This is a genomic window from Pseudoalteromonas lipolytica, from assembly GCF_001306915.1.
GTDB classification, from domain to species: Bacteria; Pseudomonadota; Gammaproteobacteria; order Enterobacterales; family Alteromonadaceae; genus Pseudoalteromonas; species Pseudoalteromonas simplex.
This window is the reverse complement of record NZ_LJTC01000009.1, coordinates 57,672-115,342: the sequence shown is the minus strand read 5'-3', so window position 1 is coordinate 115,342 and position 57,671 is coordinate 57,672. Positions and strand designations below refer to the sequence as shown.

45 protein-coding genes and 19 tRNA genes (2 of these 64 cut by a window edge) are annotated in these 57,671 nt (G+C 41.1%); 32 read left to right on the top strand and 32 right to left on the bottom strand.

Annotation, left to right across the window (positions count from 1 at the left end):
* The 7 genes from AOG27_RS14490 to msrB form a co-directional block, all read left to right on the top strand.
* A protein-coding gene (locus AOG27_RS14490) for a chromosome segregation SMC family protein (protein WP_054553715.1) crosses the window boundary here: on the top strand, positions 1 to 1,940 show its 3' portion. 1,459 nt of this gene lie to the left of the window's left edge; only the last 1,940 of its 3,399 coding nucleotides appear in the window; the start codon falls outside the window, past its left edge; it ends in the stop codon at positions 1,938 to 1,940.
* Positions 1,941 to 1,973: 33 nt separating this feature from the next.
* On the top strand, positions 1,974 to 2,702 hold the full coding sequence (gene zipA / locus AOG27_RS14485) for a cell division protein ZipA (protein ID WP_054553714.1): 729 nt from the start codon (positions 1,974 to 1,976) through the stop codon (positions 2,700 to 2,702).
* Between the two features lie 82 nt (positions 2,703 to 2,784).
* The gene (gene ligA, locus AOG27_RS14480) at positions 2,785 to 4,806 is read left to right on the top strand and encodes an NAD-dependent DNA ligase LigA (protein ID WP_054553713.1); all 2,022 of its coding nucleotides are present in this window, start codon (positions 2,785 to 2,787) and stop codon (positions 4,804 to 4,806) included.
* Complete coding sequence (locus tag AOG27_RS14475; RefSeq protein ID WP_054553712.1) at positions 4,799 to 5,143, top strand: DUF3392 family protein; 345 nt, start codon at positions 4,799 to 4,801, stop codon at positions 5,141 to 5,143. The genes ligA and AOG27_RS14475 overlap by 8 nt, the downstream gene beginning before the upstream one ends.
* The gene (locus AOG27_RS14470; protein ID WP_054553711.1) at positions 5,140 to 5,628 is read left to right on the top strand and encodes a DUF2919 domain-containing protein; all 489 of its coding nucleotides are present in this window, start codon (positions 5,140 to 5,142) and stop codon (positions 5,626 to 5,628) included. Before AOG27_RS14475 ends, AOG27_RS14470 begins: the two co-directional genes overlap by 4 nt.
* Before the next feature lie 9 nt (positions 5,629 to 5,637).
* Positions 5,638 to 6,090 (top strand): hypothetical protein, encoded by a 453-nt coding sequence (locus tag AOG27_RS14465; RefSeq protein WP_054553710.1) that lies wholly within the window; start codon positions 5,638 to 5,640, stop codon positions 6,088 to 6,090.
* 80 nt (positions 6,091 to 6,170) lie between these two features.
* Positions 6,171 to 6,614 carry a peptide-methionine (R)-S-oxide reductase MsrB gene (gene msrB / locus AOG27_RS14460; protein ID WP_054553709.1) on the top strand — a complete coding sequence of 148 codons (444 nt, stop codon included), beginning with the start codon at positions 6,171 to 6,173 and terminating at the stop codon, positions 6,612 to 6,614.
* An 18-nt stretch (positions 6,615 to 6,632) separates the two neighbouring features.
* On the opposite strand, the gene AOG27_RS14455 is transcribed toward msrB, so the two are convergent.
* The 10 genes from AOG27_RS14455 to AOG27_RS14410 form a co-directional block, all read right to left on the bottom strand.
* Positions 6,633 to 8,582: an ATP-binding protein gene (locus AOG27_RS14455; protein ID WP_054553708.1), complete on the bottom strand. Its 1,950-nt coding sequence runs from the start codon at positions 8,580 to 8,582 to the stop codon at positions 6,633 to 6,635.
* Positions 8,579 to 9,940 carry an extracellular solute-binding protein gene (locus AOG27_RS14450; protein WP_138599981.1) on the bottom strand — a complete coding sequence of 454 codons (1,362 nt, stop codon included), beginning with the start codon at positions 9,938 to 9,940 and terminating at the stop codon, positions 8,579 to 8,581. The genes AOG27_RS14455 and AOG27_RS14450 overlap by 4 nt, the downstream gene beginning before the upstream one ends.
* A gap of 21 nt (positions 9,941 to 9,961) precedes the next feature.
* On the bottom strand, positions 9,962 to 11,596 hold the full coding sequence (locus tag AOG27_RS14445; RefSeq protein WP_054553706.1) for a response regulator: 1,635 nt from the start codon (positions 11,594 to 11,596) through the stop codon (positions 9,962 to 9,964).
* A gap of 379 nt (positions 11,597 to 11,975) precedes the next feature.
* Positions 11,976 to 12,051, bottom strand: a tRNA-Val gene (locus tag AOG27_RS14440).
* Positions 12,052 to 12,152: 101 nt separating this feature from the next.
* Positions 12,153 to 12,228: transfer RNA gene (locus AOG27_RS14435), tRNA-Val, on the bottom strand.
* Between the two features lie 52 nt (positions 12,229 to 12,280).
* A tRNA-Val gene (locus AOG27_RS14430) sits at positions 12,281 to 12,356 on the bottom strand.
* A gap of 43 nt (positions 12,357 to 12,399) precedes the next feature.
* A tRNA-Val gene (locus AOG27_RS14425) sits at positions 12,400 to 12,475 on the bottom strand.
* Positions 12,476 to 12,512: 37 nt separating this feature from the next.
* Positions 12,513 to 12,588 (bottom strand) — tRNA-Val (locus AOG27_RS14420).
* 26 nt (positions 12,589 to 12,614) lie between these two features.
* Positions 12,615 to 12,690: transfer RNA gene (locus AOG27_RS14415), tRNA-Val, on the bottom strand.
* Between the two features lie 36 nt (positions 12,691 to 12,726).
* Positions 12,727 to 12,802: transfer RNA gene (locus AOG27_RS14410), tRNA-Val, on the bottom strand.
* Between the two features lie 643 nt (positions 12,803 to 13,445).
* Between AOG27_RS14410 and AOG27_RS14405 the strand changes: the two genes are divergently transcribed.
* The 13 genes from AOG27_RS14405 (at position 13,446) to AOG27_RS14345 (ending at position 21,952) form a co-directional block, all read left to right on the top strand.
* Positions 13,446 to 13,521: transfer RNA gene (locus AOG27_RS14405), tRNA-Ala, on the top strand.
* A 39-nt stretch (positions 13,522 to 13,560) separates the two neighbouring features.
* Positions 13,561 to 13,636 (top strand) — tRNA-Glu (locus AOG27_RS14400).
* Between the two features lie 130 nt (positions 13,637 to 13,766).
* A tRNA-Glu gene (locus AOG27_RS14395) sits at positions 13,767 to 13,842 on the top strand.
* Between the two features lie 169 nt (positions 13,843 to 14,011).
* Positions 14,012 to 14,087, top strand: a tRNA-Glu gene (locus AOG27_RS14390).
* 169 nt (positions 14,088 to 14,256) lie between these two features.
* Positions 14,257 to 14,332 (top strand) — tRNA-Glu (locus tag AOG27_RS14385).
* 169 nt (positions 14,333 to 14,501) lie between these two features.
* A tRNA-Glu gene (locus AOG27_RS14380) sits at positions 14,502 to 14,577 on the top strand.
* A gap of 168 nt (positions 14,578 to 14,745) precedes the next feature.
* Positions 14,746 to 14,821, top strand: a tRNA-Glu gene (locus AOG27_RS14375).
* Between the two features lie 258 nt (positions 14,822 to 15,079).
* Positions 15,080 to 15,155 (top strand) — tRNA-Glu (locus AOG27_RS14370).
* Positions 15,156 to 15,464: 309 nt separating this feature from the next.
* Positions 15,465 to 16,412 carry an HlyD family secretion protein gene (locus AOG27_RS14365; RefSeq protein WP_054553705.1) on the top strand — a complete coding sequence of 316 codons (948 nt, stop codon included), beginning with the start codon at positions 15,465 to 15,467 and terminating at the stop codon, positions 16,410 to 16,412.
* Positions 16,409 to 17,335 carry an ABC transporter ATP-binding protein gene (locus AOG27_RS14360; protein WP_054553704.1) on the top strand — a complete coding sequence of 309 codons (927 nt, stop codon included), beginning with the start codon at positions 16,409 to 16,411 and terminating at the stop codon, positions 17,333 to 17,335. Before AOG27_RS14365 ends, AOG27_RS14360 begins: the two co-directional genes overlap by 4 nt.
* Before the next feature lie 2 nt (positions 17,336 to 17,337).
* Complete coding sequence (locus AOG27_RS14355) at positions 17,338 to 18,486, top strand: ABC transporter permease (protein WP_130166761.1); 1,149 nt, start codon at positions 17,338 to 17,340, stop codon at positions 18,484 to 18,486.
* 101 nt (positions 18,487 to 18,587) lie between these two features.
* Positions 18,588 to 19,718, top strand: coding sequence for a sugar ABC transporter substrate-binding protein (locus AOG27_RS14350; RefSeq protein ID WP_161804356.1), 1,131 nt, complete (start codon positions 18,588 to 18,590; stop codon positions 19,716 to 19,718).
* Positions 19,715 to 21,952: an ATP-binding protein gene (locus AOG27_RS14345; protein WP_054553701.1), complete on the top strand. Its 2,238-nt coding sequence runs from the start codon at positions 19,715 to 19,717 to the stop codon at positions 21,950 to 21,952. Before AOG27_RS14350 ends, AOG27_RS14345 begins: the two co-directional genes overlap by 4 nt.
* A gap of 10 nt (positions 21,953 to 21,962) precedes the next feature.
* On the opposite strand, the gene gloA is transcribed toward AOG27_RS14345, so the two are convergent.
* The gene (gloA, locus tag AOG27_RS14340) at positions 21,963 to 22,361 is read right to left on the bottom strand and encodes a lactoylglutathione lyase (protein WP_054553771.1); all 399 of its coding nucleotides are present in this window, start codon (positions 22,359 to 22,361) and stop codon (positions 21,963 to 21,965) included.
* Between the two features lie 226 nt (positions 22,362 to 22,587).
* Positions 22,588 to 24,495 carry an aminotransferase class V-fold PLP-dependent enzyme gene (locus AOG27_RS14335; RefSeq protein WP_054553700.1) on the bottom strand — a complete coding sequence of 636 codons (1,908 nt, stop codon included), beginning with the start codon at positions 24,493 to 24,495 and terminating at the stop codon, positions 22,588 to 22,590.
* Positions 24,496 to 24,748: 253 nt separating this feature from the next.
* Between AOG27_RS14335 and AOG27_RS14330 the strand changes: the two genes are divergently transcribed.
* The 4 genes from AOG27_RS14330 to AOG27_RS14315 all read left to right on the top strand — a co-directional run bounded on the left by AOG27_RS14330 (position 24,749) and on the right by AOG27_RS14315 (position 27,017).
* A complete protein-coding gene (locus AOG27_RS14330; RefSeq protein ID WP_054553699.1) occupies positions 24,749 to 25,900 on the top strand; it encodes a S10 family peptidase in 1,152 nt (383 codons plus the stop codon).
* Positions 25,901 to 25,910: 10 nt separating this feature from the next.
* On the top strand, positions 25,911 to 26,303 hold the full coding sequence (locus AOG27_RS21745; protein WP_054553698.1) for a hypothetical protein: 393 nt from the start codon (positions 25,911 to 25,913) through the stop codon (positions 26,301 to 26,303).
* Between the two features lie 187 nt (positions 26,304 to 26,490).
* Positions 26,491 to 26,715, top strand: a complete 225-nt coding sequence (locus tag AOG27_RS14320) for a type II toxin-antitoxin system ParD family antitoxin (RefSeq protein WP_054553697.1) — start codon at positions 26,491 to 26,493, stop codon at positions 26,713 to 26,715.
* A 5-nt stretch (positions 26,716 to 26,720) separates the two neighbouring features.
* A complete protein-coding gene (locus AOG27_RS14315) occupies positions 26,721 to 27,017 on the top strand; it encodes a type II toxin-antitoxin system RelE/ParE family toxin (RefSeq protein ID WP_054553696.1) in 297 nt (98 codons plus the stop codon).
* A 23-nt stretch (positions 27,018 to 27,040) separates the two neighbouring features.
* Here the strand turns inward: AOG27_RS14315 and nth are convergent, their stop codons facing one another.
* The 12 genes from nth to AOG27_RS14255 form a co-directional block, all read right to left on the bottom strand.
* Positions 27,041 to 27,673, bottom strand: coding sequence for an endonuclease III (nth, locus tag AOG27_RS14310; RefSeq protein WP_054553695.1), 633 nt, complete (start codon positions 27,671 to 27,673; stop codon positions 27,041 to 27,043).
* Between the two features lie 38 nt (positions 27,674 to 27,711).
* Entirely contained in the window at positions 27,712 to 28,410 is a 699-nt protein-coding gene (locus AOG27_RS14305; protein ID WP_054553694.1) for an electron transport complex subunit E, read from the bottom strand.
* Positions 28,410 to 29,045 carry an electron transport complex subunit RsxG gene (gene rsxG / locus AOG27_RS14300; protein WP_054553693.1) on the bottom strand — a complete coding sequence of 212 codons (636 nt, stop codon included), beginning with the start codon at positions 29,043 to 29,045 and terminating at the stop codon, positions 28,410 to 28,412. The genes AOG27_RS14305 and rsxG overlap by 1 nt, the downstream gene beginning before the upstream one ends.
* Entirely contained in the window at positions 29,045 to 30,100 is a 1,056-nt protein-coding gene (gene rsxD / locus AOG27_RS14295) for an electron transport complex subunit RsxD (RefSeq protein ID WP_054553692.1), read from the bottom strand. The genes rsxG and rsxD overlap by 1 nt, the downstream gene beginning before the upstream one ends.
* On the bottom strand, positions 30,097 to 32,625 hold the full coding sequence (gene rsxC, locus AOG27_RS14290; RefSeq protein ID WP_054553691.1) for an electron transport complex subunit RsxC: 2,529 nt from the start codon (positions 32,623 to 32,625) through the stop codon (positions 30,097 to 30,099). Before rsxC ends, rsxD begins: the two co-directional genes overlap by 4 nt.
* A gap of 8 nt (positions 32,626 to 32,633) precedes the next feature.
* On the bottom strand, positions 32,634 to 33,188 hold the full coding sequence (rsxB, locus tag AOG27_RS14285) for an electron transport complex subunit RsxB (RefSeq protein ID WP_054553690.1): 555 nt from the start codon (positions 33,186 to 33,188) through the stop codon (positions 32,634 to 32,636).
* Between the two features lies 1 nt (position 33,189).
* Complete coding sequence (gene rsxA, locus AOG27_RS14280) at positions 33,190 to 33,771, bottom strand: electron transport complex subunit RsxA (RefSeq protein ID WP_054553689.1); 582 nt, start codon at positions 33,769 to 33,771, stop codon at positions 33,190 to 33,192.
* 175 nt (positions 33,772 to 33,946) lie between these two features.
* Positions 33,947 to 35,890, bottom strand: a complete 1,944-nt coding sequence (locus tag AOG27_RS14275) for an EAL domain-containing protein (protein WP_054553688.1) — start codon at positions 35,888 to 35,890, stop codon at positions 33,947 to 33,949.
* Positions 35,891 to 36,074: 184 nt separating this feature from the next.
* Positions 36,075 to 36,151 (bottom strand) — tRNA-Asn (locus AOG27_RS14270).
* A 29-nt stretch (positions 36,152 to 36,180) separates the two neighbouring features.
* Positions 36,181 to 36,257: transfer RNA gene (locus tag AOG27_RS14265), tRNA-Asn, on the bottom strand.
* A 19-nt stretch (positions 36,258 to 36,276) separates the two neighbouring features.
* Positions 36,277 to 36,353, bottom strand: a tRNA-Asn gene (locus AOG27_RS14260).
* 21 nt (positions 36,354 to 36,374) lie between these two features.
* Positions 36,375 to 36,451, bottom strand: a tRNA-Asn gene (locus AOG27_RS14255).
* A 1,064-nt stretch (positions 36,452 to 37,515) separates the two neighbouring features.
* Here AOG27_RS14255 and AOG27_RS14250 point away from each other — a divergent pair.
* From AOG27_RS14250 to AOG27_RS14235, 4 genes are read left to right on the top strand one after another with little or no spacing between them, the layout of a single operon-like run.
* Complete coding sequence (locus tag AOG27_RS14250) at positions 37,516 to 38,895, top strand: MATE family efflux transporter (protein ID WP_054553687.1); 1,380 nt, start codon at positions 37,516 to 37,518, stop codon at positions 38,893 to 38,895.
* Complete coding sequence (gene uvrB, locus AOG27_RS14245; RefSeq protein ID WP_054553686.1) at positions 38,892 to 40,886, top strand: excinuclease ABC subunit UvrB; 1,995 nt, start codon at positions 38,892 to 38,894, stop codon at positions 40,884 to 40,886. Before AOG27_RS14250 ends, uvrB begins: the two co-directional genes overlap by 4 nt.
* Before the next feature lie 5 nt (positions 40,887 to 40,891).
* Positions 40,892 to 41,821, top strand: coding sequence for a class I SAM-dependent methyltransferase (locus AOG27_RS14240; RefSeq protein ID WP_054553685.1), 930 nt, complete (start codon positions 40,892 to 40,894; stop codon positions 41,819 to 41,821).
* Positions 41,821 to 42,477 (top strand): tRNA (adenine(22)-N(1))-methyltransferase, encoded by a 657-nt coding sequence (locus tag AOG27_RS14235; protein WP_054553684.1) that lies wholly within the window; start codon positions 41,821 to 41,823, stop codon positions 42,475 to 42,477. Before AOG27_RS14240 ends, AOG27_RS14235 begins: the two co-directional genes overlap by 1 nt.
* Here the strand turns inward: AOG27_RS14235 and AOG27_RS14230 are convergent, their stop codons facing one another.
* From AOG27_RS14230 to dinG, 8 genes are all read right to left on the bottom strand, one after another.
* Entirely contained in the window at positions 42,478 to 42,720 is a 243-nt protein-coding gene (locus AOG27_RS14230; protein ID WP_054553683.1) for a hypothetical protein, read from the bottom strand.
* A gap of 71 nt (positions 42,721 to 42,791) precedes the next feature.
* Complete coding sequence (locus AOG27_RS14225) at positions 42,792 to 43,679, bottom strand: DMT family transporter (RefSeq protein WP_054553682.1); 888 nt, start codon at positions 43,677 to 43,679, stop codon at positions 42,792 to 42,794.
* 72 nt (positions 43,680 to 43,751) lie between these two features.
* Positions 43,752 to 43,910, bottom strand: a complete 159-nt coding sequence (locus AOG27_RS21265; protein ID WP_082389283.1) for a YbaM family protein — start codon at positions 43,908 to 43,910, stop codon at positions 43,752 to 43,754.
* Positions 43,900 to 44,178, bottom strand: coding sequence for a late competence development ComFB family protein (locus AOG27_RS14220; protein ID WP_054553681.1), 279 nt, complete (start codon positions 44,176 to 44,178; stop codon positions 43,900 to 43,902). The genes AOG27_RS21265 and AOG27_RS14220 overlap by 11 nt, the downstream gene beginning before the upstream one ends.
* Positions 44,179 to 44,224: 46 nt before the next feature.
* Complete coding sequence (locus AOG27_RS14215) at positions 44,225 to 45,118, bottom strand: histone deacetylase (RefSeq protein WP_200909108.1); 894 nt, start codon at positions 45,116 to 45,118, stop codon at positions 44,225 to 44,227.
* On the bottom strand, positions 45,115 to 45,723 hold the full coding sequence (locus AOG27_RS14210; protein ID WP_054553679.1) for a primosomal replication protein: 609 nt from the start codon (positions 45,721 to 45,723) through the stop codon (positions 45,115 to 45,117). Before AOG27_RS14210 ends, AOG27_RS14215 begins: the two co-directional genes overlap by 4 nt.
* The gene (locus AOG27_RS14205) at positions 45,724 to 46,500 is read right to left on the bottom strand and encodes a TSUP family transporter (protein WP_054553678.1); all 777 of its coding nucleotides are present in this window, start codon (positions 46,498 to 46,500) and stop codon (positions 45,724 to 45,726) included.
* Complete coding sequence (gene dinG, locus AOG27_RS14200; protein WP_054553677.1) at positions 46,500 to 48,575, bottom strand: ATP-dependent DNA helicase DinG; 2,076 nt, start codon at positions 48,573 to 48,575, stop codon at positions 46,500 to 46,502. The genes AOG27_RS14205 and dinG overlap by 1 nt, the downstream gene beginning before the upstream one ends.
* A 150-nt stretch (positions 48,576 to 48,725) precedes the next feature.
* Between dinG and AOG27_RS14195 the strand changes: the two genes are divergently transcribed.
* The 4 genes from AOG27_RS14195 to AOG27_RS14180 form a co-directional block, all read left to right on the top strand.
* Entirely contained in the window at positions 48,726 to 51,074 is a 2,349-nt protein-coding gene (locus tag AOG27_RS14195; RefSeq protein WP_054553676.1) for a DNA polymerase II, read from the top strand.
* 240 nt (positions 51,075 to 51,314) lie between these two features.
* Positions 51,315 to 53,963, top strand: coding sequence for a TonB-dependent receptor domain-containing protein (locus AOG27_RS14190; protein ID WP_161804355.1), 2,649 nt, complete (start codon positions 51,315 to 51,317; stop codon positions 53,961 to 53,963).
* A gap of 117 nt (positions 53,964 to 54,080) precedes the next feature.
* Positions 54,081 to 54,965 (top strand): class I SAM-dependent methyltransferase, encoded by an 885-nt coding sequence (locus AOG27_RS14185; protein WP_054553674.1) that lies wholly within the window; start codon positions 54,081 to 54,083, stop codon positions 54,963 to 54,965.
* Positions 54,966 to 55,362: 397 nt separating this feature from the next.
* Positions 55,363 to 57,671, top strand: the 5' portion of a protein-coding gene (locus tag AOG27_RS14180) for a TonB-dependent receptor plug domain-containing protein (RefSeq protein ID WP_054553673.1). It continues 463 nt past the right edge of the window; the window shows 2,309 of its 2,772 coding nt (coding positions 1-2,309); it begins with the start codon at positions 55,363 to 55,365; its stop codon lies beyond the right edge, outside the window.

Genomic DNA, 57,671 nt, shown 5'->3' with positions numbered 1-57,671 from the left:
GCAATGAAAATAGAGCCAGCATAGCTGCGCTTAATTCTGTGTTATCAGAGCAAACCGATAGCGAAAGTGTCTCTCTATTGGCGCAGTTAAAGGTGGCTTCTGGCTTTGAGCCACTAATTGAACAAGCCCTACTTGGCCTTGAGCATCTAAAGGTCAGTCAACATAAAGAGCCTAACAGTGTTTGGCCTGCAGCTGATGATGAGTTACCAAAAGAGTCATTAGCTAATTATATCGAATCGGGTGCTTACCCTGACTTATTAGCCCGCTTTGCATTTCAACCTTGTTTTGATGACGCTATTTTGGCGGATCCATATTGGCTGGCTGTGATTGATGAAGAAGGCTGTATGCATGGTCGTAACTTTCATACCGATGCTAATAAAGACGCCGACAATTCTTTGCTTTTAAAGCATGCTCAGCTTAGTGATGCACAGCAGTTAGATGAAGAGCTCAACGAGCAATTAGAAACTAAGCAGCAATTGCTAAATGAGCATCTAGCTCACAAAAAAACACTTACCGCCGATAAAGAGCAATACAGAGAGCGAATTCACCAAGCGGCTCAGCAGATTGCATCTGCCAGCACTCGACGCGATATGCTATTAGAGCAGCAAACCCAGTGGCAAAACCAGCTTATTAAGTTGCAACAGCGTCAAACCTTACTGGCTGAGCAAAAGCAAAATGCTGACCAACAGCAACAAACTCAGCAGTGTTTACTTGAGCAACTGTTAGAGCAGCAATTAGAACTTGAAACTGAGTTAGAGCAAGCAAAACACCTACAAGCTGAGGCAAATAACCGCTACCGCCAAGTGGCTTCTATGCTTGAGCAATATAAAACGCAAGCCCATCAAGCAAATTTGGCTGAACAAAAAGCTCGCAGTGAGTGTCAACTTAGCGAAACCAAACTTCAGCATGCAAATGCCGCCCAAAGTGCTGCCAGTGAAGCTGTATTAGAGCTCAACGAGCAACTAGAAGAGCTAGTGATCCCGCTTGAAGAAGTAGCAGAGCAGATTATGCTATTACTTGAAAAGCATCAACAAAGTGACGTTGAGCTGAAAAACTTGCAAGCGGCCTTGAGTCAAGCTAAAAAGGAGCTTGCTGATAAGCAAACAGCACTGAAATCATCGCAATCTGAGTTGGTGACGTTACAAGAGCAGTTGCAAGCACTGGCTCTGGATGAGCAAAGTTTAATCGTGAAGGCGCAAGCTGCGTTAGAGCCACTTGAAGAACTGGAACAAAATTTAAAAACAGTACTTGAAGAACTGCCTGACAATGCCAATTTAAATAGCATGCAAACGAGGCTTACAAAAACCACGCAAGCATTAAATGAACTTGGCGCGGTGAACTTAGCGGCAATAGATGAGTTTGAGCAGGCTAAACAGCGCAGCGATTATTTAAATCAGCAGCTTGATGACTTAACACAAGCATTAAATACCCTTGAAGGGGCGATTCAAAAAATCGACCGAGAAACAAAAAATCGTTTCAAGGCGACCTTTGAACAAGTAAATACAGACTTTGGGGAGTTATTCCCAAAAGTGTTTGGTGGCGGTAGTGCTTACCTTGAATTGACCAGTGATGATCTACTTGAAAGTGGGGTGAGCATCATGGCAAGGCCACCAGGCAAGAAAAATTCGACAATTCACCTGCTTAGTGGTGGAGAAAAAGCGCTGACCGCATTATCATTGGTGTTTTCAATATTCAGGCTCAATCCAGCTCCATTCTGTATGCTAGATGAAGTGGATGCGCCATTGGATGATGCGAACGTGGGTCGTTTTTGCCGTTTGGTAGAAGAGATGTCACAATCAGTACAATTTATTTATATCAGTCATAACAAGATTGCCATGGAAATGGCAGGCAGATTGACCGGTGTAACTATGGCCGAACCAGGTGTATCACGTATGGTCGCTGTAGATATAGAACAAGCTGTGCAAATGGCACATGCATAAAATTTAGGCATATCAAATAATAAAGGTGAGGGGATGGCCGAAGAATTAAGATGGGCTTTAATCGTAATCAGTGTATTTGTCATTGGTGGTTTATTAATTCACGGGTTATGGTCGGTGCGTAAAAAGGACAACCCAGATACGCCTTCAGTTGAACGGGTTGAACCGAACGAAACAACCAGCGAGGTTCAAGAGCCTGCAACTGCAAAACCGCAAGAACGTGATGAGCCAGAGTTTGGTGATTTAAGCTTTTCAGCAGAAAGTCACGACGAACCAGCTGTTTCAGAACAGGTTGTTGAAGAGCCTGAAGCTGAGCAACAAGAAGTTGAAGAAGAACCTGCTGATGCACAAGCTCCAACCGATTTCATTATTGTGCATTTACAAATGCCAGAAGGTTTAACAATGGATGGCAGCCAATTATTGCCAGCTGTTAATATGTTAGGCTTTAAGTATTCTGAAGAAGGTTTCTTTAACCGTCACTTAGACCCAGCAGGTACAGGCCCGGTGTTATTCCGTTTAGTGAATATGTACAACCCAGGCACGTTCGATATTGATAATATGGAACAGTTTAGTACGGCAGGTGTTAGCTTATTTATGACCTTACCATGTGATGGCGACGGTCTAAGTGCATTCAACATGTTGCACAGTGCAGCTAAAAAGCTAGCAGATGAATTTGGTGCAACGATTTTAGATAGCAACCGTGAAGAAATGACGGTTGAAAGCGTTCGTGAGTATGTTGAGAAAGTTCGCTGCTTTTCATCATAATCGCACACACAGAGTATAAGTATTAGGCCACTTGGCGTTAAGTCGTCTAAGTGGCTTTTTTATGTAGATTTTTGAGGTTTTCATGTCCAGCCCTATCTTTGAGCAAATTAGCCAACTTCGTGCCCAGTTAGAAGAGCATAACCATAATTATTATGTGCTGGATGCACCGAGCATTCCTGATGCTGAATATGACCGTTTAATGCGCGAATTAAGCACCCTTGAGCAAGCTAATCCTGAGTTTCAAAGCCCAGACTCACCAAGCCAAAAAGTCGGTGGTGCTGCACTTGATAAGTTTGAGCAAGTTACTCACCAAGTGCCTATGCTGTCACTTGATAATGCGTTTTCAGAAGAAGAGTTTGCCGCCTTTAACCGCCGTATCAAAGAGCGTTTAATGGATAACAAGGAGTTGACTTTTTGTTGTGAGCCAAAGCTTGATGGTTTAGCGGTATCAATTATTTACCGTGATGGGGTTTTAGTTCAAGCAGCTACCCGTGGCGATGGCATGGTAGGTGAAAACATCACCCAAAACGTGAAAACAATTCGTAATGTGCCGCTTAAGTTACGTGGCGATGACTTTCCAGCAGAGCTTGAAGTGCGCGGTGAAGTATTTATGGATAGCGCTGGTTTTGCCAAACTAAACAGTGAAGCCGAAAAACGTGGCGACAAAGTCTTTGTTAACCCGCGTAATGCTGCGGCTGGTAGCTTACGACAGCTTGATTCTAAAGTAACAGCAAAACGTCCACTGATGTTTTATGCCTACAGCACTGGGCTTGTTGCCGATGGGCAGTTACCAGAAGATCACTATCAACAACTGGCTAAACTGACCGATTGGGGTTTACCTCTTTGCCCAGAAACAAAACTGGTTGAAGGCCAGCAAGCTGCACTTGATTATTACCAAGATATATTGACGCGTCGAAGTAGCCTTGCCTACGAAATTGACGGTGTGGTTATTAAAGTAAACGATAAAAAGCTACAAGAGCGTTTAGGCTTTGTGGCACGTGCACCGCGCTGGGCAATTGCTTTTAAATTCCCAGCACAAGAAGAAATCACCCAATTACTTGATGTTGAATTCCAGGTAGGGCGCACAGGTGCAATAACCCCTGTAGCACGATTAGAGCCAGTATTTGTAGGTGGCGTAACGGTATCTAACGCAACGCTTCATAATGGCGATGAAATTGCCCGTTTAGGCGTTAAAATTGGCGATACCGTGATTATTCGCCGTGCAGGTGATGTTATTCCACAAATTACCCAAGTTGTCCTTGAGCGTCGTCCAGACGATGCTAAAGACATTGAATTTCCTGCTACCTGCCCAATTTGTGACTCACATGTGGAGCGCATTGAAGGTGAAGCGGTTGCCCGTTGTACTGGTGGTTTAGTGTGCCAAGCGCAGCGTAAGCAAGCAATTAAACATTTTGCGTCACGTAAAGCACTTGATGTTGATGGCTTGGGCGACAAAATTGTTGATCAACTCGTTGACCGTGAGCTTATCAAAACACCTGCTGATTTATTTATCCTTAAACAAGGGCATTTTGAATCCCTAGAGCGAATGGGTCCAAAGTCTGCTAAGAACTTAGTTAATGCGCTGCAAGATGCTAAGCAAACAACCTTAGCTAAATTCCTATACTCGTTAGGTATTCGCGAAGTGGGTGAAGCAACCGCGCAAAACTTAGCAAACCACTTTTTAACACTAGAAAAAATCACTCAAGCAAGCGTTGATGCGTTAACTGAAGTAAGCGACGTGGGTGAGATCGTTGCCAAGCATGTACGTGGCTTCTTTAGCGAAGAGCACAATATGGCAGTTGTAAATGCGTTAGTTGAGCAAGGTATTCACTGGCCAGAATTAACCGCGCCAAGTGCCGATGCGCAGCCATTAGCGGGCTTAACTTACGTGCTGACTGGCACATTAAGCGAGCTTAACCGTAATGATGCAAAAGCGCGTTTACAAGCGTTAGGTGCAAAAGTATCGGGTAGTGTATCGGCGAAAACAGATGCGCTGATTGCAGGTGAAAAAGCGGGCTCAAAATTAACCAAAGCACAAGACCTAGGCATTGATGTGTTAACTGAGGCTGATCTTATTGCGCTTTTAAGTGAGCACAATGGATAGTCTATTGCAGGCACTGTCGTCAGTTGCTTTAACAATCGGCAGCTGGCTGCAACCACACCTTTACAATATTTCATTACTGCTGGTGGTGTGCTTTTTATCCTTGTATGCAAACGACATTATTAAAGTGACCAAGCGCTTTGTCGCGCGTCGTCACTTTATTATACGCGTGCTTTGCTTTGTGCTGGTCACAGGGTTTGGTATGGGCTTACTTGTGGTGTTTGTAACTCCATTTTTAAGTAAGCTGCTAATGCTACTCGGTGTTAAATGGCTGGCGCTTACACTTACAGCTGCGTTTTTGGTACTCGGCATCATTGCTGATAAGAAGAACCAAATATGAATCGCTACGGGCCAGAATACTGGGATAAACATGGCGCTTATCGAACCCCAGTAGCGTTTCATTTAACTTTGTTAGTATTGTTACGCAGTTACTTTATATGGATTATGGCGGCGCTGAGTCGTCGCCCTGATTTAGATATCATGTCGCTGTTTTTTAAGTCGAAAAGCGATTTCTTTACAGCCATTGCTATAGCAGCAATCGCCTTATTACCGGCGGTGATCTTTTGTTTACGCCGACCTCAAGAAAATGCTGAAAGTGCAAAACGTCTCGCGTCTATATGGCGCTTTATGCGCTGGCCATTAATTTTGTGTGCCATCACAGATTTAAGTTGGTTAACCTATCAGGCTGCGCACAGTCATTATCAGTTTTCGTTTTTTTTAGCCTGTCAAATGGTACTGGTGTTATGGGTACTGTTATATTTATTAAAAAGCAGATATCTGTCGGTCTTTTTTAATGATTGGCCAGATCCAATTGAAAAAAAGTAGGGCTGCAATATGTTGGCAATTAATAAGCTTTTAGCAAAAATTTCACTCACTATCGCGCTGGTATTAATTGCTTTATGGGTATTTACGCCACTTTGGCACAGTGCTGCATTTTCGTTGTTTGTGATGTTATGGGGCTTTATTACGTTATCAAGCTTATATCGAGTGACTCCGTTATTTGTAGCGCGTAACCCCATTACGGATTTACTAAAGCGTGATGTAAATCAGCTAGCACTGATTAGTCTGGCTGGTTTATTCGATTTTAAACGCAAAGCTGAGTTTGTTTTAATTGGCCAAATTAAGCAGATTGAAATCGGCGAAGGTATAATCCATGTAACGGATGTCAACGACCAGCAAATAACTGCAGTATTGAGTGTTGCTAGCAGCCAAATTAATAGCCATTTAGTACAGCTACTTTCTGAGCGTGAACGTGCACAAATAGATATCCGGCTGCAAACACATTAATCACTAGACGCATGCTGCTTGCCCTTAGTAGGGCTTGTGATGTACTGTGCAACTGTTGTATTCAACCCTGAGGGAGCACTATGTTAACTTGGCAAGATATTTTAGAGTTTGCCCATAACGGCAACCCAACACCTCCACGTCGAGTCGAAAAATCGCCATCTGAATGGCAAGCTGAGCTCGAACAAGATGCATTCTATGTTACCCGCTTAAAAGGCACCGAACGTCCTCACAGCTCTGATTCATGTACGATATTTGAACCTGGTCAATATGCGTGTGTATGTTGTGACAACTTACTATTTGACGGTGATGAAAAGTTCGATAGTGGCACCGGCTGGCCGTCATTTACTCAGCCAAGCAGTGTTGAAAGCATTGCCTATATCGCGGACTCTAGCCATGGTATGCAGCGTATTGAAGCAGTTTGTAATGTTTGCGATGCACATTTAGGACATGTATTCCCCGATGGCCCGCCGCCAAGTGGTTTACGCTATTGCATGAATGCCATAGCGATGAAAAAACGCGACTAATGCGTGTTTAACCCATACTTAATCTAGGTACTGGGCAATGATGAAAATAAGGTGCTCACGGTGAATTGGCTTACTAATTATGTAGTCTGTCAAAATACTGGATTGCGCCTTATCGTCTTTTAATACCGATGCTGTAACCGCAATGATTGGAATATGCTTAAAGCGATCATCACTACGAATTAGCTGACTTGCTTCTAATCCACCCATCACTGGCATCTTTAGATCCATAATGATCAGATCAGGTTGGTTCTCTTCTACCTTTTTCAAGGCCTCTTCACCGTTTATTGCTGTATCTATTGTAAAGCTCCAGCGTGATAGAAATGACTCCAAGTACTCTCGGTTGTATGGAATATCATCAACTATCAATATACGAGCTGGATTAAAATGATAGCTAGAAATAGCAGGGTAATTTCGATGTTTAACCTCTGTTTTTGATTCGGCAAATTCTATATTTGGTAGCAATACAATAAACTCGCTACCTTTATCTTTTTCACTAATTACAGATAGTTCACCACCCATCAATTTTATAAAGCGATGAGATATAGCTAAACCGAGCCCAGTGCCACCAAATTCAGAACTGCGTTGCCCTTGAACTTGCTCAAAATCATTAAAAATCAGCGCTTGCTGATCGGTTGGGATCCCCTTGCCAGTATCTTTGACATGAATTTTTATATTAATGTGGCCATCATTTTCACGTTCTTCAAAGTCAAAGTGAACTTTAACACTACCATGTGAGGTAAATTTAATCGCATTACTGATCAAGTTTGTCAGTACCTGTCGAACTTTATTGCTATCAAGTAAAACAGGGGTTTTAAATTCAGGGTGTGAAGTGATCTGTAAATCTAGATCTTTTTGAGCGCTGAGCTGCAAGAACATCATACTTAGTTCATGGCACATCGTCGGAATTTCGACCCTTTCCATGTCCAGCTGCATTTTTCCTGCATCAATTTTAGATAAATCAAGAATATCATTGAGGACGTTTAGCAGAGAGCTGCCAGAGATCGAAATGGCTTCTAAATAGCGGCGTTTATTTTTATCAGTTTCACTGTCTTGGAGTAATTGGCTGAAGCCTAATACTGCATTAAGCGGTGTTCTTAGCTCATGTGACATATTCGCTAAGAACCTGCTCTTAGCTTGGTTTGACTGCTCAGCTTGCTCTTTGGCATCCAAGTATTCTTGAGTTCGTTTTGCAACGGTTTCTTCTAATTGACTATGTTGCTCATGCATGCTGTTTATTTGTTGTCTTACTGCAGCACGCATCATTTTAAAACCACTGGCAAGAGTGCCAATTTCATCACGACTTTTAATATTTATTGGGCAATTTAGATCGCCAGTGGTAACTGCATGCGAAAACTCAACTAATTGCTCAATAGGCTGTAAAATAATTCGGCGTATAATGATATAAGCAATGAGTAATGCAGTAAGTAAGTAAATTGCGAACAGTGATACAGCATTGCTGATAATTGATTTAGTTTTTAATGTTAAATCAATATCTGAAAAACTAACAATAACATAGCCAATATTTTCATCTTGGGCGTTATTGATTGGAACTGCTACAGCATATTGTTGATCTAAAGTGATGATAGAATTTTGTTTTGGATTGAGCTGCTTTATTATCGTTTGATTTGTTTCTAAGGTATCGACTTTGCTGTAATCAGGGTGAGCGGCAATAAAGTTATTCTGATCGATAAAGTAGATTGTCTTTAAATCATCAAATGTATTATTTGCCAGAATACCTTTAAGAGTGATGCCTTGAATTTTTAAAACCCAACTACCTACTGTATTGTCTTTTGTAAGGGTCTTTATCTCTGAGAGCATAGGTGAAACGATGGCATTAGCTTTTTCACTCATATTCAGCAAGGTTTGCTCTTTTAACTCAATAACATGTAAAGTTGTACTTACCCCTAAAATCAACGTAATAGTAAACCCAATAATGAGTAGGATTTTATGAGCAATACTGACTCTCATTGTTTATTTTCACTCCTTGTCTGTAATGCCCGCATATTAACATTAATTTTTGCATCAGTAGCTTTTATTGATTGCTTTATGTCTGCTCCATAAAAAATTTGACTAAATGTTTGCGATATAAGCTCACCGACAACTGGAAACTCAACCATCCCAGCTTGCAAACGGTCAGGAGTAGCATGCTCAAATACCCATAACATGGCTTTATTAAAGCCTGGTTTGTTTACGAGAGTAAATAGTTTCTCGTGCCACACCTTTTGTCTTGGCGGTGAGCCGCCTGTACTTAATAATGCCGCTGTTTGCTCACTGGTTGCCCACTGAATAAATAACCACGCTGCTTTTTTTTGATTTGATTGGTTATTAATTGCGAATGCCCAAGACCAAGGAGATGTTTCACGGGCGACTGGACCGGCTGGTAACGGCGCGGCTTCCCATTTATTCCAAATATCTGATTCTTCAGCGGTATCTATTTCATTATAAAAATGAGAGGCTAAAAACGCCGAAGCAAGTTGACCTTCTTTAAATAGTCGACGAATTTCATAAAAGTGCAGCAAGCGACTGTTATCAGGATTGCCGAATCCCGTTACAAGGTCTCGGTATGCTTGCAGACTTTGTGCTGTTTGAGGGCTATCAAAAACAGACTGACCTTGCGCGTCAATTACTTCAGCACCATAAGCACGCATAATGGGTAACACTGTCCAAGTGTTTAATCCTGCACCTGGCAGAGTTCGGGAGGCAAATGCGTGCATGCCATTTAAAGATGGGGTGCGGTCAATTGCCTTTTGAAGCTTAATTTTAGTCTCTTGTAGTTGCTCGTACGTGTCGGGTACCGCTAAGTTAAAGTGCTCGAACAGATCTTTACGATAAAAATAAATCGGTGCAGAAAAATCAAATGGTAACGAGTATAAAGCGCCATTGATTTTACAAAGAGCCAAGCTACGTTCGCTAATATCTTCTAACTGATACCAAGCTTTGTCTGTGAGTTTTGGGTTATCAATATAGGGTTGTAGGGGATCTATCCAGCCTCGACTTTGTGCTTCACCCAAAAAGGTTATACCCATTGGCAGTACATCATAGAGGCCTGTATGCATACTTAAATCTTGGTGGCGACGAACACGCATTTGAGATTGTTCTAAGGCATGAAAACCTACAGATATCCCTGTTAACTCTTCAAATAGAGGGATATATGGCTTTAGGGCCAAAAATGCAGGCTGCTCATCTGCTAATATGTTGATATGTGTACCAGACTCACTTTGCCAGTTTATTTTGGCTTGCTGCCAATATTGCAACATTGCAGAAGCTGAACAAATAGGGCTTGTAATTATGAAAGATGCAATAAGGAGATGCTTTATTAATTTCAAAAAGATGCTCCACGAAGAGGGTTATTCAGAAAGCTTGATATTTAACTTGGCAGCTTGTGCTTTTATTTTATCAAACCTCATAGCTTGTTCATCTTCTAAAGACTGAGACGCTAAGAGGGTGTAGCACTTTCTTGCAAGCATTAAGTTGAAAGACTGCCCTTGACTGCTTGTGTCAAATAAACACTGTAGCAGATTTAACGCAATACTGGCATTTTTAGGCATAATTCTAAATGCTTGTGTGAATGCCTCAAGCGCAGTATTGAGCTGGCCTTTATTAAACTGCGTTACAGCGTGGTTATTGAGCTCTTTCGGGCCAAGCTTAATATCACGTCGCTCAGTTTGCTGTTGTTGAATATAACGTAAATACACCGGATCGCTTACTGACGGGTGGCGTTCACAGTGAGTTATTATTTGGTTAAACAGCATCTGTGCTTTGTGGTGAAAACCAAGCTCATGAAACGCTTTCGCTTTATCGAGCGCTCCATCTACAGAACGAATCTGAGTGTCACTTTCATCAAGTTGATTGATAAGTGCTTTAGCCTTTTGATGTTCATCTTTTAAATAATGTAAACGTGCGTTAAGAACATCAATTTGTGTTTGATTATTACTATTCGGAAATTGTTTTTTTAAATCACTCAAATATTGATTTGTTTGTCTTGAAATGCGATTAACTTGATCGGTTTGATCCGTCGTTAAGGCAAAATCAATCCCTGCACGAGCCGCATTTAGGTACACATCAGGGTTGTCGTGAATTGAGTGTTTAGCATAACTAGCTATATCTTTTTGGGTTAAATAATTTTTCTCGTAGTCATGATTAAGTAATGAAACATGGCTAAGCGTTTTTTGCCTCTCGATATTGCGAGGTGCAATTTCAACAGCTTGGCTGAAAAAAAGCTGTGCGTCATCAAATTTATTGAGCTTTATCTCTAACTTTCCGAGTAAATCCAGAGCTACTAAGCGTGTTTCACTCCTTTGTAGCATAGTCCTCAACATTCTATGAGCGAGAGTATGCTCATTATTTGCAATTAAAGCTTCCACTAAACCAACTTTTGCCCATGTAAATTTTTGAATATCGAGCACAGATTTGAAAAATGCTTTGGCTTGTTCATTTCTGTTTAAACGAAGTAGGGCATCGCCTTTTAATCTCAATAAAATCGCACTGTAACTATTCGATTTGTTTTGTAGTAATTGATCAATGCTCTTTATAGCTTTTGAGTCGTTTTCATCATCAATCAACTGGTATATATTTTTTAGATGATGCTTTCGCAATAAAACTTTTTCAATTCTATTTTTTAAGTCGTAAATAGTAAAAGGTTTAACAAGAAAGTCATCCGGCTGCAGCTCTAAAACACTATGAACCAAAGAACCACTGGTTTCTGCAGATATAAATATAAAACCTGTGGAGTTTTTAATTAGGCGTTTAACTTTAAGTTCTTCATAAAGCTGATAGCCATCCTGGTGTTTACTTAGATTAAAAGAACAAACAATGAGATCAAACTGTTCTATTTGACACTGTTCTTTGGCAGCAATAGCGTGTTCTGCAAATCGCAACTGACGAAACCCCAATCCCTCTAGAGACTGCTTCATATAGCTCTGAGCAAGTGCTTGCTCTTCGACTATTAATATTTTGGCTTTCGAAAAAATCTTTGCGGGCATTAGACTTGCGACCGAGTATTGTTAACAGTGACTATAATAAACAGTCTAGCTGCTGACAAGGCAAATTACAGCTTTTGCAACGATTTAAAGTTTAGCTTTGGGCTATATCAATAAAGTGAGAAGTGATGAGTAATAGACTTTAGAAGTTAGATATTAGAAGTTAGATATTAGAAGTTAGATATTAGAAGTTAGATATTAGAAGTTAGATATTAGAAGTTAGATATTAGAAGTTAGATATTAGAAGTTAGATATTAGAAGTGATTGTTATATGTGGTGGGTCGTACTGGACTTGAACCATCGAGCCTGTGTTTTGTAAAGAGTGGCGATGCTTTTTAATTTAGATAGAAAACAAGGAAGTATTTAATGAAGTATTTATATGTGGTGGGTCGTACTGGACTTGAACCAGTGACCCTCGCCTTGTAAGGGCGATGCTCTCCCAACTGAGCTAACGACCCACATATAAATTTTTTTAAGATTAAATGGTTGGTCTTACTGAACTTAACCACCGAGCCTTTTCGTTGTAAAGAGTTGCGATGCTCTTTGCTCCAAAAAGTAATGGTGGGTCGTACTGGACTTGAACCAGTGACCCTCGCCTTGTAAGGGCGATGCTCTCCCAACTGAGCTAACGACCCATATAATCTTTTTCTTCGCTACCATTTTTAGCTTTTTGCTTTAAAAAGTAAATGGTGGGTCGTACTGGACTTGAACCAGTGACCCTCGCCTTGTAAGGGCGATGCTCTCCCAACTGAGCTAACGACCCGCGAAGAATAATCTAAATGAAAACACCATCAAAGTTTATTTAATGGTGGGTCGTACTGGACTTGAACCAGTGACCCTCGCCTTGTAAGGGCGATGCTCTCCCAACTGAGCTAACGACCCATTTAGATTTTTGTAATATGAACACCACTTTAAAAAATGGTGGGTCGTACTGGACTTGAACCAGTGACCCTCGCCTTGTAAGGGCGATGCTCTCCCAACTGAGCTAACGACCCATATTACATACAGCAAGTTTTCTTAATGGTGGGTCGTACTGGACTTGAACCAGTGACCCTCGCCTTGTAAGGGCGATGCTCTCCCAACTGAGCTAACGACCCATTAAGAATTTAGATATGAACACCATTAGGGAATAATGGTGGGTCGTACTGGACTTGAACCAGTGACCCTCGCCTTGTAAGGGCGATGCTCTCCCAACTGAGCTAACGACCCATATCTAAAACAACTCATTGCTGCGTTGTTGTGGGGCGCTATTATAGATAGAGTTGTAAATGTGTCAACACTTGAATGAGTAAAAATGTGTTAGATGCAGCTTTTATAAACAATGACATGGCATTTAAGCATTTTTTGGCGAACAAATATGCAATTTACATTCATAAGCTTATATTCAGAGCTTGATCTATAGCTCTATGACCTAGGTAAATCATTCTAAAATGAAATGAATACAGCAAATCTTTAAAACGGTTTTTCATATCAATAAATTTGCATCAGTTAATTGCACTCTACTTAGCACTATTAAAAACAAAGCAGGGTAGGGTGAAGTCGTTTTATTTAAAGCTTTAAATAATGAATTTTATTTTGCATATAAATGTATACCTTTTTAAGGGAGTAAATTAAAAAAGCAAAGAGCCTTTGATAACAAACCAGCAATGAAATTAGCCCAAAATAACTAATTTGATAGCACTTTGTATAAAATACCTCCGCAACGGATTGATATTTAGTCAGCTTGTTGAAATTTAAATCATTTAAATAAACTTAGATAAAAAACTGTTGACTTTATTTGGGGGGCTGCATAGAATGCGCCCCGCACTCAGCGATACACAACCAACATTAATTGGTGGTGTGTATGCAAGTCGGGGCTATAGCTCAGCTGGGAGAGCGCTTCGCTGGCAGCGAAGAGGTCTGCGGTTCGATCCCGCATAGCTCCACCAGATTTGCATAGTGTTTGTCCTAGGGTTGCAGTTTTCTGCGTCCCCATCGTCTAGAGGCCTAGGACACCGCCCTTTCACGGCGGTAACAGGGGTTCGAATCCCCTTGGGGACGCCACTTACTTTAAGTAAGTGAGCAATTGCCAAGAAAATAAATATGTTAGTCTCGAGTACTTACATGCTATTTTAGTAACCTTAACTCCGATATGAGTAAAACTATCATTTAATGTCCTAGTGACACACACTGTGTCCCCATCGTCTAGAGGCCTAGGACACCGCCCTTTCACGGCGGTAACAGGGGTTCGAATCCCCTTGGGGACGCCACTTATTTAAGTAGGTTATGTGTAGTGGGGCGGTGAACACCGCGCAATCTATGCACGACGTTATCAAGAGTACGAATCTCTTGGGGACGCCACTTACTTTAAGTGATGTGTTATTAAAAGCTCGTCTGAATCGAGTCTAACTATTCAGTTGTCCTAGTGACACATTTTGTGTCCCCATCGTCTAGAGGCCTAGGACACCGCCCTTTCACGGCGGTAACAGGGGTTCGAATCCCCTTGGGGACGCCACTTATCTAAGTAGGTTATGTGTAGTGGGGCGGTGAACACCGCGCAATCTATGCACGACGTTATCAAGAGTACGAATCTCTTGGGGACGCCACTTACTTTAAGTGCTGTGTTATTAATAGCTCGTCTGAATCGAGTTTAACTATTCAGTTGTCCTAGTGACACATCATGTGTCCCCATCGTCTAGAGGCCTAGGACACCGCCCTTTCACGGCGGTAACAGGGGTTCGAATCCCCTTGGGGACGCCACTTATTCAAGTAGGTTATGTGTAGTGGGGCGGTGAACACCGCGCAATCTATGCACGACGTTATCAAGAGTACGAATCTCTTGGGGACGCCACTTACTTTAAGTGTTGTGTTATTAAAAGCTCGTCTGAATCGAGTCTAACTATTCAGTTGTCCTAGTGACACATTTTGTGTCCCCATCGTCTAGAGGCCTAGGACACCGCCCTTTCACGGCGGTAACAGGGGTTCGAATCCCCTTGGGGACGCCACTTATCTAAGTCGGTTAAGTGTAGTGGGGCGGTGAACACCGCGCAATCTATGCACGACGTTATCAAGAGTACGAATCTCTTGGGGACGCCACTTTCTAAAAGTGCTGTGTTATTAAAGCTCGTCTGAATCGAGTCTAACTATTCAGTTGTCCTAGTGACACATTTTGTGTCCCCATCGTCTAGAGGCCTAGGACACCGCCCTTTCACGGCGGTAACAGGGGTTCGAATCCCCTTGGGGACGCCACTTATCTAAGTAGGTTATGTGTAGTGGGGCGGTGAACACCGCGCAATCTATGCACGACGTTATCAAGAGTACGAATCTCTTGCTGAAGCCACTTACTTTAAGTGATGTGTTATTAAAAGCTCGTCTGAATCGAGTCTAACTATTCAGTTGTCCTAGTGACACAGAAACTTTCTGTTTAAGCTAAGGCCATTCGCCTCGCAGGCTCGGTCTCATCTTACGCAGAAATAGCAAATCAGTGATTTGCAAACCAATTTCTGCGTCCCCATCGTCTAGAGGCCTAGGACACCGCCCTTTCACGGCGGTAACAGGGGTTCGAATCCCCTTGGGGACGCCACTTATTCAAGTAGGTTATATGTAGTGGGGCGGTGAACACCGCGCAATCTATGCACAACGTTATCAAGAGTACGAATCTCTTTGGGACGCCACTTACTTTAAGTAAGTAATGTATTGGAAAGACTATCTTTTAAATATCATTTCAAATATAACTAAGATTTTTCAATTTAAGATTCCTTATTCCCCATATATCTTTACGATATAGACTCCATATATTTCTAAAACTTTAATTCCTATAGATCACTTTTACAGATCATTTTAATACTTTATAGTATCTAGCAACTCATCAGCTAACCATAAGGAAATTAAAATGTTAGCTAAACGTGTTGTACTTATACTAATTTCTTTAGTCATTACTGCTTGCTCAGACTCAAATGAGGGAGTAGCGCTAGGAACGCTTGAGCGTGAGCGTGTGATCCATCCTGCAACGACTAACGAAATACTGATCGATTTACCCGTTTCAGCAGGCCAGTTGGTCGAAAAAGGGCAGGTGATTGCAAAGTTTGATGCCGAACTACAACAAGCGATTGTTGCTAAAGCACAAGCTCAATTAGCTCAAGCCACTGCATTTCTTGAAAAAACCTTGAATGGTGCTCGCCCCGAAGAAGTTGCTGCCGCATCAGCCAAAGTAGCAGCAGCCAATGCGGCATATACGCAAAGCGAAGCTAATTTTCGCCGTGCAAAAACCTTAGTTAAAGATAAACTCGCAAGCCAAGAAACCTTAGACAGTGCAACCGCTGCACGCGATGAGACTTTCGCTAATTTAGAATCAGCAAAGCAGAACTTAAATGAATTAACAAATGGTTCTCGCGTTGAAGATATTAATAGTGCGAAAGCGCAAGTTCAGGCGGCAGAAGCAGAACTAAAAGTACAGCAAAAATACCTCTCAGATCTGACAATTAAAGCGATGCGTGCTGGCAGGGTCGATAATTTACCTTGGCACGTAGGTGAGCGAGTTACCAAAGGCAGCCCAGTCGTTATCGTTCAAGCAAACAGCGCACCTTATGCGCGCGTATATATCCCTGAACCATATCGTGCCAAGCTCAATCAGGGCATGACACTTACGGTTCGTGTCGATGGCATAGATAAAGATATACAGGGTGAACTGACCTGGATTGCCTCAGAGCCTGCGTTCACGCCTTTTTATGCACTTAATCAGGAAGAACGTGCTCGATTAATGTATCTTGCTGAGGTAACACTACCCACAAGTGAAAATAATTTACCGACAGGCGTACCTGCTCAAGTGATTATGCCATGACTGAATCGGTGATCCATGCCAAAGGTTTGGTAAAACAATTTGGCGATTTAAAAGCGATTGATAACCTTGATCTAGACGTTGAGCAAGGGCAAATTTATGGCTTTTTGGGCCCTAATGGCTGTGGTAAAACGACTGCAATCCGTATGCTTACAGGGTTATTGAAGCCAACCTCTGGTGATATCAATGTGCTTGGCTTGAGTCTGCCAAAAGATGCTGAAAAGCTCAGAACACAACTCGGTTATATGACGCAAAAGTTTTCACTTTATAGTGACTTGACCGTACTTGAAAACCTAAAGTTCATGGCGGCGCTTTACCCGTTTAAAAAGCAGCAAAAACAACAAAGAATTGACGAATTGCTCCATACCTATGGCCTTGATCAAAGAGTCGATCAAATGGCCGGAAGTATGAGTGGGGGCCAACGGCAGCGCTTAGCATTGGCTGCTGCAGTGATTAATAAACCGAAAATTTTATTTCTTGATGAACCAACATCGGCAGTCGATCCACAAAATCGCCGTGACTTTTGGGAAACACTGTTTGATTTAAGTAATGCCGGTACCACGATATTAGTCACCACTCATTACATGGATGAAGCCGAGCGTTGTCATCGTTTAGCCATTTTAGAATCTGGTATTAAACGCGCGGATGGCTCTCCAAAGCAATTAATGACAGACATGCACGCTCATGTTGTAGAAATCGCAGGGGCGCAAACCAGAGAATTAAAAAAACAACTCGCAACAATCGACCATGTTATTTCAGCCACTCAGCTAGGTGCACAGCTGCGAGTATTAGTAAAAAAAGATGTTCAAGATCCTGTTGAGTTCATAAAACAGCAATCATTTTGTCAGGATACGTGGCAAGTAAATAGTGTGCGTCCAAGCCTTGAAGACGTGTTTATCACCTGCACAGGGCAGGGCCGACAATGAGTATTGTGACTTCATTAAGCCGCATAAAAGCAATTGTAAGCAAAGAATTATTACAATTACGTCGCGATAGAATGACCTTTGCGATGGTGGTGATGATCCCCCTTATCCAACTGATTCTATTTGGTTACGCTATTAACACCAACGTTAAAGATATCCCTGTTGCAGTGGTCGATCATAGTCAAACTGCGCTCAGTCGCATTTTAGTACAAACAGTATCGGCGACAAATGTGGTTAAAGTGACAGATTATTACGACAGTATAGAGCAGGCACAAACAGCAATCGCGAGCGCGAAAGTGCGGGCTGTGCTGTTTATACCCCACGATGTGGCAAACCGACTTGCCCAGCACCCAACAGTGGGTTTTGGTTTGCCTGATGGCAGTAATGAGTCGTTAGTCAGGCCAATTGCGCATTGGTTAGTTGACGGCTCAGATACAATGGTAGCGTCGAGCATAAAATCGCTGCGCAATATGCCGCTTGCAGAGCTTCTCGATAAGCCTGCGAATAGAACGTATCCGACCTTTGAGACGACCTTATTTTATAACCCAGAGCAACGCTCTGCAGTGAATATTGTGCCAGGTTTAGCTGCTGTTATTTTAACCATGACGATGATTATGTTTACCTCTGCAGCCATTGTTAAAGAGCAAGAGCGAGGTAATATGGAGCTCTTAATCACCTTACCGTTAAGCTCACTTGAATTAATGATTGGTAAAGTGGTGCCTTATATCTTCATTGGTTTTATTCAGTTATTTATTATACTAGGTATGGGTAAGCTCTTGTTTCATATTCCTTTTGGAGGTGGTTTAGTCGCATTGGTTGTCGCAACCTTTGCGTTTATATGTGCCAGTTTAGTGCTTGGCTTAGTCCTTTCAACCATCGCTAAAAATCAGCTTCAAGCAATGCAAATGACAATTTTCATTCTGTTACCCTCGATATTATTATCAGGTTTTGTATTTCCTTATGAAGGCATGCCAAAGGCAGCGCAATGGCTTGCTGAGTGCCTACCCGCAACGCATTACCTGAGGTTAATACGTGGAATCGTGCTAAAAGATGTCAATCTAATAAGCATGAGCAGTGATTTACTTTGGCTGTTAGCCTTTACAATTTTGGGCTTGGCTGTGGCTGCATTTAGGTTTAAGAAAACCCTTGATTAGGCTAGGCAATTTAAGGCATATGTGCTTAACTAAAGAGTAATTTCAATTCTTTTTGAGTAGATGTAAGCGTGTGGCGAGTATTTTGGGTGGCGTTGCTACTAGTGACGTTTGATTGCTATGCAGCAACGATAAACCTAGCCCATACCATGAAGCATGAGCACTTTAATGAGCTGTTAAGTGCACTTGCTGAGCAAAGTGGCTTGACGGTTAATTCTGTATTGGTTGACCAAAAGGCGCTAAAAGTCAGGCTGGTGCAAAATACCAGTACCAGCACCTCTACAGACGTTGTTATTGTACCTGCTGATCATTTAGGGCTTGATAAATATGCCAACTACAGCGTTATCCCAGACTCACTCATAGCTGATACCACAGACAAGCGAACCTTAGAAACAGCAAAGCTAAACAACACGCTCTTAGGTATACCCATCATTCAAGGCAATCACCTGTTACTTTTTTATAATAAGCAGTTTGTTAAAGAGCCAATAGAAAATTGGCAGGATATATACCGAATTCAATCATCATTGCCTGAAAAAGTGAAACTCGTTACATGGAGTTTTATGGAAATGTATTGGTTTATCCCGTTCTTATCGGCTTTTAATGGCGACCTAATTGTAGATAACCATGTTCAGCTTAATACACCGGCAATGCAATCGGCTCTCAAATTTGTTTGGGATTTAAATAAACAAAACCTGGTTGATAGACAGTGCGATTACACTTGCTCAAATAATGCATTTAAAGCGCAGCAAGCTGCCTTCACCATCGATGGTGCTTGGGCGTTAAAAACGTATGAGCAGGCGCTTGGTGATAATTTAGCTGTGCAGCAATTGCCGAAACTCAATGGTGAGTATATGCAGCCTTATTACTCTACCTTTGTGTTGGCATTTCCAAATGATGGCTTAAATGGCGTTAATAAAGACAATTTGATCAAATTTGCTAAATTGGTTCAAGCAGAAAAATTTCAAACAATGATTTGGCAAAAGCTTCAAGATATCCCCGTCAATACAGAGGTGTTAAATAGTTTAAAATCACAACAAGGCACACAGTTAGCAACCTTAATTGAAGCGATGCAATTTACAAAAGCGATGCCTTCAACCGCATCGATGATCATCGTATGGGAAGTATTAAATAAAGGATTTATTCGCTATGGCAGTGGTGCCTTAACTGCTGAGCAAGCGGGGCTTTTTATGCAAGGGTTGGCAGAGCGTTCGATTGCCAATGAAGGGGATGAATGAGTAGTCCACGCTTTAGCCGCGCCTTATTTATCAGTGTATTACTACTGGTTATTATTCCCCTACTGATCCTTGCAGGTTTGATGATAGGGCGTTTCTATTTAAGCTCTATTGATCAAGCAAATACGAGTTTGCAATGGCAAGCTAGAAATAATGCGGCCAGTCTTGAGCAACTCTTATTTAAGCTTGAGAAAAATAGCCAATTACTTAGTAGCACTAAGGCGATAACTGAGCTGCCAAATAAAGTGGTGTACTCACAGTTCGCGCTTGTGCAGCTACAAGAGTTTGTTGCCCAAAACCCACAAATTAACGCATCAATTGTTATTGATAATCAGGGGTTTATAGTTGAAGGGTATCCGATTACTTCTTTAAATTTGAACTATAAACTCACTAAAAGCATTCTCGACAGTGCTCAAACATCAACAGAGCAAAACACAATTCAAATTATCGATAACCCACAAGTCACTGAGCTACTCGCACCTTTGCAGGCAAAACAAAATGCTTTACTGGCAATTACATCTAAGTTGTTACATGAGCAAGATTCTCTCAGTGAGCCAATAATTAAAACGGGCGTGTTAGTGTCTTTTGTGCCTTTATCAGAGGCGTTAAAGTGGCTTGCAATACATAATGAACAACCGGTTTATCAAGCGGGTAAGCAGGTACAAATTACAGCACAAGGTAACATTTTATATAGCGTGGGCGATGCTGGCGATAACGGCAAATTAATGGGGCAGGCCTCAATCAGTAATGTTTATTTTAAAGGTAAGCCAACCAGTTTACAGTTCCAAATTAATGAAGCAAAAACCACCTACACCAGTGCTGTAAAGCAAACGGCCATATTGGCAGGATTGTTAATTGTCGGACTCTCTATTGTTTCATTTATCTTAGTGCGTTGGTTGACAGCGCGGCTCCATAACCCGCTAAATCGCATTACTGCTCTTAGCCGAGAATATGCATTGGGTAATTACAAACAAGATACCGACGATTTTCATTATCAAGAGTTTAAAGATATTGCAGATTCGCTCAGCAGCATGGCTGATACCATTGATATACAAATTACTTCATTGCAATTAGAAAAACTTCGCGCTGAGCGCTCTGAGCAAGTTAAAAGCCAATTCTTAGCCAATATGAGCCATGAGATACGCACTCCGATGAATGGTATTGTGGGCTTTTTGCAGCTACTCAATAAAAGCACGCTAACACGAGAGCAAGCAGAGTTTGTAAGGCAAATTAATAACTGTAGTGATGTGTTATTAACCGTGATTAACGATATTCTCGACTTTTCAAAAATAGAGGCCAATAAAATAGAGCTCGAGTCGCGACAATGTGATTTAGTCGCGCTTTGCCATGACCTTATCTTACTATTCAAACCGAGTTGTGATGCCAAAGGCGTTGGCTGCCGGCTTGACGTCTCCTCATTACAATCGCTGAATGTTGAATGTGATGAAATACGTGTTAAACAAGTGCTGATTAACTTGCTCTCAAACGCCGTTAAGTTCACCCATCAAGGAGAGATCGTTCTTTCGCTTATTCTGCAAAGCCGAGATGAACACCAGACAGCCGTCGTGATATCGGTAAAAGATACAGGCATAGGTATCGCTGAAGATAAAATAACGGCCCTGTTTAATCCCTTTGTCCAAGCGCAAAGTAGCACCACTCGTGAATATGGAGGGACCGGTCTTGGGCTTGCCATCAGTAAGGGGATGATTGATTTGATGGGAGGTACTATTGCTATCGACAGTGAGCTTGGCAAAGGCACCGATTTTACCATTAATGTTAATTTTAAATCACTAAACCCACAGGACGCTAGTGCAAAAGAACACCAATCAGATGAAGATACTCAGTTCGATTTTAAATCAGTCGACAAGCCAATATTAATTGCCGAAGATAACCCGATTAACCAAATTGTTATCACTAAGTATTTAACTCAATTAGGTCTGAGTTATGAATTGGCAGAAAATGGACAAATTGCCTGTGAGAAAACCCTAACACAAGATTACGCACTGATTTTAATGGATATTCAAATGCCGGTGATGGATGGATTAACTGCCAGCGAAAACTTACTTGCAAGGCCAGATTTTGATACGCCGATTATTGCCGTCAGTGCTAATGCGATGAAAGACGACATCGAAACAAGCGCAAAAATTGGTATCAGTGACCATATCGCAAAGCCAATTAATTTTGCTGAACTTGAAAAAGCACTCGCAAAGTGGCTATCTCAGCAATCGCTGAAATAGCCGGTATGAATCAAAAAGTGTTGTTATCTTTTTTCTGAATTAACTCAATTGCATAACCATCTGGGTCTTTAACAAATGCAATTTCAGTTGTGCCACCTTTGACAGGACCTGGCTCACGACTCACATTACCGCCTGCAGCTTTAATGTCTTCGCAGGCTTTATAAATATCATCAAACTCGATAGCAATATGACCGTATGCATTACCTAAATCATAGCTGTCTGTATCCCAGTTATAAGTAAGCTCAAGCACAGTCGAATCTTTTTCGTCACCATAACCGACAAAAGCAAGGGTGTAGCGGTACTCTTCGTTGTCTGCACGGCGCAGCTCTTTCATACCTAATACCTGCGTATAAAATTCAATTGATTTATCTAAATCAGCAACGCGAAGCATTGTGTGTAATAAGCGCATTTTAAGCATCCTCTTTTTTGTCTTTAAATTCGCACAATTTCAATAACGAAGCATGGTACAACGCTGCGCATTAAAATTATTAAAAATGGATTATAAGTTATTTCGATTGCATGCACAGTAGCATTGAGACAAAGCGTAAAGTGTTTGATATGAAAAGGGTAATGTTATGCAGCAATGAATAGAGGTTGCTGCATAACAATGAGGTTTTTGCGGTATAAGCGAAAGCTTAGCTTTTCACTTTACCTTTAAGTACATAAATTTCGCCATCAAAGCTCCCTTGAATTGTCAGACCTTGTCCCGCCAACTCCTTAAGATATTCGATATGCTCATTAGTGATATGTTGCCCCGGCACTAACAGTGGGATACCAGGAGGATAAGGTGTCACTAATCCGGCACAAATTCGGTTGTTACTTTTGCTAATTGGCACAGATTCACGTTCGCCATAGAATGCATCACTAGGAATACAGGCTAAGTCTATAGCAGGTAGGTTCTCTGGTAGGCGTGTGCGCCTCATTGAAGTGGCAAGTTTTACTTTACCGCTATCGAGTTTCTTAAGCGCATTGTAAAGGCGAATGATCTTTGAGCGTGTGCCGCCAAGAGTCAGTAAAACTAAAATGGTGCTGTGTGTATATTTTTCGATTTCAAGGCCAATTTCATCTAATAGAAATTTATGAATATCCTTTAATGAATACGGTAACTCACTAATATCGATAAGGATCTTCAGCGGGTCGTGACCCATGTTATCGCCACTAAAATGTGGGAATATATCCATGAAATCTTGTTTGTCGAGCACTTTAATATGTTTCAGTGATGCCATTTGCTGCTTAAACTCAGCAACGTGATTCAGCAGGGCATTTAGTAATTTATAACCTTCCATTTCTAATTGCTTTTGGCATACATCCAGCGAGGCAATGAGCTGATATTTTGGTGAGGTACTGGCGTAAATACTGTAGATCTCACGGAAGAAATCGGCATCGAAATCAGGGTCATTAACATGAATATAAGACGCCTGAGAGAACGCTGAAACCACTTTATGTGCCGAATGGGTAACATAGTCTGCGCCAGCATTTATAGCTGAGTAGTGGCGTAAACTTGGATGGAAAAGCGAGTAAGCAAACCACGCTTCGTCGATAAACACTTTAATACCGTGCTGGTGTGCAAATTCAACCACTTGTTTTAAATCGCTAAGCAGACCATCGTAAGTACAGCCGGTTAAAACCAGTAATTTAGCATCGCTATTTTGCTCAATCGCTTGCTTAATGTCAGCCAATGAAGGGGGCGCGAAGATACCATATTTAGGATTTAAAATACTCGATAAATAAATAGGTAAACTAGCCGATTGCAAAATGCCGTAATGTACTGATTTATGGCAGTTTCGGTCGATGATCACCTTATCGCCTTTACGTAGTAAAGTTTGCAAAATAATCTTATTTGAAGTGGATGACCCATTGGTAACAAAGTAGGTATGTTTTACTTCAAATGTCGCCGCCGCTGATTCTTGAGAGCGGCCTATGGTGTTGGTGCTGTCTGATAATGAACCAAGCGAGTCGACAGAAACCGACAGGTCGCCAACAAATACGTTACGGCCATAAAACTGATAAAAGTCTTTAATATACGGAGAATTTCTAAAGCTAGCACCGCCACTGTGACCAGGTGTGTGCCATGAATCGTTCGATTCACCTACATAACGACGGTAGGCGGTCCAAAATGGCGTTTCTGAACGATCATCAAAGTCATTGATCATATAGCCCAAGATTGCTTCGGGGTCTGAAATGACCTCATCTTTAAAAAAGAAAGATTCAATTTCTTCTGACTCGTTAACTATCTCTAAGCCTTTCGTATCGTCACCAATAACATAAACAGGCAGTTCTAGGCGTATGCCTTTTAATTGCTCGATAAAACGGCTATAGGTGCGCTCGCCATTGTTCAGTACATCCCAACTAAGTACTACAGCTTGAATATCGCCATCTTCCTCTACATATTTCAACGCCTGCTTGAGCTCTATGCACTCGATAATGTCGATATCAACATCACTTCGTTCAAAATTAGGGATTGTTTTTTCTAGGTTCGTTGAAAGCTCTTTTAAGGTGGCAGGATCTTGTTCAATTAACAAGATACGAAGTAAAGGTAACATAGCAACTCATATAAAAAATTTCACATTACTCAACAGCATAACGAAAGGATGGAAGCTTGTGAAATGATTACGCTGATATTTTTTGTTCCGATACTGATTATACTTTTTTCGTGTTAATCGCAGATAGTTGAAATTACATGTTCTTACTGTAAAAGTAATGCTTAAGTAAAAGGTTAATTGAGCACTCTGCGATAAAAGCACTCAAGCCAGATACAGATAAAAATAAAGATAAACATGCTAGGGAGAATAAAACATGGCGTATGTTGCCAATTTCAAAACTGTAGTCATCTCTACATTGTTTGCGTTTTGTACGAGCGCAGTTAATGCAGATGAAGTCTCAGATTCAAACAATAAAAAGTCGATACCCGAAGCCACTAAATTTGTGACCCAGCATAAAGGCACCTTTAATGGTACAAAGCTGAAATACGAAGCTGTAGCTGGTGAAACTTATATATTAAGCAAAAACGAAGAGCCTACAGCTGCTATCTTTTCGTTTGATTACCTAGCCGCAGATGACAACAAGAACAGACCCGTCACATTTATCTGGAATGGTGGCCCGGGCTCATCGTCTAATTGGTTACATATGGGCGCTTATGGTCCGAAACGAGTCGTGGTACCAAGCGATGCAACGGCTCCTAGATTGGCTCCTTACGAATTAAAAGATGCGCCTGAGACGATACTTGATGTGACTGATATGGTGTTTGTGGACCCTGTTGGTACAGGTTACTCGCGCGCCTTAGGTGACACTGACAGCAAAGCCTTTTGGGGCTTGAATCAGGATGCATCTGCTATTGCTGATTTTATTGCCCAGTGGCTAACAAAAGAAAATCGCTGGAATGCACCCGTATTTTTATTGGGAGAGAGCTATGGGACAACTCGAGCAGCAGCGGTTTCTAAAGTACTGATGGATAAACACCTGATTAATGTAAATGGCATTATTTTTGTGTCACAAGCTTTAGACTATCAAGGTTCAAGCCCTTATGTTGATGACAACATCATTTCTTATATCACTTACATACCCACACTTGCTGCAACCGCTTGGTATCATAAAAAAGTAGACACATCTGGAGATTTTGAAGCGTTTATTGATGCAAGCCGACAATTTGCAGTTGATAAATTACTACCAGCCTTATTTAAGGGGAATGCCCTTAGTAAAGCTGACCGAAAGCAAATTGTTGACGGCCTTCACCGTTATACTGGCCTTAGCAAACAATATATTGAGCAGGTTGATTTACGCATTAATGCCTTTAGATTCGCTAAAGAGTTATTGCGTGATGAGGGCGTCGCAGTAGGCTTTCTTGATGGACGTTATAAGCTTGATGAACGAGACGATTTAACTGCGGCTCCTAAGCAAGATGCGTCAAAAGTGATAGGGCCAGCATATAGTGATAGGGCCAGCATATAAAGCGGCACTGATGAAATACATGCGCACAGATTTAAACGTACAGTGGAAAAGAAAATACCTAAACCCTGGCGACCCTGAGTTATCAGATAACTGGCGCTGGCGCACAGCTCCTGATGGACAAGGCTGGGAGCCAAGATACGTCAATACAGCGCCAGATTTATCTTATGTGCTTCGCAGCAATCCACAAATGAAAGTGATGGTCGCCTCTGGTTATTACGATATTGTCACGCCATTTTTTGATGCTGAATACACCTTAAATAGGCACGGTATATACGCTGATAAAATTGACTATCACTATTATCACGGCGGTCACATGATGTATGTTCACGAACCAGCAAGAGTGGCGCTATTAAGAGATACGCGAGAATTTATTAAAAAGCAGGTGAGCCAAAACCCACGATAATGACTAGGAACATTGTGCCAAACCCTGTGTTTGGCACAATGCGCAAAGGGTGTGATAGAAAAGGTTAAGAACGTTACACATATAGTGCCTATCAAGGATTAACCATTGGTGCATATCGACCATATTTGTTGCCAATGTTTGCCAATATCTGCCATAATCAAAGACTGTAAATATATAGGAATTAACTATGGCAACTTTAAATATCTCTATTCCAGATGAAATGCGCTCATGGATTGATGCCCAAGTTGAGTCAGGTCGATTCTCAAATGCAAGTGATTATATCCGCGATTTGATCCGCCATAATCAGAGTGAAAAAGATGCTATTAGAATGGCATTAGTAGAGGGTGAGCTAAGTGGTGAGAGTGAGTTAACGGTTTTAGATATTATATCCAAATCCAAAAACAAAACTTAAAGCGAATGGCTAAATATATTCTCTCTAATAAAGCTCAGTATGACTTGGAGCGTATTTTTCAGTACACCGAAATTGAATTCGGTGTTTCTCAAGCAGAAAACTATTTAATTGGAATTCATGAAACGCTAATGGATTTGTCTACTGAGCCGAGCCTTGCTCAAGATGTTAGCGATATCAAGCCAGGATATTCTCGGTATATATTTAGAAAGCACTACATCTTTTTTAAAAAAAGAGCCAACGATATTTTCATTGTGAGAATTCTGCATCAACAAATGAAGGTTCAACTACATCTAACAAGCTAATGCAGGTCAGCAATAATACTTAATTACTCTGTCTTCTCTTTAAATTCACACAAATCTTCGATAATACAGCTGCCGCATTTAGGTTTACGAGCTGTGCACACATAACGGCCATGCAGGATTAACCAGTGGTGTACATCGACCTTAAATTCTTTAGGTACCACTTTTTCTAGTTTTTGTTCTACAGCAACCACATCTTTACCCATGGCAAACTTAGTGCGGTTAGAAACGCGAAAGATATGGGTGTCTACAGCGATAGTCGGCCAGCCAAAGGCACAGTTTAAAACAACATTCGCGGTCTTTCTGCCAACCCCCGGTAATGCTTCGAGCGCTTCACGATTCTCTGGTACTTCTGAGTTATGCTTATTGACCAGAATCTCACACATTTTATAGACATTATTGGCTTTCGAATTAAACAAACCAATGGTCTTGATGTAATCACGAAGGCCTTCAAGGCCTAAATCAAGAATCGCTTGAGGCGTGTTAGCAACAGGGAATAGCTTACGGGTTGCTTTATTAACACCCACATCTGTAGCTTGTGCTGATAAGGTAACCGCAACTAATAACTCAAACGGGCTTGAATATTCAAGCTCTGTTTCTGGGTGCGGGTTTTGCTCACGTAGACGAGATAAGATCTCATAGCGTTTTTCTTTATTCATGGTGGCGTAAAGCACGCAGTGACGGTGCGTGCTCTCCTTTAAGTTAAACTTGTTACTCGGGCTCTAGGGCCTTTTTCTGCTTCTGGAGTAACAACTTGCTTAGATTTTATTTGTGTATCAATGACATTTTTTGCAGCAATCAATAAACCAAGCCCTAAAAAGGCACCCGGTGGTAAAATTGCTAATAAAAATTGGTTATCAAAACTGAATACTTCAATTCGAAGTGCAGCAGCCCATGGCCCTAATAATAAATCGGCGCCATCAAATAGCGTACCTTGACCAATAAGCTCTCGCATTGCCCCTAGCACCACTAAAACTAACATAAAGCCAAGTCCCATCATCAGTCCGTCAAAGGCTGAAAGTGGCACTGTATTTTTAGAAGCGAATGCTTCTGCGCGACCGATAATGGCACAGTTGGTAACAATAAGCGGAATAAAAATCCCCAATGATTGATAAAGGCCAAATGTATAGGCATTCATCATTAGCTGCACGATGGTTACAAAGCCTGCGATGATCATCACAAAAACAGGAATACGAATATCTTTAGGCACCCAGTTACGCACAATTGAAACAGTGACGTTAGAACCAACCAGTACCAATAAAGTTGCTAAACCAAGGCCTAATGCATTGGTGATCGTAGAAGTAACAGCAAGTAGCGGGCATAAGCCTAATAACTGTACAAGGGCAGGGTTATTAGCCCACATACCATCTTTAAATAAGGTTTTAACTTGGCTCATTACTTGGCTCCTTGACAGGTGTTTGGCGCAGCAAACAGATTATCAAATTCAGCTTGGGCAAACAGCACAGCTTGTTTAACTGAGCCGACAACGGCACGCGGTGTAATGGTTGCGCCAGTAAACTGATCAAATTGGCCACCATCTTTTTTAACAGCCCAGCGGCTATCATCTTCACCCAGTACATTTTGCCCTTTGAAAAGGGTGATCCAGTCTGATTTTTTGACCTCAACTTTATCGCCAAGACCCGGTGTTTCTTCGTGCTTAGTTACACGAACACCCGCTATTTCACCATTGGCAAAAACCGCCGTTAATAAGTTGATATCGCCACTATAACCACTTGGTGTTACATGGCGCATCACTAAAGCATAAGGCTTATTGTCTTTGTAAGCACGATAAATAACTTGCTCTGGGCGTGGACCTAAGCGCTCATCGGTGATCACAACACAATCTTTGTATAGTTGATTGTCATAATGATGGGCATCAAGCACTTGCTGCAGCTGCTCTGCAAGTTGTTGCTTTTCTTGCTCTTCAATACGCTCAGCGGTCAGGCTATGAGTCAGGGCTACAGTGCCTGTGGTAATAAGCGCAAATGCTGTAAGAATAGCGCCGTTTTTAGTCATTGAGGAAAGGATCATTATTTCACCCCATGGCCGTAAGTACGTGGTTGCGTGTAGTAATCAATTAAAGGTACCGCCATATTTAACAGCAATACACTAAATGCCACAGCATCAGGATAACCACCGAAAGTACGAATTAAGTAAACAAGTAGACCAATTAACGCACCGTAAATCAAACGGCCTCTATTCGTTGTTGATGCAGAAACTGGATCGGTAGCAATAAAGAATGCCCCTAACATGGTTGCACCACTGAATAAATGAAATACCACGCCCGGCTCTGTGCCAGGAGCTGCAATATAACCAATACCACTGCACACGGCTAATGAGGCTAAAAAGCTAACAGGGATATGCCAATTAATGATTTTAGCTTTTAATAAATAAAGACCACCCACTAAAAAGCCGAGGTTAACCCAGCCCCAGCCAAGACCAAACCAGTCATTAAAAAGAGGCTTACTCATGCTCTCAGCTACCGTTAGGTGATGGGCGACATCTGTTTTAACGGTATCAAGCGGTGTTGCCATGGTTGTGCCATCAATCGCTACACGTAACTGATCGACACTAAATCCAGCGCTGGTAAAACCATTGAAAATAACAGACAGCTGTTGCGAGAAGCTGATCGGAGATGCAAGTAAATCACTCACAGGTAACCAGCTGGTCATTTGCACCGGAAACGATACAAGTAGTAATACATAAGCTGCCATAGCAGGGTTAAATAAATTAAAGCCAAGGCCGCCATAAAGCTGTTTTACAATAACAATTGCGAAGATACAGCCGATTACAATGATCCACCAAGGCGCTAAAGGCGGAATACTCAACGCCAGTAATACGCCCGTTAACCATGCACTGCCATCACTAAGTGTTGGCCAAACTTTGCGCTTACGAAGCAGTAAAACAGCGGCTTCACAGGCGCTAACAGTAATTAGCGCGAGCACTAGCTGAATTAACACAGCGCTACCAAAGAAGAAAACCTGCGCGATTAAGCCTGGAATACACGCAGCAATCACTGTCATCATTAATCGGCTTAATGATTTATGGCTATGATTATGCGGCGAACTCGCCATGGTTAGTTTCATGACTTATCGTTTCCTTCTTGTTGTAACTTTTTCGCTTTAGCTCTTGCAATAGCACGAGCGACCGCTGCTTTTTTCTTATCTTCGCTAGACTCAGGTTCATCAACCTGTGGTTTTGAATCATCCGTATCGCTAGAATCATCAAGTTGTTCTGATGATTCGTCACTCTGCGCTTGCTCTTTAGCGGCCTTTTTCGCTTTGGCTCGAGCTATGGCAGCTGCAACAGCGGCTTTTTTCTTATCTTCGCTAGATTCAGGAGCATCAGACTGCGACTTGGCATCAGCCTCGTCACTTGAATCATTTATTTGCTCTGCTGAATCGTCACTCTGCGCTTGCTCTTTAGCGGCCTTTTTCGCTTTGGCGCGAGCGATAGCGGCAGCAACAGCAGCTTTTTTGTCATCAACTGGCGCGCTATCTTCTTCAGCTTCAGTTTGATTCTCAGCAGCTTGCGCTGCTTTTTTCGCTTTAGCACGAGCGATTGCAGCAGCAACAGCAGCTTTTTTGTCATCAACTGGTGCACTATCTTCTTCAGCTTCAGTTTGATTCTCAGCAGCTTGCGCTGCTTTTTTCGCTTTAGCACGAGCGATTGCAGCAGCAACAGCAGCTTTTTTGTCATCAACTGGTGCRCTATCTTCTTCAGCTTCAGTTTGATTTTCAGCAGCTTGCGCTGCTTTTTTCGCTTTAGCACGAGCGATAGCAGCTGCAACAGCAGCTTTTTTGTCATCTTTTGGCGCAGCGTCAGTTTCAGCAGAAGCGTTTTCTTCTGTAGCTTGTGCGGCTTTTTTCGCTTTAGCGCGGGCAATAGCGGCAGCAACAGCAGACTTTTTATCGTCTTTATCGACGCCTTCTTCATCTTGCTCTAGTGCTTTTTGCTCTTTGTATTTACGTGCTTGTTCTTTACGCGCTGCACGCTCTTTAGCTACTTCAGAGTTATCAGGCTCAAGCTCTGCACCTTGCTTTTTCGCTTTCGCACGGGCAATAGCTGCAGCGACAGCTGACTTACTGTCTTTATCATCAGATTTAGATTTAACTCGGGCGAGTGCATCGGCCACTTTTTGTTTTTCGCCATCTGACTTAGCAGCCGGCTTACGTTTATGGCGGTTTTGACGCTCTTCTTGTTCGCGCTCTAAGCGCTCTTTACGTGCTTCAAAACGCTCTTTTGCTCGCTCTGCTTTGATTTGCTCTGCTTGTTGCTCTTTGATTTCAGCTTTAGCAACACGATAGTACTGCACCAAGGGGATTTCGCTTGGGCAAACATAAGCACAGGCGCCACATTCAATACAATCGAATAAATTGTGCTCGTTGAGTTTGTCGTATTCTTTAGACTTAGCAAACCATTGTAATTGCTGGGGTAACAATGAAGCAGGGCAGGCGTCAGCACAGGCACTACAACGAATACAGGCTTTTTCATCACCCGGCTCAGCAAGCTCTTGGTGATCTGGCGCTAAAATACAGTTCGTCGTTTTAACCACACCAATACGCACGGTTGGTAAGGTAAAGCCCATCATTGGACCGCCCATAACCACACGTTGCTGTGGAACCGGAGAAAAGCCTTGGCAGTCTAATAAATGTTTAATTTCAGTGCCTAGTAAAGCCCACACATTACCTTGTTTATGAATGGTGTTACCGGTTACCGTTACTACACGCTCTATCAGAGGTTTACCTTCATGTACGGCTTGATTTACCGCAAACAAAGTACCGACATTTTGCACCAACATACCAATATCGGCAGGAATACTACCACTTGGGACTTCTTTGCCCGTTAGCAGTTTAATTAGCTGTTTTTCACCGCCAGAAGGGTAAACCGTTGGTACTGTTTGCACTATGATGCTGTCGTTATGTTGTGCTGCTTGTTTCATGGCAGCAATAGCATCGGGCTTATTATCTTCAATACCAATAATTGTCAGCTGTGGACTTAACAGCTGCTGCATTAATTCAATACCGGCAGTTATGCCATCGGCATGTTCGCGCATTAACATGTCATCAGCGGTGATATAAGGCTCACACTCAACAGCATTAACAATTAAAAACTCAATGGCTTTACGGGTATCTGCTTTTACATAAGTTGGGAAGCCAGCACCGCCCATACCTGCAATACCACTTTGATGAATAATATCGACAAGCTCATCATGGGAAAGTGCTTTGGCGTCAGGCACAGGGTTAAGCTCGCACCAGTTATCTTCACCATCAGGTTCAATAATAACGCTAAGTTCAGGCAACGCCGACGGGTGAGCAGAGGGCATTGGGCAAATATCGCTGATCAGCCCAGATGTTGGCGCGTGCACAGGCACTGACCAATTGCCGCTGGGTTTAGTTAATGCTTGGCCTTTTAGAACCTGCTGGCCTTTTTCAACAATAAGTTTACCGTTAGCACCAATATGTTGTTTTAGTGATACAACGAGCTTGTCTGGTAGTGGTAGTCTTGCAATGGCTTGTGCTGTTGATTGCAGCTTTTGACCCGGTGGGTGAATGCCCCCAGGTATAGACCACACTTTGCCTTGTTTAATTTGATCTATTAACTTTTCCATCTGTGCTCCTAATCTACCTGAGTCACAGGGATTGCGTTTAATTGCCATTTCCAGGTTTGTTTGGTTTCTTTTACAGGCAGCATATCAATACAGTCTACAGGGCATGGTTCAACACATAAGTCACAACCGGTACATTCATCGATTAATACAGTGTGCATTTGGCGAGTTGCGCCAACGATGGCATCAACAGGGCAGGCTTGAATACATTTGGTACAGCCAATACATTCATCTTCACGAATATAGGCAACGGTTTTAATAGGATCTGCTTGCTCACCGCCTGCCAGCGGTTTTGCTTCTACACCCATTAAATCAGCGAGTTTTTTTACCGTGGCTTCGCCGCCTGGCGGGCACTTATTGATTTCGTCACCATTGGCAATTGCTTCTGCATAGGGACGACAGCCAGGGTAGCCACATTGGCCACACTGTGTTTGCGGTAAAATGGTATCAATTTGGTCAACAATAGGGTTACTCTCAACGCGAAAACGCACGGCAGCAAAACCTAAAATTAAACCAAATATTAGCGCTAATGAACCTAACGCTATCAAAGCATAAAACAAGGTCATATTAAAACTTCACTAATCCTGTAAAACCCATAAAGGCCATCGACATAAGGCCTGCGGTGATCATCGCAATTGAAGCACCCTTAAAAGGAGCAGGGACATCAGCCGCAGCTAAACGCTCACGTAATGCGGCAAACAGTATTAACACCATAGAGAAACCCACTGCGGCACCAAAGCCATACACGGCCGATTGTAAGAATGAGTGGTCTTCTTTGATATTAAGTAGGGCAACACCTAAAACAGCACAGTTAGTGGTAATAAGCGGTAAGAAAATCCCTAATAAGCGATAAAGTGTCGGGCTGGTTTTTCTCACCACCATTTCGGTAAATTGCACGACAACAGCGATAACCAAAATAAAGCTCATGGTACGCAAAAATTCGATATCCAGCGGGATCAAAATATAATGATTCACCAGATAACTGGTCACGGAGGCAAGTGTAAGTACAAAGGTTGTGGCTAAAGACATACCAATCGCGGTATCTAACTTACCCGATACACCCATAAACGGGCATAAACCTAAGAATTGAACTAAAACGAAGTTGTTGACTAGCACAGTGCCAATCAATAACAAGACATACTCTGTCATGCGTGCCTCACGAGAATAAAAACGGCTCTATTATCCTTTTTTATGGGGGCCGACACAACACATGAGGGACGAATAGCTAAAATTAACAAAGCTGTTTACGATTAAAGTGTTAAAGCAAAGTTAATAGATGGAATAGGCCCAAAAATAGTAAGGTTTTTTGGGCCTTAAAGAGGGGTTAGATATCTTTTGGCTTTTCGATGTAATAGCCTTGCACACCATCTAAACACAGTGTTTCGATGATATGTTTTTCTTCTTGGCTTTCGACGCCTTCAGCAAATACACTCACACCAATACGATGAGCAAGATCAACCATTAAACGCATAAAGTATTGGTTGTTTTTATCTTCTTCAAGGCCGCGGGTGTAGCTTGCGTCCATTTTGATAAAGTCTGGTTTTAAGTCTCTAAAGAATTTAAATGACGTTAAACCCACACCAAAACGCTCTACGGTAATACGTGCACCCACGCGGTGTACCATATCGATAAAGCGTTTACTTGCTTTAATGTTTTGTTGTAATCCAAACTCGCTGACTTCAAATATAAGCTTAGAGGCGATATTGCTGTCTTTAAGTAATCGGCGCTCTAACCAGATCACAAATTGATCATTGTGAGCGCTTGATGCAGTAACATTAATACCAAAGAATTTTTCAGAGAAATTACGCGTTTTAACCTTCTCTAAAGTGGTATCGATAATTAAACGGTCAATTTCCATTGCCATTTCTAGCTTTTCTGCCATTGCAAGAAAAGAGGCCGTTGGCAGCATTTGGTTTTCTGCAGTTTTGAAACGAACTTGGATCTCAGCATAGGCTTTAACACTTTTACCTATTGGCATAATGTTCTGCATAACCAAGTGCACACGTTTCGATTCGATCACTTCGGTAATGACTTTACGCCAGTTTTGGTTACCAAAACCTGCGCTGGCGTTATTAACTAAATCAGTTTCACGCTGTACATGCCATGCATTTGCTTGTTTTGATTGCGCCATGCTCATTGCATTATCAACAATTGATAATAACTCACCAAGCGGCTTACCTTTTTCGTAGCCAACTATACCTGTGTTAGCAACTGAGCTTAATTCTTGGTTTTGCTGATACTGAGTAAAACGCGATTGTAAGTTATCGCCAAAGCGTTCAGCTTCTTTAAGTGGGGTATTAGGCAGTACCACAGCAAAATCAGAACTGTTTAAACGAAAAACCTGACTGCCTGTATAGGTGCCGCTAATATGTTTAATAATATCGGCCACACCTTTTACGTATTCATCACCTTTTTGGTAACCACGTGTTTGGTTTATTGTTTGTAGCTCACTACAACGCACCATAGCAAGTGAACCAAAGGTGCTTTTTTCTGCATTCTCAATATTTTTTTCGTAATACTCTACAAACATATTACGATTGCCAAGGTTAGTGACTACATCTTTATAGGCTTCTTTTTTAATACTTAGCGCATTATTTTGAATATCATCGTGTTTAGTTTGTAAAAAGTGTGACAGACGATTGAACGAAGGAATTAAATCTTTGCTTAGCTTCTTTAATCTTGAAGTGTCCATAGCTTGTTCAATATCGTCGCTTACTTGATTCTGATTTATGTATATATCGACAATATCAGCAACTGTTGTGCTTATTTTTCTGTTTAAGCGACGGAACATACTGTTCATATAAATAATTGGTAATAATGCAATCAATCCAGATATCAAAATGACAATAAACATCGCTTGTTGCAGCAGAGTTGCTAGGTTATGAGCATTGATCGTAAATTCAATTTTTATGTCAGATGTCTGATTCACTGCAAATTGAGGCCGGATAGAGTTAAATGAATTATTAACTAATTCAGCAAACAAGGGGAGGGGCTGACTAGACTCTATCATTGTAACAACTTTGCCAGTTTGATCGCGGATTACAAATTTAGAAAAAGTACTGCCATCAGAAAGTGCTTGCCTAAGTTTCTCTGGTGCCAGCTGTTCAATAGTTTGTGAGTTTATATAGGCATTAACTACACGCTGTGCTTTTTGCTGGGCATCACTTACTGCACTGTCAAAACTAATTGCAATAAAATATCCGCCTAATAATGCGAATAGTAGCCAAGAAATAAGTTGTACGAATATGAGTTTTTTAAAACCAGCCATGTTTCTTATCTTTTAAAAGCCTAAAAGGAAGGAATCAATTCCTTGATTGATCGGTTTAATAATAGTGAATTCTATTTTATATCAAAGCATATAAATAACTTACACTAGAGTAGTGTATAAGCGCTGGAAAGTCTAATACAATCGGTGAGGCAAAAAGAGATAAAATTTAATATATTCGTAGAGTTGGCTCCCCCTCCCCGACTCGAACGGGGGACCTGCGGATTAACAGTCCGTCGCTCTAACCAACTGAGCTAAGGGGGAACTAAATAGAGTAGTGTGGTGCTATGATTTGGCTCCCCCTCCCCGACTCGAACGGGGGACCTGCGGATTAACAGTCCGTCGCTCTAACCAACTGAGCTAAGGGGGAACAATCATATTCATAAACTTGGCTCCCCCTCCCCGACTCGAACGGGGGACCTGCGGATTAACAGTCCGTCGCTCTAACCAACTGAGCTAAGGGGGAATCGTTTATGATTGAAAAACTTGGCTCCCCCTCCCCGACTCGAACGGGGGACCTGCGGATTAACAGTCCGTCGCTCTAACCAACTGAGCTAAGGGGGAAGCGTCATGCCTTTCAACGGGGCGAAATATTAATGACAGCATTGCAAAGTGTCAACATAAAAACTTCATAAATTCAAAAAAGAAGCTTATTCGATGTTTTTATGTTCGATCTGAGCAAAATGTAGCTGAAAAGCGCAGCGTTTTTTGTTTTTTAGAAGACTAGCTATGTCGAAAAGATGACTTTTTTGCATTCTTTTTGAGCAGTAGTACCAAATTGAAAATATAAAAAACCATTCTTTGCTCAGATATTCTCTATTAAAGTGAGGAAATCATCACTTATGCAATAATTTCTTGTGATTGAGAAAATCAAACCTAAGAGTTTTTATTAGGCCATCCTTAGGTGTTATTTTTTTCTTGTATTTTTTTACTACAGATGGCGAATATTCCATCTTTTTTTATGAAGCACATCGACATCATTGTTTGTCGAGGATGACTAAATTTATTTTTAGGTATACATATCAGTTAGTTACTGAATAGTGTGTTGTCGTGTTTTATGTTTCATGCTGGCTTTCCATTAAGGGGAGAGCATTTTTTACACATTCTTTTCTAGAAGCTTACAAAAGGGTCAAAACGGGATACTTCACTATTATTCGTTTTATCAGTTTCAAGCTAGTCTTCAAAGCCTTTATATTTGCGGCTTCTAGAGAGTTATCCACGGTTTCTGTGGATAACTCTGTTTATTAAACTTTAAGAACAGCTATAGTACTAGGATTTTAGGGCGCTCCAGCAATTTCAAGTGTTTAATTAAGTTTTTTTAATTCATTTTAAATCAATGTGTTAGTGTTTTTATCTGAAGCGATGCTGAATTGATAAGTAAATTTATTCGTGACGATGAAATGATGCTATTTATTGTGTAAAAAAACAGCGAATAGTGCCATTTAATTGTAATAAAGCTATTAAATTTGTTTTTATATTGTTTTTTATAAGGGTTAGTGGTTATTTTTATGTCAAAGCGTCAAAAGTTATAGTTTTGTACATCGATTTTGATTCTGTGAATAAAGCATAGCTTGCAAGTGAAGGATGCTTTAAACTTATAGGCTCATATAAAGAGGCCAAGAATTCTTATGAGCGTGAAACCGCAGAGCAAAACTAAACCTGATCTTTTAAACTCCCCAATTCTGCCGACCTTAAAAAAAATGACCATTCCTATGATTTTCGGAATGATCACTCTTATGATGTTTAATTTAGTCGATACCTTCTTCATCAGTTTGTTAGGCACTGAGCCATTAGCCGCAGTAAGTTTTACTTTTCCAGTTACCTTTACTGTAATTAGTTTAGCAATCGGCTTAGGGATAGGTACCTCCGCAGTTATTGCTAAAGCACTCGGAAGTGATAATTTAGATGAAGCTCGTTTTGATGCCAGTATGTCATTATTGGTGTCGGTTGTAATGGTGTTTTGCCTTTCTGCCTTAGGTTATTTGTATATTGAGCCTATCTTTAAATTATTAGGCGCAGGTGAGCAAGTCTTGCCACTTATTCATGACTACATGAGCGTGTGGTTCATCGGCAGTGTATTTTTAATTACCCCTATGGTTGGCAATTCAGTGCTTAGAGCCAGCGGCGACACCAAAACGCCAAGTATTGTTATGGGTGGAGCGGGGCTGATAAATGCTATTTTAGATCCGGTACTAATTTTTGGTTTTGGGCCAATTCCAGCCTTAGGTATACAAGGGGCTGCTATTGCGAGTGTTATTGCTTGGGCGGTTGCAGTAATTATTATTTTATATATTCTGGCAATTAAGAACGGTTTGTTGAGCCTGCATGCTGGTCAGCAAACAGCAGTTAGTTCAGTTCGTAAAATTCTTAAAATAGGTTTACCGGCGGCAGGCGCAAATATGTTGACGCCAATAGCGATGGCGGTCATGACGGCATTAGTAGCTAAGCATGGCCCTGAGGCGGTTGCAGCGTTTGGTGTAGGCAGTCGCATTGAATCTATCGCAAGCCTTGTGGTGCTTGCTTTATCAATGACCTTACCACCATTTGTAAGTCAAAACTTTGGGGCAGGTAAGTTTGAACGTGTTAAAGAAGCTTACTCAAAAACCTTGAAATTCGTGATGATTTGGCAGTTCGCTATTTATATTTTACTGCTGTTAACCTCTGGCTTTATCGCGGATGTATTTGGTAAAGAGCAAGCGGTAATGGATGTGATTAAGTTATTCATTTATATCTTACCACTGAGTTATGGCCTGCAGGGGGTGATTATTTTATCTAACTCTTCATTTAATGCCTTGCATAAACCAATGAATGCCCTGATTTTAAGTGTGGTACGTCTGTTTGTTTTTTATGTACCTTTTGCTTATATAGGCAGCGAAATTGCAGGTTTAACTGGTTTATTTATTGGTGCCGCGATTGGTAACTTATTTACTGCAATGGTTGCCTATAAATGGTTTATCAAAGAAGTTGATGGGTTAAGTGAGTCATATATGAAGGAGTGTCATTCATGAGCGACCATTTCCAACTAGTTTCTAAGTTTCAGCCAAGTGGTGACCAACCAACGGCCATTGCACAGTTAAAAGATGGCCTAGAGGCTGGGCTTGCACATCAAACATTATTAGGGGCTACAGGAACGGGTAAAACCTTCACCATGGCCAATATCATTAATGATTTGAATCGGCCAACCATTATTATGGCACACAACAAAACACTCGCTGCACAGCTTTACGGTGAAATGAAAGAGTTTTTCCCTCATAATGCGGTTGAGTATTTTGTATCTTATTATGATTATTACCAGCCAGAAGCCTACGTTGTTGCCAGCGATACCTTTATTGAAAAAGACGCGTCTATTAATGAGCACATTGAACAAATGCGTTTAAGTGCCACCAAAGCGCTGCTTGAACGACGTGATACCATTATTGTGGCTTCGGTGTCTGCTATTTATGGTTTGGGCGACCCTGACTCATACATGAAGATGATGCTTTTACTAAAAGTAGGTGAAACCGTCGATCAGCGCGATATGCTGCGTCGGCTTGCTGAATTGCAATATACACGCAATGATATTGAATTTAGCCGCGGTACTTATCGCGTACGTGGCGAAGTGGTCGATATATTTCCTGCTGAATCGGATACTTACGCTGTGCGTGTGGAGATGTTTGACGATGAAATTGAGCGCTTAAGTATTTTTGACCCGCTTACAGGAGCAGTTGAAAAGCATATTGTACGTGCGACTATTTATCCAAAAACCCACTATGTAACACCCCGTGAAAAAATTCTTGATGCCATTGATAAAATTAAAGATGAGCTTAAAGACCGCCGAGCTCAGTTACTCAGTGCCAACAAACTTGTGGAAGAGCAACGTATTGCTCAGCGCACCCAGTACGATATTGAAATGATGACCGAGCTTGGTTATTGCTCTGGCATCGAAAACTATTCGCGATACTTATCTGGCAGAACACCGGGCGATCCACCGCCGACATTATTAGATTACTTACCTGATGATGCATTGATGATTATTGATGAATCACACGTTACTGTGTCGCAAATTGGTGCTATGTATAAAGGCGATAGAAGCCGTAAAGAAAATCTTGTTGAGTATGGCTTTCGCTTGCCATCAGCGTTAGATAACCGCCCATTACGCTTTGAAGAATTTGAAGCCATTGCGCCTCAAACTATTTATGTGTCGGCAACACCTGGTGACTTTGAGCTTGAGCGCTCATCAGGGGAGGTTGCAGAGCAGGTCATTCGTCCAACCGGGCTTATTGATCCAGAAATTGAAGTACGCCCTGTGGGCACCCAGGTTGATGATTTGCTATCAGAAATATATAAACGAGTTGAAGTGAACGAACGGGTACTTGTGACCACGTTAACTAAGCGTATGGCAGAAGATTTAACTGACTATCTCAACGACCATGACGTAAAAGTGCGCTATTTGCACTCAGACATCGACACTGTTGAACGGGTTGAAATTATCCGTGATTTACGTGCTGGCGTATTTGATGTGTTAGTGGGCATTAACTTATTGCGAGAAGGTCTCGACATGCCAGAAGTTTCACTGGTGGCGATACTTGATGCCGATAAAGAAGGTTTCTTACGTTCGACTCGTTCACTTATTCAAACCATAGGGCGTGCTGCACGTCACTTAAATGGTAAAGCAATTCTGTATGGCGACCGCATCACTAATTCAATGCGACAAGCCATTGATGAAACAGACCGCCGCCGTGAAAAACAACAAGCTTATAACCTTGAACATGGTATTGAGCCACAAGCACTGGTTAAAAGTATTACCGACATTATGGATGTGGGCGAAGAAGCAAGCCCGAAAGACAACCTTAAGTTAGTGCGTAAAGAGTCTAAACAAGTGCTCAGCGCGAAAGATATTGCCAGCCAAATCAAAGCTCTTGAAGCGAAAATGCATGCTTATGCTAGCGATCTTGAGTTTGAAAAAGCGGCGTCTGTGCGTGATGAAATTCACGAATTACAACAACAGTTAATTAACTAAAGATGATGACAAACGATTTTTCTGCCATTTTAAATGCTTTAGCAGAGGCGCCACTTGCTGCTAATGAATTATGTCGTGTATTCCATGGCCGTGGTCACTCAGTAGCTGAGCTGAGCCACATAAACTTAGACTTTTATCCGCCAGCACTCTTTTTAGTTTCATATCAAGAGATAGATGAACAAGTACTTGCGCAATTAACTGATACCCTGTGGCAATGGGCACAACAGAATGCGCCAGCGCTTGTCAGTGCATTGGTTTACCAACAACGTAGCGGCATTAACACCCGCAACGCGCTTATGTATGGTGAATTACCCCAAGAGCACCATGTCAGTGAAAATGGTATTAAGTTTAAAGTCGATTTATTGAGTCGCCAAAATACTGGGATTTTCCCTGATATGCGCCGTGGCCGAGAGTTTGTTCAAGCTAATAGTAAAAATGCAAAAGTGCTCAACTTATTTTCATACACGTGTGGCTTCTCTGTTGCAGCAATGCAGGGTGGGGCAGACCAAGTTATTAATATGGACATGAATAAAGGGGTGCTGCGAACAGGTAAACAAAACCATCAGCTAAATGGTTTTGATCAAGGTGTGAGTTATTTCCCGCATGATATTTTAAAATCATTTGGTAAGCTTAAAAAATCAGCACCGTATGAATTGATCATCGTAGACCCACCGAGTTTTCAAAAAGGCAGCTTTATATTGACTAAGGATTATCAAAAAATCCTACGTCGTTTACCTGAGCTGCTAAATGAAAACACCCAGTTGTTACTGTGCGCAAATAGCCCTGAGCTTTCAGAGCAGGCGTTTAAAGATCTCATTAGCGATCATACCCAAGGGACAATTAGTTTTGTTGAGCGACTAGCTCCTACTGATGGCTTTATTGAGGTTGACAGTGATCGCAGCTTAAAAGCGTTAGTCTATAAAACAGCAAACTAATGGCACTGAGTAAACGACTTTCAGCCATTGTTGATGTGGTTGATTCTGGGTATGACGAAATCTGGGATTGTTGCTGCGATCACGGTTTGTTAGGGATTGAGCTATTACAGCAAAATAAAGCCCAGCTTATACATTTCGTTGATATTGTGCCTGAGCTGATGCAGGTACTAAGTGAGAAACTCGAACGTTTTGCCACAAGTGAGCAACGCGGCCGTTGGCAGGTACATTGTCAAGATGTGGCAATGATTTCACCAGTTCCTAAAAAGCGTCACCTTGTTATTATTGCGGGGGTGGGAGGTGAGTTATTAGTGCGATTTTTAGCGCGGATTGTTAGTCAACAACCAAATACGCATATTGACTTTATTGTGTGCCCTGTACATCACAGTTATCAAGTTCGCAGCTATTTGCAGACACTGCCATTGGGGCTCGTATCTGAGCAGTTGGTGTGTGAAAACAAACGATTTTATGAAGTTATTGCCATGAGTGCGTCTGCTTCGCAGTCGATCACTCGAGTTGGCCAGCAAATGTGGCAGCTAACAAGTAAAGAGCACCAAGCTTATCTAAAGCAATTATGTGCTCATTACCAACGTATGTTAAATCAAGACGCTGATTATTATCAGCCAGTGCTTGAAAAATACAGTGCATTATTAACTTAATTAGAGTTTATTAATTTCTTGTTTTACGCTGTAGCTTGAATCAGTAACAATGGCTTCGAGCGTTTGCACACGCTCTTTTAGCTCTACAAGCTCTTTTGTTACTGCAGCGACATGTTCGTTCGCTTCTTTGCTGTCTTTTAATGTTCGAGATTTAAACTCTAAATGTTTTTTATACATATCATAAATCACACCTGAACCCACAGAAATCAAGACAATCAATACCACCATGGTTGTCCCTGACATAGCACTCTCCTTATTATTTAAAAATTATGTATAGATTATAGCCTGATTTTTTAATTGCAAAGGTGATTCTGTTACAAGGTGTTTCGTTTTAAAAATGGCTTGATACGAATAAAGCCGGTGACCAGCATGGTACCCGCGATAACACACAATGCGCCAACCAAGGTATTAGGTCCAATTTGCTCATCTAAAATTAAATTGCCCCAAACAATGCCAAATAATGGAATTAAAAAGGTAACAGTCAACGCAGAGGTTGGGCCAATGTCATCAATCAAACGGAAAAACAGGATATATGCCACCGCAGTACATAGCACACCGAGTGCCACCACACCAAGCATCACCTCATTACTTGGAATTTCTCTGGCAGGAATAACAAAAATAAGTGGTAGAACCATAATACTTGCCGCCCACATACTGCCATGGGCATTATCAAAAGCAGATAACTTAGGTGCATGTTTTGTGTAATGAGATGCAATGGCATAGCTGAGCGAGGCACACAATGCAGCTACAATTGCTGTGATTGCTTGCGTGTCGATAATCAGGCTATTTTGCCCTACTAAAATGGCTACGCCCGTTAAACCTAATAGCAAGCCAAGTAACATACTTTTGGTGGGTTTCGTTTTACTCCATACAATACCAACGATGGCACCCCAAATAGGGGTCGTTGAATTTAATATGGATAAGGTTGAGGCATTAATTGTCTGCGCTGCATAGGCAAACAATAAAAAGGGAAGGGCGGAATTAAGTGCGCCAATAATGAAAAAATGCTTTTTGTGGGTCGTGAAAGCGAGTTGCTTTCGTAAGTACATCGCAAAAATAAACAGTGTAATTGCAGCAAAGCCAACTCTTAACTCAATTAATACTGCAGGGCCTAAGCTATTCGCTGCCATGCGCATAAATAAGAAGGAAGCGCCCCAAATAGCAGCAAGGATGAATAAGCGTAATAAACTTGGCAATGACATGGTTTTACATTCTTGAATTATAAAACCTGAGCATAACAAATTTCTGCTCTAATACTCGCCATTTTCGGACTATTAATCGGTTGATTTTGGAAGTTTCTTTTCGAAATCAGACTTAACGATTTCTAAAGCTGCTAATACATCTTCGGCGGGGACATCGTTTTGCTCTAATAGCATAATAAGGTCAACAGCAATTTTAATATAGTTAGGCGCACCTTCTAACTCACTGCTCATTTTGCAATTCCTTTTTCTTAGCGACTTGGCTGATCGCTACATCAATAGCTGTTTGCACTTGTTGCTCCATTCTAATACGTTCTTTTTGCGGTAAATAAAATTCCATGTCGACATCGTAACGGATGTAACGGGCAGGCAGTTGATTTAATACTGTGCAGCATAAATCTGCCATAACATCATCACTATAGGTCGCTTCTAAGTTTCGTTTTGAGATGTCTTCGACAACCAATTTTTCATAGTAATTATGAATGTCGTCATGCAATTTCATACAAAGTTAGCCTTATTTAAAAGTCACTTTTAGTGTATACCAAGCTTTAAAATAAATCGACAGCTGCCCTATAAAGCTGGCTATGAACTTCAACCAAACGGCTTACATTTCGTTGGTAGCCACCGCCCATGGCTGAAAACACTGGGATTTTTGCTTCCTTGGCTTGGTTTAATACAAAATGGTCACGCTGATACACGCCTTCTAAACTCACTTGAAAGTGTCCTAATTCGTCATCTGTTGCGATGTCTGCGCCGGCGTTATACAAAATGATATCTGGCTGGTGGAGTCTAATTGTTAAGGCTAAAGCTTGTTTGACTGTTTCTAGGTATTCATCATCTGTAGTGCCATGCTCTAACGCAAAATCGTAGTTTGATTGCTGTTTAATACGCGGGAAGTTTTGCTGACAATGAATTGAGCAGCTAATGATCTGGGGATGTGCTTGTGTAACTTCGGCTGTGCCATCCCCTTGGTGGACGTCACAGTCAAAAATTAATACGGTGTCGGCTTGCTCTGAATCAATTAAGTGTGCTGCGGCTATCGCTAAGTCATTAAAAATACAAAAACCACTACCATAGCTCGTAAAAGCATGATGATAACCACCACTTAGATTAAAAGCAGCACCCTGTTGCAAAGCAAACTCAGCGCCTTGAATACTTGCGCCAACAGAGTAAAGTGTTCGCTCAACCAACTCAGTGGACCAAGGAAAGCCCATTTTTTTAATTGCTTTGCTATCAAGGCTACCAGTTAAAAAAGCGTCGACATACTCGGGGTTATGGCACAGAACAAGCTGCGCTCTAGTGGCTTGTTGTGGGGTAATAAAATGCTGCTCATCAATAAAGTTGCTAACAAGCTGTTTTAACATGCGGTATTTATCAATGGGAAAGCGGTGACGCTCGGGTAAAGTTAACGCTGAATAACTTGGATGATAGTAAAACATTATCTCAGCTGTTGCTTTTCGACTTGCTGAATTTTGTCTTCAGTGGCTGAAATAGCCTTTCGACAACGGCCAAGTCTTGCATGTAAAGCTAATATTTCTTTATTAATTTCGGTTGCTTGCTGTGCATTTGCAGCGTCGAGCTTAAGCTTTCGCTCTTCGATCATCAAAACTAAGCGGCGTTCAAACTCATGGGTTTGTTTTAGTTCGTCATACAGCTCATGGGATGACTGCATGATTTTTTTTACTGCTTGCTTATAAACTTGTGGCTTAGCTTTCGGCTTAAAGCTGTATTTATTTTCTTTAGCCCATACTGGGGTTGATTTGATTACATTGAATACCGCTTCGACTTGAATGGCAATACGCTCAAGCGCATATTGATAAGCATGGCGATGCTCAGCTGGCGGCAGGCTGTTAAGCTCATCTTCGATTTCGGTTACATAGTCAGCCAGCATCATACTTTTCGTACTAAACACGGCTTTATCAAACAAACTTGGCTGGGCTTGCATATAGCGATTTTTAGCAAATAAATTACCCTTATCAAATTGTGTGGCTAATTGTTTGAGCCTTTCAATTTGTGAACGTAGTTTATCAAAAGCAGTCGATTGCATTTATAAATAAGCCTCATAGATTAACTTTAATGCTAACACTATAACCACAGTGTTAAACACTGGGCGGATCATTTTACTACCAAACTTTATTGCAGAATGTGCTCCTAACCATGCTCCAAGCATCAAGAAAAAACCCATTGTGATACCAAGTAGAAAGTTTACATGGCCAAGTGCAACGAAAGTGATCAATGAAATAAAGTTTGAAACAAAATTCATTGAGCGGGCAAGACCACAGTTAAGCAATAAGCTCATTTTATATAAAAGGCTATTTGATGCGGTCCAAAATGTGCCAGTGCCGGGGCCTGCTAAACCATCAAAAAAACCAAGTCCAAGCCCTTGCAGCCACTGTTTAACTTTAGTTTTACTATCAAGCTCTGGTAACTCGTTATGCTCAGTTGTACTTAAACTGCCAAATAAGCTGTAACAAGCGACTAAAATAATCACCACCGGTAGTAATTTATTTAAAAATTCAATACTTAAGTAATCTACCACTAAAGTACCTACGAGCGCCCCAATGGCTGTTGCTAAAATGGACGCAGCCCAAAACCGTGGGTTGAACAACTTTTTGCGAAAATACGTTACGCTGGCTGTCAATGAACCAAAACTTGCTGCAAGTTTATTGGTACCTAATGTGAGGTGAGGCGGCAAACCTGCGGTTAATAGTGCAGGTACCGTTAACATGCCACCGCCGCCTGCAATTGCGTCAATAAAGCCGGCTGCTAGTGCAACTGCACATAATAGTGCCCAGGTTGTTGGGTCTAAAGCTAATTCAAACATTAATAATCAATTTGTCTTTTAAAAGGTGGCAAGGTATCGAGCATGGCTTTGCCATATCGCTTGGTCACTAGTCGGCGATCAAGGATAGTAATGCGACCCTGATCATTTTCTTTGCGCAGCAGTCTACCACAGCTTTGTACTAATTTCTTTGCCGCATCAGGTACGGTTATCGAAAGAAACGGGTTGCCACCTTTACTTTGCACAAACTCGGCCTGCGCTTCTTCTATTGGTGAGGTAGGCACCGCAAATGGAATTTTTGTAATTACTAGGTTTTCTAAGTATTTACCTGGTAAATCAAGACCCTCAGATAAACTTTGAGTGCCAAATAAATAGCTAGCACGGCCTAAATCCACATTGGCTTTATGTTTTTTAAGCAGGGCTTCACGAGACATTTCTCCTTGCACTAAGACCTCAATTCCTTTGCTACGTAATGCTTTAACAACATGATCCATCTGCCAATAAGAGGCAAATAACACTAAATTTGCTTTTTTATCATCAAGGAATTTGGGCAATTGCTCAGCTAAGTGATCACTAAACGCTTTATCGGTTGGCTCAATATGACTTGCAGGAATATGCAGCGTCGCTTGTTTAGGGTAATCAAATGGAGAAGGGACTTTTATGTATTTTACGCCTTCTTCTTTGGCAAGACCGCATTCATAAGCAAAGTGATCAAATGAACCCAATGCAGTTAAGGTGGCTGAACAAAGCACGGCACCCGCACATTGATTCCATAATTTATCTTTAAGGTAATAGCCAACTTCAATAGGGCAATCACTAAGTAAATGGTCGTGATGGTTCTTATATTCTAAGCGTTTGATCCAGCGCGCATGGGGAATACCTTCGCCTTTTGTGGCGTAACTAAACCACAGCTTGTTTAATAACTCTAGACGATTAATGTACTGACCACTTTCAGCCAAGATTGGATCGGCCACATAAGGTTTTACATCGCCATCACTTACGTCTTGCACTAGGGTATCGTGCATCTTGTTGAGTGCTCTTAGGGCATCAAGGGTGGCATCGCTAATATCTTTTGCTTTGGCATGTAAAGATGCTGGGATTTCACCATGTTCAAAACGATAGGTGTCATCACTGTTATAATTAAAGTCTGCGTTATCAAGAATATCACGCACTACTTTTAAATTTTTACCGGCATCATTGATACTGTCACTGAGCTTAAAATTTTGCCCAATCGCTTTTTGACCTACGAGCACATTGGCCATTTTGCCGGCAAATTTAACCAGCTTGTCGAGCCAGTCTATGGTGCCTTTAATGGTTGCTGCGGCAGAAGAGAAGTCGCGGGTGATGTGCGCTAAATGGTGTGCTTCATCGATAACATAAATCGTATCGTCAGGTTCAGGTAGAATCTTACCGCCACCCAAATCAAGATCAGCCAGTAATAGAGAATGGTTGATCACTAGCACATCCATTTGCATCAGACGCTGACGTGCCATATGAAAAGGGCAGAGCTGATGAGCGCGCATTTGTCGTTGGCATGAATGCTTATCACAAGCAATTAAATTCCACACTTTATCAGGAATTGTATCTGCCCAGCTATCGCGGTCGCCTTGCCATTGCTTTTTTGAATAAGCATCATAAAGTTGCTTTAAGCATTTGGTTTCCATATCTGAAAGGGGCGATGATAGGGTCGGCATAAACTCCATTTGCGTTTGACTGTCGCCATTAACGGCGGCACTCAGTTTTTGTGCACAGATATAACGCTGTCGACCTTTCACTAAATCAAACTTGATGTCGAGGCCAGAGTGCTCTTTAAAAAAAGGCAGCTCCTTACTAATTAACTGTTCTTGTAGAGCAACGGTTGCCGTCGAAATCACTAATTTCTTTTTCTTGGCCATCGCTAAGGGCAATGCCCCTAAACAATACGCTAACGATTTTCCGGTCCCGGTGCCTGCTTCAATAACACAAATTCGTTGGCTCTTGTGATATTCGCCAGCCAATGTTTTTGCTATCTCGGCAACTAAATAGTTTTGACTGCTTCGAGGGCGGTAATCGGTGAGGTTATCAGCAACATGCTTATGAATTTGCCGAATTGTTTTTTTTAAAGAGTCAGAAAGCATGCCCAGAAAACCTAAAGTATGTATATAATTACAGTAATGAATTTTAGAGATTTAACTGGGCAACTACAAGCGACTTGTTACTTTAATTAGTTAATCAACTTAGCTTTGCTTAACTGATATGCCTAAATTATATTAAAAAGGTTTAATTACATGCAGTTAGCCTCCGGCTTTATTCTCTCCACGCAATGCTACGATAGTGCTGAGGGTATTTCGATTGTGGTGTGGATTTTATCTAAGCAAGGGCCAGTTAAATTAATAAGCACACCACAAAAAGCAGTGTTCTTTATTAATGAATCACAAATAGACGCTGCGAATAGAGTGTTTTCAGAGCATGGTATTTTTTGTGAAATGAAACCTGTGGCACTGAAGAGCTTTATGCAGGAACAAGTTGTTTCTTGTTATTTTTCTTCTTTAAAGCACTATTACAATGCTGCGAAACGACTCAAAGCACAGCATATAAAAGTATATGAAGATGATATTCGTCCTATAGATAGATTTTTAATGGAACGTTTCATTAAAGGGGCAGTTTGGGCTCAAGGAAGACAAATAAAAAGCCACCCATATCCTGTTTTAACGGATACTAAGTTCAAAAAAAATAGCGATTTTACACCGCAGTTTTCAAGTTTGTCACTCGATATAGAATGTAATGGTGAAGGAGTGCTATTTTCAATAGGTCTAGTTGGGGCAAATATAGATACCGTATTGATGATAGGCCAGCCACAAGATACCAGTGAACTTGAATTTAATCTTCATTGGTGTGTAGATGAAATTGATTTACTCAATCAGCTTTGTATACATATTGAAACTGTGGACCCTGATGTGATTATTGGCTGGAATGTGATTGAGTTTGACTTCAGCGTGTTACATGCCCGTGCAGAAGCACTCGGTGTCGAATTGCCGCTTGGCCGCAATAAAGAAAAAATGCAGCTGCGGCAAGGTAATTTTACCCGTCTTACAATACCAGGACGCGTAGTTGTTGATGGTATTGATACCTTAAAAAACGCTACTTATCATTACGATAGTTTTAGTCTTGCCAATGTAGCGAGTATTGAGCTTGGCGAAGAGAAGCTAATAAATACAGATAATCGTCTTGAAGAAATTATTCGCCAGTTTAATGAAGACAAACTGTCTCTTGCTAACTACAACAGGCAAGATTGTATTTTAGTGATGAGGCTCTTTGAGAAACTTAAGTTACTTGATTTTGCAGTTGTAAGAAGCCAGCTTACAGGGCTTGAATTAGAACGAATGGGCGGCTCAGTTGCAGCCTTCACTAACCTTTATCTGCCGTTACTGCATAGAAGTGGCTATGTAGCCCCTAATTTAGGCGATCATGGCTTAAGTTTTGATAGCCCTGGTGGTTATGTCATGTCATCGCAGCCTGGCCTATATAAGAATATTTTGGTGCTTGATTACAAAAGTCTCTATCCGTCAATAATGCGAACATTTTGCATAGACCCTCTCGGTCTTATTGAAGGTTTAAAAAGTCCAGATAATGCAATCGAAGGATTTAATCAGGCGCACTTTTCACGCACTGCGCATCATTTACCTGAGCTTATTCGTGAGCTGTCAGTGACCAGACAAATAGCAAAAGACAAAAAACAACCTATGCTCTCTCAAGCAATCAAAATCATCATGAATAGTTTATATGGTGTACTTGGCTCGAAAGGTTGTCGCTTTTATGACCCGCGATTGTCGAGTTCAATTACTTTGCGCGGCCATGAAATTATGCAAACAACCAAGCAATGGATTGAAGAGTGGGGTTATGAAGTCATTTATGGTGATACAGATTCGACTTTTGTTAAGCTTGATGATGATCTAAATTCACTAAACTGTAATGAAATTGGTACGGTACTGGCAAGAAAAATTAACAAACGCTGGCAGCGTGTATTACAGCAAGATTATAGAATAGACAGTTTCTTAGAGATCGAGTACGAAACCCATTATAGCCCATTTTTTATGCCCACAATTAGAGGAAAAACAACAGGGTCTAAAAAGCGCTATGTAGGAAAAGTCGAAAAAGATGACACCTCAAAATTAGTCTTCAAAGGTATGGAAACCGTTAGGAGTGATTGGACAGAGCTTGCCCACAAGTTTCAAATAGAATTATTTGAGATTTTATTCTCCGAAAATTACAGTCAAGAATTAATAATACAAGCCTTTGATAGGTACGTTAAAAAACTCTATGCGGGAGAGTTTGACTCATTACTCGTGTATCGCAAACGATTAGGCCGGCACCTAGCTGATTATCAAAAAAACATCCCTCCTCATGCAAAAGCAGCTAAGCAGTATTTAGCTGAAAACCCACATTTTGCATTTCAGCGTGGTCAAATAATTGAATATGTTTATACAACTCAGGGTGTCGAGTACTACATGGGTAAACATAATTATGACTATTTAGTTTATGTCAATAAGCAGTTATTACCAATTGTGAGAGTAATTGTTAATGATTTAGTTTGTAACAATCCCTTTCAGCCCAATGGTCAGATAATTCTCATTTGATATTCTTTTTGCATCTTCTTCCTTAACCTCATGTTTATGTTGTAGTTGTTTCAGTTTAACAAATTCTTTTTTGTTAATTTTTGGGTTTTTGTTGTGTTTTTTGTTGTGTTTTTATTAATAAAACTCTGGAAATTTATTTTGATTTGTTTATTATTTGTTGGCCGCAGCACAGTTGCGGTAACAAATAATAAACAAGCTTATGCTAAAAAAAGCCACACTATGTGGCCCAGGGAGAATCAAATGTTAAATAATAAAGTTTCTAAGGCTGTTCGCTTAGCGATTGCTTTTAGTGCTGCATCGACAGCTGCATTTTCTGCATCATCTGTTGCTGCTGATGAAAATGAGGTTGAAAAGGTTGAGCGAATTGAAGTTACTGGCTCACGTATCAAAAGAACAGACCTTGAGGGCGCTAGCCCAGTTGAAGTGATTACAACAGCTCAATTTGAAGAGCAGGGGCGTATCTCAGTTGCGGATGCTCTACGCAGTGTAACTTCTAACAGCTTCGGCTCATTTGTTCCAAGCTCAGGCTCTTCAGCTCAGTCGCAATCAACAGTTAGTCTATTAGGTGCTGGTAGTGATCGTACTCTTGTACTTGTTGATGGTAAACGTGTTGCCGGTTCACCTTCTCTAGGTGGTTCAGCAGCTAACTTGAGCTCGATTCCAATGGCTGCAGTTGAACGCATCGAAATTCTAAAAGATGGTGCTTCTGCTATTTATGGTTCAGACGCAATTGCGGGTGTTATCAACATCATTCTTAAAAAAGACTTTGAAGGTGCATCTTTTGATGTTCAATTCGGTCGTCCATCAAATGAAGGTGCCGATACTAAACAAATGTCAGTTTCGTTTGGTGTAAGCTCTGAAAAGGGTAACATTACATTTGTCTATGACCATCAAGAGCAAGGCGCAATATTCGATAAAGATCGTGAGTATACAGCTGCTTCTTGGGAAGATACTAATGGTGATGGCCTAGTTTCAATTTATGATGAAACAGTTGGTGTAAGTTATTATGGCGCAACTATTTTAGGCCCTGACGGCTTTGTTGCTTCAGCGAAATGTGATGAGTTAGCAAGTTCTGTACCTGGTTTTGTTGGGGTATTAGACCAAGGCTCACTTCTTGGTGGTGTTGGTGGCGGTGAGGTGTGTGGCTATGCATACGCTAATGTGTCAGCTAACATGGCCTCGACTAACAAAGACTCAATTATGGTTAGCTCAAACTATAATATAACGGACGATATTGAGTTATATGCGCGTGCTATGCTTAGCCGAAATGACTCATTTGGTCGTTACGCTCCGCCTGCAGCTAAATGGAATAATATGGCTGCTGGAAATGAGCACAATCCATATGATGAAGAAGTAACTGGCTACTTCCGCTGGTACGGTATCGGTAATCGCGATGGTCTTGTTACAGATTACCAGCAAGACTATATGATTGGTTTAAAAGGTATCGCAGGTGACTCAATAGATTGGGAATTCGCATATCATAAAGCTAAATTAGACTACCGTTCAGTAGGTCGTTACTACTTGAGCTATTCAGGTTTAGCTTACAATGAGAAATATGGCATTGATTTAGGTTCTGAAGAAGGTATTAATAATCTTCGTTCAACAACTTATACAGAAAACCAAAACGAAATGGATCATTACTTCTTTGGTGTTGGTTTTGCTTTAGGTGAATTAGCAGGCGGTGAGATCCAGCACTACTTTGGTGGTGAGTATTTCGATCAACAGTTTGATTCGCAGTATGATGCACAATCTGAAGCTGGTCTTATAGGTGGTTCAGCAGGTAACTCAGCAATGGGTGAGCGTGACACAACAGCTTTCTTCTATGAAATTTCAATGCCATTCACTGATAATTTAATCGTTAGCGCAGCTTTGCGTCGCGATGACTACAGCGATTTTGGTTCAGTAACTAATCCAAGCGTTAAGTTAGAGTATCGCCCAACAGATGACATCTTATTACGTGCTTCATATTCAGAAGGTTTCCGCGCTCCATCTCTTGATGAATTGCTAGCCGCAACTTCGTTTAGTGCAACAAGTGCTACAGATTATGTAGCTTGTGAAGCTCAAGGAATTTCTGCCTCAGAATGTAAATCTCGTCAGTTTGATAACTTAATTCAAAGTAATGACGAGTTAGGTCCTGAAGAATCAGAATATATCAATGCGGGTATTGTTTATTCAGGTATTGAGAACTTTGCAGTAAAACTAGATTACTTCTCTTTAGAGGTTGAAAACGTAATCTCATCTATTACTGTACAGTCTTTAATTAATGCTGAAGTTGGGGGTCAACTTGATGACCTGATGGCTAAATACCCAGGTGTTAAGTTAGAGCGTGACGAAAATGGTGCTGTTTTAGGTGACGTGATTACACGTTCTGAAAATGGCGCATATATGTCTAGAAAAGGTTTAGACTTGAATTTAGAGTATAAACTTGAAACAGGTTTTGGTGACTTTACCTTCGGAAATACAACAACTTACTTGCTTGAATCTGCTGGGGATGTTTACTTTTCAGGACCTTCTCAAGACTTCATAGGTATGCCAGGTACACCTGATTGGCGCTCGCAGTTTAACATTAATTATTCGATGGATAACTTATCTGTTGCATGGACAACTGACCTGATTTCATCGGTATATGAAGATCAGTATCTTGACCTAGGTGACGGTAACCCTGAAAACTTCCGTTACAAAGGTGAGAATCACGATCCAACATATGTAACACATAATATCAATATTAAGTATTACACAGAATCATTTGGCACATTTACTTTAGGCGCACGTAATTTGTTCGACAAAGGTGTTGTTAAAGATGATGACGGGTTTTGGAATGACGATACTTTATATTATGCAGGTCATATTGGTCGTGAAGTATTTGCTGGTTATAGCATAAGCTTCTAATACTAATCACTTTAAATTTTAAGCCCCGTTAGGGGCTTTTTAAGTACCCTGAGGCCTTTATTAGTAAGTTTATAAAATGACCATATATAAAAAATTACAGCTAAAGTTGGGTGAATAATGAGTAGTCATTGGTCCGAGTATTGGAGCGGAGGTCACTTAACGTCTTTCGGGAGTGGGTTTAAAAAGAATTATGAAGGTGAGTTAAAGGAGTTTTGGGAGGCTACAGCTAAAAAATTTGGAGAAAATTCAACTGTTCTTGATGTCGGTACTGGAAATGGCGCTTTGATAGAACTGATTCAAAATAATAATCAGTTTAATTGTTATGGAATAGACAAAGCTGAGATGCACAAAGGTGTCACCCAAAGCATTAATGGTACCTTTTTAGCTAAGACTTCGGTCGAGTGCTTACCATTCAATGATAATGCATTTTCCAATGTAATAGCGCAATTTTCATTAGAGTATAGTCAAGTTAGTCAAAGTATTGATGAAATCTATCGTGTACTTTCAAGTGGTGGATCTTTCACATTTGTTTGTCATCATCCAGAGTCTATAATTGTTAAACCAAACAAAAAAATTTTAAAGGCCGCAAACTTCATTAAAAGTGATATTGAAAATCACTTGATAAGGCTCGTCAAATCGGTTCGTTCTTCTAATCTTTTACTATCAAAGCAAATTGTTGAAGAGATTGAAGCTAAGGTAATCACTCATTTTAAGTATGAGCAAGAAGCGTTGAAAGGTACAAACCTTCCAGCTTTTATAGAATTCTTACTTCAAAATATACACGGGAATTTAGACTTTGAAGAAGCGTATCGTTTATTTATGGAAGAACTTGATTTGTTAATTAAAAGACTTTCTGAGTTAGTTGCAGCTGCTAAAAACACAAAAAATATTTTAGAACAATTAAAAGCTTTAAGTATCGAAGTGGAGGATGGTCAGCTTCTTGGTTATGAAAGTTGCAACATTCTCGCTACTTATATTCATGGAAGTAAATGTAATTCATGATAATCCTTAAAGACAAAATAAACAGCGTGTTTAGAAAACCAATGTTACTTTTCTAGTTCAGTGTATTCTTTTTTTGTATAATTATTTTGTTCTAAAAAATGAAATTAATTATTTGGGATGGTTGTGTTTTTTGCATCTTTTTTTCAGTTTAATTGCTTTTTGAGTGGTTACTGTGTTGCTTTTTGCAATTATTGAAAACATTAAAGTTACAAGTTTTTTGGATTGTTTTTTAAATGTGAATTTTATAAAATTTCTTTATAAACAAAGGTTAAAAAAAAGTTGACCAAAAGTTCTGCCTGCTATTAGTATTTGTTACCTCTAAAGGGTTATTTGTGGCCCATTAGAGTTAAAAATAAATTAATAAAGTCATAACATGAATATGACCAGGGAGAATCAAATGTTAAATAATCAAGTTTCGAAAGCAGTTCGCTTAGCGATTGCTTTTGGTGCAGCTTCAGCCGCTTCATTTTCAGCAAGCACGATTGCTGCTGAAGAAGGCGCTGAAAAAGTAGAACGTATTCAAGTAACTGGCTCACGTATTAAAAGAACCGATTTAGAAAGTGCGAGCCCTGTTTTAGTAATTGGCCGTGAAGATCTTGCAGCAACCGGTGAATTAAGCATTGGTGATATTCTTCAACAAATTCCTGCAGCTGGTGCTGCGTTAAACACAGCGTTCAATAATGGTGGTAATGGTGCTACCAATATGGACCTTAGAAATTTAGGTGCGCAACGTTTATTAGTATTAGTTAACGGCAAGCGCTGGGTTTCTTCTTTAGGCTCAACTGTTGACTTAAACTCAATCCCTGCTGCCTCAATAGAGCGTGTTGAGGTAGTTAAAGATGGTGCTTCAGCTATTTACGGCTCAGATGCAATTGCTGGTGTTGTAAATATCATCACGCGCCGTGATTTCGATGGTGTTGAGCTATCTCTTTATGGCGGTGAAAATATGAAGTACAACGATGGTCGTCAGTACTCTGCTGATTTGACTGTTGGTACTACTTCTGAACGTGGTGGTTTAATGCTAAATCTAAGCCACGTAACTCAACAAGAAATCTGGGCAGGTGACCGTGACATTTCTTCTATGGGTAACAGCTCTACTACAGAAAAAGGCCGCCTTCGCCTGAACTCTAACTCTATTAGCTCTGATCTTCGTAATCAATTAATTGCACAAGGCTACACTGAGAACAATGCTGGTGAATCAAATGCAGGTTTTGATCTAGTACCTAATGGTGCCGGTTCATCTGTTGGTCTTGATTCATTCCGTGATCGTGACGGTGATGTATACAACTACGCTCCAGAAAACTATTTAGTTACACCGCAAGAGCGTAATAGTTTCTACGTTCAAGCTTTCTATGACATCAGCGACGATGTTCGCTTTGTTTCAGATTTCATGATGACTAATCGTGAATCATCTCAATTACTTGCGGCAATGCCTTTGACTATAGGTGCATCTTTTGGTGCAGCTGCCAGCCGTGTTGATATTCATGAAAACAACATTTATAACCCATTCGGTGAAACACTTTATGGTGATGCTGCGCGCTCTGGTGTAGAAGGTTATGTCCCGTTTGCTGGTCAACGTCGTTTTGTTGAAGCTGGTAACCGTATTTATCGTCAAAATGATACTACATACCGTGCAATGGTCGGTCTTGAAGGTGGTATCGGCGACACTTCTTGGGTTTGGGATGCATCTTACATCTATGGTAAGAATAGCCAAGATGTATATACTACAGGTCTATTAAACCTGACTCGTATCAACCAAGCTTTAGGCGATAACTGTAATGCTGCGACTTCTTGTGTGCCTCTAAATCTATTTGGCGGAGCAGGTTCACTAACTCAAGAAATGATCGATTATGTTACTTTTGATAGTGTTTCTCGTGAAGGTCTTGAACTGAAAGATTACACATTAAACTTTGCAGGCGATGCTTTTGAGCTTCCAGCAGGTGTTGTTGGTATGGCTGTTGGTTTTGAGCGCCGTGAAGAATCTGGCTATGACACTCCAGATCCATTAACACAAAGCGGTGAAACTTCAGGTAACCAACGTGATGCAACTTCTGGTGGCTTCCGTCTTGATGAAGCATATGTGGAGCTTTCAATTCCTGTAATCGATGGCTTATCAATTTCTCCTGCAATTCGTTTCTCAGACCATAGTGCATACGGTAGCAACTCAACAGCTAAAGTTGGTGTTGAATATCGTCCTATCGATGATCTATTGTTACGCGGTACATGGGCTGAAGGTTATCGTGCTCCATCTATCTCTGATTTATACGCTGGTAACTCGGATTCATATCCTACACTTACTGACCCGTGTAACTCAGTAGATGGGTCTACTCCTGATTTACCTGGCTGTGCTGGTGTACCAAATGGTTACGCCCAAGCTAATACTCAAATCCGTATCACGAATGTTTCTTCACCGGATCTAAAACCGGAAGAATCAGAGTCTAAAACATTCGGTTTTGTTTATAACCCAAGCGCAATTGAAGGTTTAGAATTTACTGTTGATTATTATGACATCGAAGTAACTAACTCTATTGGTCGATATGGTGCTTCACGTATTCTTAATGAATGTGCTACAGGTGATAATGAAGCATCTTGTGACTACATCGACCGTGATGCTAATGGTAACGTAACTGACTTACGTAACTTCCTGCAAAACTCTGGTACTTACAATGTTGAAGGTATCGATTTCTATACTGCGTATAAATTCGA

What these genes read in the sequence shown, in the direction of transcription:
- zipA (WP_054553714.1), top strand. Translation starts at nt 1,974, where the DNA reads ATGGCCGAAGAATTAAGATGGGCTTTAATCGTAATCAGTGTATTTGTC.
- ligA (WP_054553713.1), top strand. Translation starts at nt 2,785, where the DNA reads ATGTCCAGCCCTATCTTTGAGCAAATTAGCCAACTTCGTGCCCAGTTA.
- AOG27_RS14475 (WP_054553712.1), top strand. Translation starts at nt 4,799, where the DNA reads ATGGATAGTCTATTGCAGGCACTGTCGTCAGTTGCTTTAACAATCGGC.
- AOG27_RS14470 (WP_054553711.1), top strand. Translation starts at nt 5,140, where the DNA reads ATGAATCGCTACGGGCCAGAATACTGGGATAAACATGGCGCTTATCGA.
- AOG27_RS14465 (WP_054553710.1), top strand. Translation starts at nt 5,638, where the DNA reads ATGTTGGCAATTAATAAGCTTTTAGCAAAAATTTCACTCACTATCGCG.
- msrB (WP_054553709.1), top strand. Translation starts at nt 6,171, where the DNA reads ATGTTAACTTGGCAAGATATTTTAGAGTTTGCCCATAACGGCAACCCA.
- AOG27_RS14455 (WP_054553708.1), bottom strand. Translation starts at nt 8,582, where the DNA reads ATGAGAGTCAGTATTGCTCATAAAATCCTACTCATTATTGGGTTTACT.
- AOG27_RS14445 (WP_054553706.1), bottom strand. Translation starts at nt 11,596, where the DNA reads ATGCCCGCAAAGATTTTTTCGAAAGCCAAAATATTAATAGTCGAAGAG.
- AOG27_RS14365 (WP_054553705.1), top strand. Translation starts at nt 15,465, where the DNA reads ATGTTAGCTAAACGTGTTGTACTTATACTAATTTCTTTAGTCATTACT.
- AOG27_RS14360 (WP_054553704.1), top strand. Translation starts at nt 16,409, where the DNA reads ATGACTGAATCGGTGATCCATGCCAAAGGTTTGGTAAAACAATTTGGC.
- AOG27_RS14345 (WP_054553701.1), top strand. Translation starts at nt 19,715, where the DNA reads ATGAGTAGTCCACGCTTTAGCCGCGCCTTATTTATCAGTGTATTACTA.
- gloA (WP_054553771.1), bottom strand. Translation starts at nt 22,361, where the DNA reads ATGCGCTTATTACACACAATGCTTCGCGTTGCTGATTTAGATAAATCA.
- AOG27_RS14335 (WP_054553700.1), bottom strand. Translation starts at nt 24,495, where the DNA reads ATGTTACCTTTACTTCGTATCTTGTTAATTGAACAAGATCCTGCCACC.
- AOG27_RS14330 (WP_054553699.1), top strand. Translation starts at nt 24,749, where the DNA reads ATGGCGTATGTTGCCAATTTCAAAACTGTAGTCATCTCTACATTGTTT.
- AOG27_RS21745 (WP_054553698.1), top strand. Translation starts at nt 25,911, where the DNA reads ATGAAATACATGCGCACAGATTTAAACGTACAGTGGAAAAGAAAATAC.
- AOG27_RS14320 (WP_054553697.1), top strand. Translation starts at nt 26,491, where the DNA reads ATGGCAACTTTAAATATCTCTATTCCAGATGAAATGCGCTCATGGATT.
- AOG27_RS14315 (WP_054553696.1), top strand. Translation starts at nt 26,721, where the DNA reads ATGGCTAAATATATTCTCTCTAATAAAGCTCAGTATGACTTGGAGCGT.
- nth (WP_054553695.1), bottom strand. Translation starts at nt 27,673, where the DNA reads ATGAATAAAGAAAAACGCTATGAGATCTTATCTCGTCTACGTGAGCAA.
- AOG27_RS14305 (WP_054553694.1), bottom strand. Translation starts at nt 28,410, where the DNA reads ATGAGCCAAGTTAAAACCTTATTTAAAGATGGTATGTGGGCTAATAAC.
- rsxG (WP_054553693.1), bottom strand. Translation starts at nt 29,045, where the DNA reads ATGATCCTTTCCTCAATGACTAAAAACGGCGCTATTCTTACAGCATTT.
- rsxD (WP_054553692.1), bottom strand. Translation starts at nt 30,100, where the DNA reads ATGAAACTAACCATGGCGAGTTCGCCGCATAATCATAGCCATAAATCA.
- rsxB (WP_054553690.1), bottom strand. Translation starts at nt 33,188, where the DNA reads ATGACCTTGTTTTATGCTTTGATAGCGTTAGGTTCATTAGCGCTAATA.
- rsxA (WP_054553689.1), bottom strand. Translation starts at nt 33,771, where the DNA reads ATGACAGAGTATGTCTTGTTATTGATTGGCACTGTGCTAGTCAACAAC.
- AOG27_RS14275 (WP_054553688.1), bottom strand. Translation starts at nt 35,890, where the DNA reads ATGGCTGGTTTTAAAAAACTCATATTCGTACAACTTATTTCTTGGCTA.
- AOG27_RS14250 (WP_054553687.1), top strand. Translation starts at nt 37,516, where the DNA reads ATGAGCGTGAAACCGCAGAGCAAAACTAAACCTGATCTTTTAAACTCC.
- uvrB (WP_054553686.1), top strand. Translation starts at nt 38,892, where the DNA reads ATGAGCGACCATTTCCAACTAGTTTCTAAGTTTCAGCCAAGTGGTGAC.
- AOG27_RS14240 (WP_054553685.1), top strand. Translation starts at nt 40,892, where the DNA reads ATGACAAACGATTTTTCTGCCATTTTAAATGCTTTAGCAGAGGCGCCA.
- AOG27_RS14235 (WP_054553684.1), top strand. Translation starts at nt 41,821, where the DNA reads ATGGCACTGAGTAAACGACTTTCAGCCATTGTTGATGTGGTTGATTCT.
- AOG27_RS14230 (WP_054553683.1), bottom strand. Translation starts at nt 42,720, where the DNA reads ATGTCAGGGACAACCATGGTGGTATTGATTGTCTTGATTTCTGTGGGT.
- AOG27_RS14225 (WP_054553682.1), bottom strand. Translation starts at nt 43,679, where the DNA reads ATGTCATTGCCAAGTTTATTACGCTTATTCATCCTTGCTGCTATTTGG.
- AOG27_RS21265 (WP_082389283.1), bottom strand. Translation starts at nt 43,910, where the DNA reads ATGAGCAGTGAGTTAGAAGGTGCGCCTAACTATATTAAAATTGCTGTT.
- AOG27_RS14220 (WP_054553681.1), bottom strand. Translation starts at nt 44,178, where the DNA reads ATGAAATTGCATGACGACATTCATAATTACTATGAAAAATTGGTTGTC.
- AOG27_RS14210 (WP_054553679.1), bottom strand. Translation starts at nt 45,723, where the DNA reads ATGCAATCGACTGCTTTTGATAAACTACGTTCACAAATTGAAAGGCTC.
- AOG27_RS14205 (WP_054553678.1), bottom strand. Translation starts at nt 46,500, where the DNA reads ATGTTTGAATTAGCTTTAGACCCAACAACCTGGGCACTATTATGTGCA.
- dinG (WP_054553677.1), bottom strand. Translation starts at nt 48,575, where the DNA reads ATGCTTTCTGACTCTTTAAAAAAAACAATTCGGCAAATTCATAAGCAT.
- AOG27_RS14195 (WP_054553676.1), top strand. Translation starts at nt 48,726, where the DNA reads ATGCAGTTAGCCTCCGGCTTTATTCTCTCCACGCAATGCTACGATAGT.
- AOG27_RS14190 (WP_161804355.1), top strand. Translation starts at nt 51,315, where the DNA reads ATGTTAAATAATAAAGTTTCTAAGGCTGTTCGCTTAGCGATTGCTTTT.
- AOG27_RS14185 (WP_054553674.1), top strand. Translation starts at nt 54,081, where the DNA reads ATGAGTAGTCATTGGTCCGAGTATTGGAGCGGAGGTCACTTAACGTCT.